Below are 53,176 nucleotides of genomic sequence, written 5' to 3'. Positions count from 1 at the left end.
GACAAGACTGAACGCATGATGGCGGCGACCTGCTGTCATTGCGGAACTGATGTTTCCAGCCAGGCCCAGCGTTGCCGCCACCGCTATGACCATATAGACCTGCCACCGATCCGGCCGATTGTAACCCGTGTCGAGCTATACGGCGGTCGCTGCCGAGGATGCGGCAAGCGGTATCGCGCCGATGCGCCGGCCGGGATGGCTCCGGGTACACCATTTGGGCCAGGCATCCGCTCGCTGCTGGCCTATCTGCACCACAGCCATCATGTCGGCTTCGAACGCCTGTCGCGGATTGCCCACGAACTGTTCGGCCTCGTCATTTCCGAGGGCGCCATTGCCAACGCCTTTCGTCGCATGGGCGCCGGTATGGCGGCGGCGACCAAGGCGATCACCGATAAACTGCTGACGGCGCAGGTGATCGCATCCGACGAGACGACCACGCGCACCAACGGCATCACGCATTGGCAATGGGTCTTCCTCTCGGACCAGGCCGTCCTGCACAAGATTTCCAAACGCCGGGCGCGCCAGGTTGCCGAGGGCGTGCTGGGCGGCCATCAGCCCGATGTCTGGGTTTCTGACCGCTACGCTGGCCAGCAGGAACTGGGCCGCGAGCATCAGGTCTGCCTCGCTCATGTGCTGCGCGACGTTCAATACGCCATCGACTGTGGCGACAGGGCTTTTGCCCCCAAGGTCCGCGATCATCTGCGCTGGGCTATCCGGATCGGCAAACGACGACAAAGCCTGAAGGACACGACGCTGGCGAGTTACGCGGCCAAGGCCGACAATGTGCTGACCAGCTTGATGCGCGTCCCCATTGCCCATCCGGCAGGAAAGGTGCTGCTCAAGCAGATCAAGGCCTGGCGGGGCAAATTCTTCGTCTTCCTCACCAACCGCAAGGTCCCGGCAACCAACAACATATCCGAGCGAGAGATCCGTCCCTCGGTCGTGTTCCGAAAGGTCACCAACGGCTTCCGATCAGACTGGGGCGCACAGATCCATGCCGGCTATCGTTCCGTCACCGGCACTGCGCGGCTGTCGGGTCAATCAGCCCTCAGCGCCATCCGCGATCTCGTCGACGGCAAATTCGCCGTCGCCTGACCACGCCGCCATAAGCCAACACGGTGAGCAGTTACCATTCATTAGGCCCTGCATTCGAGCGAAAAAAGGAAAAACCAGCGGGGCGCTTCTCTCTGCGTTGGATCGCGGCGCAGCCTTCCTTGGAGCACTCTGCATTATTGTCAGCGATGGGACCGCCTTCCGCCGGATATCGTTGAAAATGTGCATGAATACAGATTGTCGAGGTTTCGGCAGAAGCTGGATTTCAAAGCGCGACCTTCGGAAGACGCTTTATTATCGCAACCTGCCGCCCCCTCACCCCAAAATCGGCACCTGCGCCGCCTCATCCCCCAACAACCCCAACCCGCGCGGGTCGGGAAAGACTTCCACGAAGCGCGCGTAAGGCTCGAACCCCTGCGCCATGTAGAACGGCAGCGCGCTCGGCCCGTCCAGCGTGCAGGTGTGCACCCACACCCGCGCCACGCCGTCGTGGCTCCAGGCCTTTTGCAGGGCGCGGCGCATCAGCCATTTGCCGAAGCCTTTGCCGGTGGCGCCGGGGATCAGGCCGAAGAAGGCGATTTCCGCTTCGCCGGCCTGGCGGAAATCCAGTTCCAGCATGCCCACTTCCACGCCGGCGCGGTCGGCCACGGCATAGACTTCTACCTGGGGATCGTGGACGATTGCGGTCAGTGCCGCGTCGTCCATCGCCAGACGCGACCACCACAGCCATTTGGCGCCAACGCGGCGATAGAGCAGGCGGTACTTGGCGGGGTCTGGCGCTTTCCAGCGCACCAGTTGCAGCGGAACGTCGGCCTCAGGCACCAGGCGCTTAAGGCTGGGCGGCGGGCTGCGCATCTCGAGCGCGGTCACCACTGCGGCCAGATCGCCCGGCGCCAGGGCGTGGAACCCGCTGCTGAGCGGGGCGCCTGGCTCGGCAATGGCCATGGCGTCAGCTCCACACTGCGCGGGGCGGCAGGCTCATCAGGATGGCATCGATATTGCCGCCGGTCTTGAGGCCGAACAGCGTGCCGCGATCGTGCACCAGGTTGAATTCGGCATAGCGGCCGCGCCATTCCAGCATCTGCAATTCGTCCGCCGGGGTGAAATCCTGGTTCATCCGCCGCCGCACCAGGCGCGGATAGACGTCGAGGAATGCCTCGCCCACCGCCTGGGTAAAGGCCAGGTTGGCGTCGAACCCAGCGTCGTCGGCGCATTCGAGGTGATCATAGAAGATGCCGCCCACGCCGCGATGCACCTTGCGGTGGGGGATATAGAAATAGTCATCGGCCCAGGCCTTGAAGCGCGGGTAATAGGCCGGATCGTGCGCGTCGCAGGCCGCCTGGAAGCGGGCGTGGAAATCGGCGGTATCCTGATCATAGGGCAGCGGCGGATTGAGATCGCCGCCGCCGCCGAACCAGGCCTTGCGCGTGGTGAGGAAGCGGGTGTTCATGTGCACGGCGGGCACATGCGGATTGGCCATGTGCGCCACCAGGCTGATGCCGGTGGCGGTAAAGCCCGGATTATCGGGATCGGCGCCGTTGATGGTGCGGGCAAATTCCGGGCTGAACGCGCCCTGCACGGTCGAGACGTTGACGCCGACCTTTTCGAACACCTTGCCTTTCATCAGGCCCTGCACGCCGCCGCCGCCGTTTTCCACCGGCTCGCCCTCGTGCTCGCGGTTCCACGGGGTATAGGTAAAGCGGGCGTCGCTACCGGCCTCGCGCTCGATGCTTTCGAATGCGGCACAGATCTGGTCGCGCAGCGATTCGAACCAGGCGCGGGCGCGTGCGGTGTGGGGTGTCCAGTCGGTCATGCCATCTCCCATGGGCCAGCCAGCGCCCAAGCCAACCGCTTGCCAAATCGGCGGGGCTGCGGCAAGGGGAAGGCATGGTTCCCCTTTCGTTCGCTCCCTTCCAGTTTGCCGGCCAGGAATGGCTGCTCGGCCCGGCGCGGGCGCTAGCCTGGCCAGAGGAGCAGGCCCTGCTGGTGGCCGATCTTCACCTGGAAAAGGCCAGCTGGTTTGCCCGCACCGGGCAGATGCTACCCCCCTATGACAGCCGCGAAACGCTCGATCGGCTGGCCGCGCTGGTGCGGCATACCGGGGCGCGGCGGGTGTTTTGCCTGGGCGATAATTTCCACGATGCCCATGGCCCGGCGCGGCTTGACCCTGGCGCGGCAGAGCGGCTGGCCGCGCTGGTGCGCGCGGTGGACTGGGTGTGGATCACCGGGAACCACGATGAGAAAGACGGCGCCCCGGCCGATGACCTGATCGGCGGCACGATGCTGCGCGAGGTGATGGTGCGCGGCGTGATGCTGCGGCACGAGGCGCAGGGGCAGGAAGCCGGGCCGGAACTGTCGGGCCACTTTCACCCGCGCCTGCGCGTGGCGGCGCGTGGCCGCACGGTGAGCCGGCCCTGCGCGGTGATGAGCGAGCGCAAGCTGATCCTGCCCGCGTTCGGCGCGCTGACCGGGGGCCTGGATGCCGCGCATCCCGCGCTGCTCAAGGCGATGCAACCGGCGCGCAGCATTACCGCGCTGGTGCCCACGGCGGCGCGTGTGGCCCATTTCCCACTATGGCAGGCCGCTGCGGCTTGAAAGCAGGCGCCAGGCCGCCCAGATATGCCCGAAGGCTCTTTATCTGCGGCGCTGTTGTGATATGAGCGCGCCTTGAGTCCTTTCCATGACTCGCACCCGGATCAACATCAGGAGATAGCACTATAGCTCCCCCACCCCGGCGCATGTTGGCGCCCCCCGTCAAGAGCGGCCCTCGCTTCAACCAGATGATCAACGTGCCCAAGGTGCGCGTGATCGATGAAAACGGCGAGAATCTTGGCGTGATGTACACGCGTGAAGCGATTGACCAGGCAGCCGAAGTCGGCTTGGACCTGGTTGAAGTCTCGCCCAACGCCGATCCGCCGGTGTGCAAGTTCCTCGACGTGGGCAAGTTCCGCTACGAGGCGCAGAAAAAGGCCAACCTTGCCCGCAAGAGCCAGAAGACGCAGGAGATCAAGGAGATCAAGATGCGTCCGAATATCGATGATCACGACTATGACGTGAAGATGCGCAACGTGCATCGCTTCATCGAAGATGGCGACAAGGTGAAGGTGACGCTGCGTTTCCGTGGCCGCGAACTTTCGCACCAGCAGCTGGGCATGAACCTGCTCAAGCGCGTGCAGGAAGATGTGGCCGAAATCGCCAAGATCGAAGCCTTCCCCCGCATGGAAGGCCGCCAGATGCTGATGGTCCTCGCCCCCAAGGGCTGAACCGTTCCAGCTGTGGCTTGATGAAAAAGGGCGCGCCCGCCGGGTGCGCCCTTTTTCGTGGGCGCAATACGGGTTTTGTTGCGGATCATGACAGGCAGGCGTGCGTTAGGCGGCGATGAACGGGGCCGCCACCGCCGGTTCAGGCAGCGCCGCCCATGGTCATGCCGGGACGCGCAACGAAAGTGACACGCCATGCTGACATTTCGCAAGACGATAAGCATCGCCGCGGCCAGCGCGTTGGCCCTGGGCGTTGCTGCCTGCAACCATTCCGCCTCCACGCCCGACGCTGATCCATCTGCCCAGGCCAGCAATGGCCTGCCCGCCCTGCCCGCAGCAGTGCCGCTGCAGGCCGGCGCGGCCACGGCCATGGCGCCGGCCCCAGCGGTACAGGCGCTGCCGATCCAGAACCGGGTGCGCGTGGCGCGCGTCGCCAACCAGCGCGACGCCTATGCCTATCTCGACCGCGCCGCAGGGGTGACCCGCGCGATCGGCGATGCCCCGCCCGATTATTCCTATGACGATGGCGGGGTAAATCCCTGGGTGTGGCAGACCAGCCTGGGCGATCGCCGCTATGCCGAGCCGGTCGATGGTGGCTACCGCTATTATTACTATCAGGCGGATTCCGACACGCCCTATCTCGTGCGCGATCCGCAATACAGCTATGCTTATTCGGGGCCGCAGCTGGTTGCCGTCTATGACGATCGTGGCGATCTGCTGCCGCCCGACGACTATGAAACCCGCGTCGATTATGCCTCGCGCTATTATGATCGCGCTGCCTATCTGGCGCAGCTGTCGCAAGAGCGCGAGCATCGCGGCGTGATTGCCGCCAACTGGGCCGCGCGCCGCGCGGAAATCGCGGCGCAGCAGGCGCAGTGGTCGCAAGACATGGCCCAGCAGGCCGAATGGCAGGCGTATCACCAGGAACACGAAACGCAGGAACGCGCGCAGTGGCAACAGGAAGCCCAGCGCCGCGCGATGGAAGCACAGCAGTTTGCCGCGTGGCAGCAGGTTGGCTTCATGGCGCCCCCGCCGCGCCCGGTGGTCTATAGCCCGCCACCGCCCCCGCCGCAGCAGCGGCCGTATGGCTGGTTCTCCAACTGGTTCGGCAACGATCGCCAGCGGCAGGAGCAGCAGCGCCAGCAGGCGGCCTTTGCCCAGCAGCAACAGGCCATGGCCCAGCAGGCCGCGTTCCAGCGCGCGCGCCAGCAGGCAGCGATGCAGCAACAGCAACAGCAGTTCATGCAGCAGCGCCAGCAGCAGCAGTTCTTTGCACAGCAACGTGCGCAACAGCAGTCGCAGCAGGCCGCCATGCAGCGCGCCCAGATGCAGATGGCGCAACAGCGCGCGCAGCAAGCGGCCATGCAACATGCCTCGATGCAGCAGGCAGCGATGCAGCACGCACAGATGCAGCGCATGGCCCAGCAGCAGGCCCAGCAACAAGCAGCCGCCCGCGCGGCAAACCAGCGCGCGCAGATGATGCAACAGCAGCAGGCCCGCCGCGCGCAGGAACAGCAGATGGCCGCGCAGCATCAGGCTGCGGCGCAGGCCCAGCGTGCCCAAGCCCAGGCGCAACGGGCGCAAGAGCAAGCCCAGCGCGCGCAGGCCATGCAGGCCGAACGCGCCCAGGCGCAGCAACGCGCCATGCAGCAGCAGGCACAGCAGCGCCAGATGCAGCAGCAGCGCGCGCAGGAAATGGCCCAGCAACGCCAGGCCCAAGCCCAGGCGCGCGAACAGGCGCAGGCGCAAGCGGCGCAGCATCGCGAGGAAGCCATGGGCCGGGCCCAGCAGATGCAGGCACAGCGTGCCCAGGCACAGGCCCAGCACCAGGCGCAAATGGCAGCGCAGCATCAGGCCGAACAGGAACGCGCCATGGCCGCCCACGCCCACCACGAGGGCGGCCACCCGGGTTGACCGCCTTGAGTGCCCTGCCGCAGCCGCCCCACCGACGCTGCGCGCAGGGCTAGCAGGGCCTAGCCGGCGCGGTTGAGCACGGCGGTGATCGTGATGCGCACGTCGTCACTCACGAACGGGGCAAATTTGGTCATCCCGAATTCGGAGCGGTGCACCACGCCCGAGGCATTGACCGCGAGGCCCGCACCAGGCGCGGCACCTGCCGGATCGGCAAAGGTCGCATCGAGCAGCAAGGGGCGGGTGACGCCGTGCATCGTCACTTCTCCTTCGATCCGCGCGGCGTTCGGTCCGGTCGGCACCAGCCTGCGGCCCAGAAAGCGGATCGTGGGATAGTGCGCCACGTCGAACAGGCCGGGGCCCTTGAGCTCATCGTCGAACATGCCGTCTTGCGTGGCGATGGCCGTGGCCGGCATCACCACGTCGAGCGCCATGGTCGCGAGATTGGCCGGGTCGAGCATGATCGTGCCACTGGCGCCGGGCACGGTGCCCTCCACGTGGTTGACGCCCAGATAGCGCACTTTGAACCGCGCCACCGTCTGCGCCGGGTCGACGACATAGCGCCCGGCTGGCAGGCTTTGCAGCATGGCCGGCAAGGCCGGGGCAGCCACGGCGGCGGCAGGTGCTTGGGCCAGCGCAAAGGTGCCCGGCAGAACCACGGCGGAACTGAACAACGCCAGGGCAATGGCAACACGATCGGGGCTCTTCACGGCACAGGATCTCCGGGCGCAGGATAAATGGCGAGCGATCTGTGCCCAAATTATCCTGACTGCGCGATGTATGCCCGCTGCGGCTCAGGCGCTCTCCTCTTCGCCTGCCAGCGCGACCGCGGCCCCCTGCACGGCCCATTCGCCCAGCGTTACGTAAGCCACCTTGCCCGTTCCCAGCACCGGCAGGGCGTCGAGCACGCGGATTTCGCACGGAATGGCCAGCTCTGCCGCGCCTTGTTGCCGCCCCCACTGCTGCAAGGCGCGCAAGGTGGCATCGGCCTGGGTGGTGAACAGCACCAGTTGCTCTCCCTTGCGGGCATCGGGGCGAGTGACCACGGCATGGGCGCCCTGCGGCCACAGCCCGCCCGCCAGCGCCTCTACCGCCGGCAAGGACACCATCTCGCCGCCGATCTTGGCAAACCGCTTGGCCCGGCCGCGAATGGTGACGAATCCTTCGGCATCGATAGTGACGATATCGCCGGTATCGTGCCAACCATCCGCCGGCGGTTGCAACGCGGCAGGCTGCGCGGGCAGGAAATAGCCAGCCATGACATTGGGCCCGCGCACATAGAGGCGCGCCCCCTCGGCAATGCCGGGCACCGGTTCCAGCCGCGTCTCGATCCCGGGCAGCAGGCGGCCCACGGTACCAGCGCGGAAGTGCATCGGCGTGTTGACCGCGATCACCGGCGCGCATTCTGTCGCGCCATAGCCTTCGAGGATGCGCAGGCCGAACTTGTCGGCCCAGGTGCGCCGGGTTTCGTCCTTCACCTTTTCCGCCCCGGCAAAGACATAGCGCAGCGCATAGAAATCATAGGTATGGGCCATGCGGGCATAGCCGGCGAGGAAAGTATCGGTGCCGAACATGATCGTGGCATTGGCGTCATAGGCGAGCGCCGGCACGATGCGATAGTGCAGCGGGCTGGGATACATCACCACGCGAATGCCATTGAGCAGCGGCAGCAGGGTGCCGCCCGTCAGGCCAAACGAGTGGAACACCGGCAGCGCGTTGAGCACCACATCGGCACTGTTGAAATCGATCCGCGCCGAAAGCTGGGCGCAGTTGGCCAGCAGGTTGCGGTGCGACAGCACCACGCCCTTGGGCAGCCCTTCCGACCCGCTGGTAAACAGGATCACCGCCGCCGCATCGGCATCGATCCGCCGCCGCGCATGGGCGCGGGCCAGCCGGCCAACGCGCAGCAGCGCCCAGAGCTTTTCGCCCGCGCCGATGGTGGCGCCGATATCCTCGAGATAGCGCACCGCCACGCCATCCTGTTCCAGTGCGGCAATCACCTCTTCCAGCTTGGCCTGGGCAACAAACGCGCGCGCCGTCACCACTGTGCGCACTGCTGCGGTGGCACAGGCCGAGCGCATGGCCGCCGCGCCCACGGTGAAGTTGAGCATTGCCGGCACGCGGCCGATCGCCTGAAGCGCAAAGAATGCGGCCATCGCGCCGTTGACGTTGGGCATCAGCAGGCCCACCACCTCACCCACGGCCGAGCCCTGCTCCAAGCGTTTGCCCAGCAGGCCAGCGGCAACCAGCAGCTTGTCATAGCTCAACGCCACGCGCTTGATGTCTTCGAGCACGCGGGTCTTGCCACCATGCAGGCGGCGCGCCTCGGCCAGGGCGGCAAACAGCGTGGTCTGCGTGTCCGACGTGGCAAAGATCATGCCGCTCATCTCGTCATAGAGGCGACGGCCTGCCTCGGCCCGGCGGGCGCGCGCCGTCATCTCACCGTCGATGGCAAAGCGGCGCGGCGGCAGCACGGTGAGCGAAACCTTGGGAAACCAGCGCAGCTTCACCTTGCCCTTGAGATAGGAAAACGGCGAAAACTGCGGGCCATCCAGGCGCACCGGGATGATCGGCGCATTGGCCTTGTCGGCCACCATGCCGGGTCCGTCGAACACTTTCATCAAGGCGCCCGTCACCGTGATGCGGCCTTCGGGAAAGATCACCAGGCACGCGCCACCGCGCACCGTGCGAACCATCGCCTTGGCCGCCATGGGGTTGGTCGGATCGACCGGAAAGGCCTTGAACAGCTTGAGAAACGGCTGGATCCACCACGACTTGGCGATCGCGGTGTGGACGGCAAAGGTTGGCTTGCCCGGCAGGAACGCGCCCAGCAGCACGCCATCCAGGAACGACAGGTGGTTGACCACCACCACCGCCCCCTCGCCCGCGCGCGGCATGTGTTCAAGGCCCTGCACCTCTACGCGATAGAGCACCTTGAGCGTCAGGCGGATCACGTCCTTGAACAGCGTTTCGGGCAGCAGCCACACGCTGGCCAGCGCCACGGCGAGCGTGGCAAAGCCCAGCACGCCGATCAGATCGGGCACGTCCACGCCCAGCGCCAGCAGGCCAGCCACGACCAGCACCACCGCCACGGTGAGCGCGGCATTGACCACGTTGTTGGCCGCGATCAGGCGCGAGCACTGCTCCACCGGGCTTTTCACCTGGATGATGGCGTACAGCGGCACGATGAACATGCCGCCGGAAAAGGCGATCACGCCCAGGTCAATCAGAATGTGCCAGGCACCGTCGGTCGCCAGGAACTGCCCGATCGAGGCACCGGCCACTTCCACCGAAAAGCCGCTGGCGGCAATCCACAGGTCGATCAGTCCGGCCGCCAGGCCCAGCGCGGAAAGCGGCACCCACCGCGCCGATACTTCGCCCTTGAGCAGCAGGTTGACGCAGACCGAACCGGCCGCGATCGCCAGCGAGAACACAATCAGGAACAGCGTGGCAACGTCTTGCCGCGCCGCCAGCGTGCCGCTGACCAGCGGGGCAAATTCCGAAACCAGCACGGCGCCGGCGGCAAAGAACCAGCTGGTGCCCAGGATCGCGCCCCACACCGGGCGAATGGCGCGGGCATCGTCCAGAATGGCCATGGTGCCGCGCCACAGGTTCCAGTCCAGCCGCTCGACCGAGCGGCCTGCGGGCGCCGCCGGCACGGCCAGGCTCGCCAGGAAGCCCACCAGCGCCAGCCCCGTCAACGCCAGCCCGGCAAGGTGCGAAGGCATCACCCCAGCCAGCAACTGCCCGCCGAGAATGGCCAGGAACGTGCCGCCCTCGATCAGGCCGGTGCCGCCCATGATCTCGTCCCCGCGCAAATGCTGGGGCAGGATCGAATACTTGACCGGGCCAAACAGCGTGGAATGCAGCCCCATCAGGAACAGCGCGGCCAGCAGCAGCGGCACCGAGAGCAGCCAGAAACCGGCCATGGCCACCGCCATGATCGCAAGTTCGGCCCCCTTTATCCAGCGCACCAGGCGCGCCTTGTCCATGCCATCGGCCAGTTGTCCGGCCAGCGCGGAAAACAGAAAATAGGGCAGGATGAACAGGCCGGTGGCCACTGCCGCCAGCATCTTGGCCTTGTCGGGCGCGGCGGCGTAGAGGCCGAAGTTGGCCAGGAACAGCAGCGCGAATTTCAACAGGTTGTCGTTGAACGCGCCCAGGAACTGCACCACGAAAATCGGCCCGAACCGGCGTGTGCCCAGAAGCCCGATATCAGATTTCGCCATGCGCCTTTACCCCGTCTGCGCTGCCCCGGCCCGTGATTGGCGGAAAACAGCTTAAGGATTGCCGAATGTTACCCGTTCCCGCCGCGACTCACCGGCGGTGGCCCAGTACCTCCCACAGAATTATACATCGTTCAATTAAATAATTAGACGGTGTTCATTTTCTCGGTTAAAGCAGTCGGCATGGGCCGCCGATCCGATCACACCCGCGAAGAACTGCACGCCATGATCGTGCGCGAAGGGCATCGCCAGCTGTCGGAAGTGGGCTTTGCCCGCTTTTCCGCGCGCGAGGTGGCCAAGCGCATCGGCTATTCGATCGGCACGATCTACAACGTCATGGGCAGCCTGGATGCGCTGATGCTGGCCATCAATGGCCACACGCTGGACCTGTGGCGCGCCGCCCTGGAAGATCGGCTGGCGGGGCAAAGCGAAAACCGCCTGGCCCAGGCGATCGCCGCCTATTTCGATTTTGCCAGCCACCATCGCCACGCCTGGACCGCGCTCTACGATTTCCGCCTGCCGGAAAACGAGGTGCCGCCACCCGATTACACCGCCCGCGTCACCGCGATCACCGATGTCGTGGTGCGCGAAGTGGCCGCCGCCCTGCCCCCCGCCCGGCGGGCAGAGGCCCAGCCCTTGGCGCGCTCGCTCTTGGCAACGGTGCACGGTCACTGCTTCTTCGCGCTCAACGGCACGTTCCGCCTGCTGGGTGAAACCGATCCGCTTGCTGCCGCCCTCGCCCGCGTGGAAGACGCCATCAGTGCGCACTGAGTGGCGCCCGCGCGCTGGACAGCACCATGATCGCCCGCCACACTCCAGGCCGGACGGGGGCAATGGCAGACATCAGGCAGGGCAGCGAATCGGCATTCTCGCATGGCGCCAACAGCGTGCTGGGTTCACCTTTGCGGCTGCTGGCGGGCACGCTGCTTTATGTCGTGGCGCTGTTTGCGGTGTCGACGATGGGCTATGTCCGCGCCGGCTGGCCGCTGGGCGATGCCGCCTACATGGTGCTGCTGACGATCTTTTCGGTCGGCTATGGCGAAGTGCGGCCGATCGATGGCACGTTCCTGCGGCTGTGGACGACGATGACGATCGTGCTGGGCTGCACCGGGATGATCGTGCTGACCGGCGCGCTCGTCCAGGTCTTCACCCTGTTCCAGTTCCGCCGCCTTCTGGGGCTTGATCGCATGCACACCGAAATCGAACGTCTGAGCGGGCACACCATCATCTGCGGCTATGGCCGCATCGGCGTACAACTGGCCAAGGCGCTGGCAGAGGCGGGACACCCGTTCCTGGTGCTGGAACGCTCGCCTGCCAAGGCCGAAGAAGCGCGCAGCCATGGCTTCCTGACCCTGGTGGGAGAGGCAACGCTGGAAGAAACGCTCAAGGAGGCGGGCATCACCCGCGCCAAGGTCTTGGCCACGGTTTTGCCCGACGATGCTGCCAACGTGTTCATCACGCTCTCGGCCCGCAATCTCAACCCCGCCGTCCAGATCATCGCCCGGGGCGAGGCGCCGTCCACCGAAAGCAAGCTGTTCCACGCCGGCGCAGACAAGGTCGTGCTGCCCACCCACATCGGGGCCGAGCGCATCACCGAGTTGATCCTCTATCCCGCCACCGGTGCGGCGATGGGGGAAAACAGCCCGATGGGCGATGTAAAGCGCAAGCTGCACGATTTCGGGCTGGATCTGGAGGTGGTGACCTGCCCGGCCAAGGGCGCGCTGACCGGGGCCAGCGTGGGCGAGGCAGAGCGGCGCGGCAACGGCGCCTATTTCATCGTCCAGATCGATCGCGCCGGTGGCCAGCAGATCCAGCATCCCGGCGAAGACGTGCGGATCGAAGCGGGCGACCGCATCCTGCTGGTCGTGCGCGGCAGCCGCCTTTCGGCTGGCGCCGTGTTCCACGCTCCGGCCCGGCCGGTGAAGCACGGCCGCACCTTGGTGCGATGACCGCGGCGCAACTGCGAATGCAAGAATGGCAATTGCTGCGCTCCCTGCCGCTGGGCAGGAGCGCGGCTCTGCCATGCCCGATCCCGCCCCAGCCCCGCTTGCCACGCTGCCCCTCATGAGGCGCCGCCCCGACAGCATGTTGCGCTGGGTGGCGCGGCGGCTCGAACTGCGCTCGTTCGGGCTTGTCCCCGAGCATTTCGACCTGGCCGAGGGGCTGCGCGCCGCGCTGGCGGTGGGCGCGCCGCTGACGCTGGCCCTGGCCAGCGGGCTATCCGTGCTGGGCTGGTCGGTCTTCGCGGCATTCTGGACCTGCCTGTGCGATGCCCCGGCACCCGATGCGGTGCGGCGGCGCATGCTGGGCACGTTCCTGGGCGCGGGCACGGCCATGGCCTTTGCCGGCAGTGCGCTCGCCGCGCTCTGGCCCATGGCCGGGCTGCTGTTGGGGCCGATCCTGGTGTTTGCCGTGCTGCTGGCGTGCGGGCGCATTGCCTATGGTGGGTTGCTCGGCACGCTGCTCGGCGTGGTGGCAGTTGTGGCCGTGGGCTTTCCGCAGGGGCTGCACCTCGCTGGCGCGCAGGCCTTGGCCTTTCTCGCCGGGGCGACATGGGCCTTTCTGCTGATCACGCTGCTCTGGCCGATCGATGCGCTGCGCCCGCTGGTGCGCGCCAGCGATGCCGTGATCGTGCGCCTGCTCGACATGGCCGAAAGCCTGGTCAGCCTGGGTGAAGGCCCGCACCGCGATGGCGCGTGGCACAGCGAACATGCCGAGCATCGCCGCACCGTGCGCCTGGCGGTAGAGCGGTTGCGCAGCCTGCTCGATCGCTATGCCGTACAGACTACCGGCCTTGCCCCCCATCACCAGGCGCTGGCCACGGCCGAAACTCTGTTTGGCGCGCTGATCGCACTGGACCAGGGCTTTATCGAGCAGGTCGGCTCGGCGCGCGAGCGGCTGGCCGTGGCGCGGGCCTGCCGCACCGCGCTGCTCGCCTGGATGCACGACCGCGCCACGCCGCCCGGCATCGCGGAACCTGCCGCCCTGCCCTGGGCACTGCGCCGCCTGCACGCCCTGGCCCGCGGGCTGCGCGATGACCTGTGCGCTGGCTGCACCCTGGCCATGGCCCAGGCCTTTGCCGCCCCCGTCCCACCCACCGCACCGCTGCGGGCCGCGGGCGGTGTGCTGCGCGCCCGCCCCCTGTCGCGCGCGGCGGTGCAACAGGCCCTGCGGCAGACCGCCGGGCTGGTGGCGGTCTATGCCGCCGCGCTCACCTTTGGGCTGGGCTATCCCTATTGGGCGGCGATGGCAGTCGTTGTCGTCCTGCAAGGCGGGGTGCGCGTCACCTGGGCGCGCTGCCTCGAACGCATTTTGGGCAGCGTGCTGGGCGGGCTCTTCGCTTCGGCCCTGCTGCTGCTCGGCGGGGCGGAAACCGTGCCACTGGCGTGCCTCGCCACACTGCTGGCCGGCGTGGCGATTGCCCTGCGCGCGGTGAATTACACCGTGTTCGTGGTGTTCTTGACGATGCTGTTCGTGATCGTCACGGCCATGCTCCATCCCGGCGAAGGCATTGCCGCGGCGCGGATGATCGACAATGTCATCGGCAGCCTGGCGGCCCTGCTCGCGGTCTTCCTGCTGTGGCCCGATTTCGGCGCGTCCTTGCCCGGGCGCATCGCCGAAGGCATTGCCGCCAACCGCGCCTATTTCGACGCGGTCAGCGCCGCCCGCCCCTTTGCCGAGATCGAAACGGTGCGCCGCGCCGCCGGCCTCGCCAGCATCGAGGCCGAAACCGCGCTGCACGATCTGGGTGGCCTGATCAACCGCACCAGCGGCGCGATGGCCCATGCCCAGGGACTGGGCACCTTGCGCATGCTGGCGGGCACGGCGGCCATGGCCTGGCACCGCCGCCTGGGCGAAAACCGCAGCGTTTAAGCTCTGCGTGCCCTAGCCGTGCGCGCCGAAGTAGTTGGCCACGGCCACCGCCACGCGCAGGTTGAGCGCGTGCGCCCGCTCAATCGGGTCGATGAAGCGGGCGCGGATCGCGCCATAATCTTCGCCCTCGTGATCGGGAAAGTCGCTCGGCTCGTCCACGCTGAAATCAGCGACGTGCGGCATCGCCACCGGATAGGCCCGGCGCAGCTGCGCCAGCGCATCGTCCACGCGCAGCGACAGCACCATTTCCAGCACGTCGTCGCGGCTCACGTCGTTGGAACGGGAGAACGGCGGCACCTGCACCGCGCGCAGAAACATGTGCATCAGCAGCGACAGGCGCACGGCCTGCAGCAGGCCGATATTGCGCCGTTCGGCATCGACCACCGGATCGCGCCCCGACGGCATGCCCGGCACCAGCGCCAGCAGGCGGTGCAGCTTCATCCAGTCCACCCGCAGGCGCGAGGTCAGGCGGCGGAACACGCCCGAACGATCGTCCTTGGTCAGGTATTCGGCCAGGGCCATGCACGCTGCTTCCAGCGCGGTCTCGGTGCCGCGATAGGGCCGGCTGGCCCAATAGGCGGAATTGAACAGCTCGCCATAGGCGGCCACCGTCTTGATCGAGGCCAGGCCATTGGCCGCGCGCAGCAGGCGCACCAGTTGGTTGCCCCGGTCAGACTGGCCCAGGAGTTCGGCAATCGCCTCCATCTCGTCACCAGCCGCCGTGCCCGCGCCGGCGATCACGTTCACCGGATAGCCGATCTGTTGCAGGATGGCGTTGTGCGGGATCGCGCGGATCTGGCGCAAGCTCATCGAGCGATCCGCCGAAATATCGGACTGGCGGCGTGACACGCGGCTGCCCGTGGGCGTCAGCATGCCCAGGCCAAACGCCGTCACCGCGCGGGCATAGGTCGCGCTTTTCAGGTGATCGCGCTGCACGCGGCGGATTGCGCGATAGAAATCGAGGCTGAGATCGGTGCGATCATAGAACGGATCACGCGATGCTGGCGCGGTGAACGCCACTTCGGCTTCGGCGATGCGGGCCAGCGTCGCCAGCGCCAGATCGTCGTTGCGGAAGAACAGATAGCCATCGCCGCCCTGGAAACTGGCTTCGGCTTCCAGCGCGATGCCCGCCTTGGCAAAGCGGCGGCGCGCCCAGCGGCTGAGCGGCCAGGTCAGGCGATCGGCAAAGCCGGCGGGATGCGCGCCGCGCCCCATGGATTCGCCGTGGGTGTCAAACACCAGGGCGGCCACATCGGCCAGCCCGTTGTTGGTCATCGCCTCGGCCAGGCGGCCTTGCAGGCGCTCGATCGCAAGCGCGGCCGGCAGCTGGCCGATAAAGCGCCCAGCGTCGGAAAAGCCGGTCTGGATCGACACGCGGCCGCGGCGGCGCACGTAATCGCGATAGGCTTCTTCGGCCAGCAGCGCTTCCAGGAAGCGGCCGCCATGTTCCAGCGCGGTTTCGGTTTCGAACAAGGGCGAAACATCGACCTTGTCATCGATGCCGAACAGCTTGGCGAAATAGAGCGCGGCCAGCACGGTCTGCGGCTGTTCGCATTCGGCGATCAGCATGCGGATCGGCGCATCGGCATCGATATGGTGCAGGATCTGCGCCATCGCCAGGAACTGGCGGATCGCCGTGCTGGTCTCGATCGCGAGCGCGGCAAAGTTGACGCGCAGCGGCTTGACCTCGGCCAGCAGCTCACGCAGCCGCGAGATCGCGCTCTTGCTGGCGATGTCGAGCGTGCCTTCCGGGTCGATCCGGCGGCGCAAGGCGTTGTGAAGCTGCGAGGAATTGACGCGGAAGTGAATCCACCCCATGCCCAGGCCATCGGCGCGCATGGCGCCGGCCAGAGTGGCCAGGCCCACCGCCAGATCGCCATCCTCAGCCGCAGCCGCATCGGCTTCGAGCGCCTCGATCAGCGGCGCCAGGCTCAGCAGCTTGGCCGGATCGTCGGCCGTCATGCGGTTGGCGGCAGCGCCCAGCGCTTCGGGCGTATCGAGCGGGCGGGAAAACAGCTCCGCCATATCAGAGGCATGGATCTGCGCCGCATCAAGCGTGGCGATCAGCGCATGATCGGGCGCCAGGCCAGCCAGGCTGGCACGATAGGTGCCCAGGCGCCGCGCCTTTTCGCGCAGGCGGAACGCGATCGAAGTGTGCCAGCCGATGTCGGTGCGGCCATCCATGTCATAGCCGACCCAGGTGGCAAAGCGGAACGGCAGCGGGCGGAAATCGAGCCAGCGGCCAGGCCAGCGCTGGCGGGCGTGCGAAAGCAGCGTGGCGTTGATGCGGTCGCGCGCGCGGCCGGCGCGCTCGATCGCGTTGCACACCTCAAGGTGTTCGAATTCCAGCGTGATCTTGGGGCCGTGGGCCGGCAGCGCGCAGACCGTGGACGCCAGCGGATCGTCGGCCAGCGCGGCGGTGGCCACGGCATCGGCCTGCGCCGGGTTGAGCAGGAACGTGGGATGGGCGGTGAACACGCCGTGCAACAGCGGCTTTTCCCAGCGGGCGCGGAACTGGCTGAAGCCGTCTTCCTCGTCCAGCAGGGCCGCGATGCGGGACAGGTTTTCCTGCGGATCGGTCGGCGCGACCAGGCGGCGCAGGCGTCCAGCGCGGCTTTGCAAGGCCTCGCATTCCAGCTCGGCCACCAGGCCTTCCATGTCGTCGAGCGACAGGGCGCCGGTTTCCAGATCGCGCGACAGATCGTGGCTCAGCTGAAAAACCGGATTGAACAGCGGCGTTTCAGACGTCCGTTCATGCAGCTTGCGCAAACGGTCCCTAAGCTTTGCGACGGTCTTCATCTGCCGTTTCCCCCCTGCTGGCCTTGCTGCGCCATCCGGCTTTCCTGTCGAGCGAACTTTCCTGCCCGCCACCCGCGCCTGGGCCCCTCAGCCCTTGGCGAGGGCCGAGGCCTCGTGCGCCAGGCGCTCGATCTCGGCCTCGTCCGGCGCGCCCTTGGGCACGACCCAGCTGCCGCCCACGCACAGCACGCGATCAAACGCCAGCCATTCGGGCGCGGTTGCCGCGCTGATCCCGCCGGTGGGGCAGAAGCGCGCCTGATAGAACGGCGCGGCCAGCGCCTTGAGCGCAGGCAACCCGCCCGAGGTGGACGCCGGGAAGAACTTGAAATGCGTCAGCCCCAGGTCAAGGCCGCGCATGATATCGGCGGCGCAGGCCGTGCCGGGCAGGAACGGAATGCCCGCATCCACCGCCGCCTGGCCCAGGCGATCGGTAAGGCCGGGCGACACGATGAACTCGGCCCCGGCGTCGATCGCGGCCTTGAGTTCATCGGGATTGGTCACCGTGCCGGCGCCGACGATGGCGCCTTCAACGCTTTTCATCGCGGTGATCGCGTCGAGCGCGGCGGGCGTGCGCAGCGTGACCTCAAGAACGCGCAAGCCGCCGGCCACCAGGGCGCGGGCGACTGGCAGGGCATGGGCCACATCATCGATCACCAGCACCGGAATGACAGGCGCCGTGCGCATGATGGCTTCGATCGGCTTCATGAACTCTCCCCGCATTTGGCAGGAGAAAAGCCTAGCCCCTCAACGCGCAGTTGTGCACCCGCTAACAGACCGGGCGCATAGCTATTTCCTCAAAGTGTGGCAAAAATCGCGCCGGCGGCTTGGCCGCCGCGTTCTGGTCACACCGCTGAACTGAACTGGTGCCCGCCGCCACGATAGGCATCGAACAGCACGGCGATGGAGCGGTGATAGGGCGCACTGTGCGGTGCCAGGACCAGGCGCTGCCCCTCGATACGTGCCAGGCCGCGGGCCACGAACGGCGCCAGGCCGTCGCGCGCTTCGTCCAGCAGGTCGGCCGGCAGGTCTACCGCCTCCTGGCACAGCAGCGTCTCGATCACCGCCGCACGGCGTTGGTCCTGCACCGTCTGGACCACCCCGCGCGTGCCAGCAAGGCGCCCGCTTTCCAGCTGCTGGCGATAGCGCCCGGCATTCTTTTCGTTCTGCACCAGCAGGCCGGGAAAGACCCCGACCGACGAGGCGCCAAGGCCGATCAGCGCGCCGGCGCTATCGTCGGTAAAGCCCTGGAAGTTGCGGCGCAGCGTGCCATTGCGGCGCGCCTTGGCCAGGTCATCATCCGGCAGGGCAAAGTGATCGAACCCGATCGCGTCATAGCCCGCCGCGCGCAGCCGCGCCGATCCTTGCGCGGCCATGGCAAAGCGGGTGCGCTGGCCCGGCAGCGCGGCCACGTCGATCCGCCGCTGGCGCGGCACTACGTGCGGCACATGGGCATAGCCGAACAGCGCAACGCGATCGGGCGCCATGGCAATGGCGGTATCCAGCGTCTGGTCGAGCACGGCCTCGTCCTGATGGGGCAGACCATACATCAGGTCGAAATTGATCGAATCCACCCCGGCGCCGCGCAGGCCATCCATCGCGCGGGCAATGTCGTCCTGCGGCTGCACGCGGCCGATCGCCGCCTGCACGCGCGGATCGAAAGTCTGCACGCCCAGGCTCGCTTTGATCACGCCGATCCCGGCGATCGCGGTGAACCACTGCGGCATGAGGCTGCGCGGATCGAGTTCAAGCGAGATGACCGGGCGCGCCAGGCGGAAATTGAGCGTGAGCGTATCGATCAGCCTCACGAAATCGGTGGGTGAAATCGCGTTGGGGCTGCCCCCGCCAAAGGCGATCCGCGTGATCCGCGCCTGCGGCCCGATCAGCTGGGCCACCATTTCGATTTCGCGGTGAAGCGCGCCGAGATAGGCGGCAAGGCGCTGGCTGCGGTTGGCAGCACCGGTGTTGCAGCCGCAATACCAGCAGATTTCTTGGCAATAGGGGATATGCAGATAGAGCGAGACCGGCCCGCGCAGCAGGCCCAGTGCGCGCGCTTGCGCATCGGCCAGATCGGCATCGGCAAATTCGGCCGCCGTGGGATAGCTGGTATAGCGCGGCACCGGCCGCGCCAGCAGTTCGGGGTACCAGGTCCAATCATCGAATCGCTCGCCCGATTGCGGCGGCATCGCCCCGGCAATCGCGGCAACGGCGGTGTTCATCTGGGCAGCTGGGCCTGCTTCAAGCGACATCGTCATCGTCCTCCTCGCCACAGCAGCTATCGCCCGTGGCGCGCTTGCGCATTGCGCTATGGCAAATCGCGCAACACGGCGCGGTGCCATCGCCCTGCGGCTTGCGCTGCTGGCCCTGGCCGGGAATGCGGATCACCAGGACATGGCCCGCCTCGCCGCAGATCGGCACGGCAAAGGCACTGCCACCGCCCACCTGCGCCAGCGCGGGCGCCGGCAGCACCAGCCGCAGCACGGCCAGCACGCAGGCCGGCGTGACCAGCCACAGGCGGCCGCGGCGGGTCATGGCTGCCGGTCCACTTCGTCGGCCTCGTCGATCAGGATGCGTGCCGCCGCGCCATCGAGATCGACGAACTGCCCGCGCCGCAGCGCCCAGAAAAACGCGCAAAGCCCGATCAGGCCCATGCCCAGCGCGATCGGAATGAGAACGGCGATAGAGGTCATGCCACGTCTCCCCCCACCCACGACAACCGCAGGGAATTGGCCACGACGATCAGCGAGGAGGTCGACATCGCGACCGCCGCGATCAGTGGCGTAACCAGCCCCGCCATCGCCAGAGGCACGGCAAGGAGGTTGTAGGCAATCGCCAGGGCAAAGTTCTGGCGCACCACCCGCATCGTGGCGCGGGCCATGGCAACGCAGCGCGGCAGTGCCATGAGCGAGGTGCCGGTAAAGACCACGTCAGCGGCCTGGCGCCCCACATCGCTGGCCGTGCCCGGCGCGATCGAGGCATGGGCCGCCGCCAGCGCCGGGCCATCGTTGAGCCCATCGCCCACCATCAGCACCCGGCGCCCGCCGGCCGTCAGCCGCGCGATCGCGTCATGCTTGTCTTGCGGAGAGGCACTGGCCTGCGCGGTCAATCCGGTTTCCCGCGCCACCTGGGCCACCGCCTGGGCATTGTCGCCCGACAGGATCGAGGCTTCCAGCCCCTGACGCCGCAGGGCCGCCAGCGCGGCCTGGGCATCGGGCCGCAGGCTGTCGGCAAAGCCGATCAGGCGCACCGGATCAGCCCCCAGCGCCAGCGCCGCCGCCATGCCGCCGGCGGGCGAGGATGGCCGGCCCAGCGACACGGCAATGCCCTGCCACAGCGCGGTCACCCCGCGTCCGGGCACTTCCTCCACCTCGCTGAGCGGCGCCGCCTTTACCCCGCGCGCGGCCAGCGCCTCCGCCAGGCCCAGCGACAGCGGATGGCGGCTGTGGCTGGCCAGCGCCAGCGCGACGCCGGCTTCCTGTGGCGTCAGTGCATCAAGTGCGCTGGCGTCGGGCACCGGGCGCCCCAGGGTGAGCGTGCCGGTCTTGTCGATCAGCATGCGGTCCACTTCGGCCAGCCGTTCCAGCGCCGAGCCGTCCTTGATGAGCACGCCGCGCTTCATCAGCGCGCCCGCCGCGACCACCTGCGCCACCGGCACCGCCAGCCCCAGCGCGCAGGGGCAGGTGATGATCAGCACGGCGATGGCAATCACCAGCGCCTTGTACAGCCCGGCCCCGGCCAGCATCCAGCCGACAAAGGTCAGCGCCGCCAGGCTGTGCACCGCCGGGGCATAGAGGCGCGAGGCGCGATCGGCGATCCGCACATAGCGCGAGCGCGATTGGCCAGCCGTCTCCATCAGGCGGGCGATCTCGGCCAGGGCGGTATCCTCGCCGATCGCGCGCACTTCCACGTCGAGCGGCGCCTCTTCATTCAGCGTGCCGGCCAGCACCAGGTCACCCACCTTGGCGGCCACGGCAGCGCTCTCGCCGGTCAGTAGCGAGCGGTCGAGCCGGCTCGCCCCGCGCAGGATCACACCATCGGCAGCCAGCCGCTCTCCGGCGGCCACGCGCATGACCATGCCCGGCGCCAGGTCTGTTGCCGCCAGCCAAGCGGGCGTGCCATCGGCGGCCACCACCATGGCCCCCGGCGCGGCCTGGCGCAGCAGGGCATCCACCCCGGCCCGCGCGCGATCGCGCATCATCGCATCCAGCGCGCGCCCGGCCAGCAGGAACAGCAACAACATCAGCGTGCCATCGAACCACGCCTCTGCCCCGTGAGTCACGGTTTCATAGAACGACAGCGCGGTGGCCAGCGTCACGCCGATGGAGATCGGCACATCCATGTTGGTGCGCCCGTGCTTCAAGGCGCCCCATGCCGAGGCAAAGAACGGCCGTCCGGCATAGGCAATCGCCGGCACCCCGATCAGCGCCGAAAGCCAGTGGAACAGATCGCGCGTGGCGCCATCGGCCCCCGACCACACGCTGACCGACAGCAGCATCACGTTCATGCAGGCAAACGCCGCCACGGCCAGCGGTGCCAGCAACGGCCGCACGGCAGAAGGCGCCTGTTCCAGCACGGTGGCGCGCGGCTGCGCGGCAAAGCCGGTGGCCGCCAACGCTGCCACCAGATCGGGCACGGCCACCCCCGCCACGTGATCGACGCCGACGCTGCGCGCAGTGAGATTGGCGCGCGCGGCGACCACGCCGGGCACGGCGGCCAGCGCCCGCTCCACCTTGCCCATGCAGCCGCCGCAATGCATGCCCGGCACCGACAACGCGGTGTGCAGCGGTGCCGGTGCCGCCGTATCGGCCGGCGCCAGGGTCTGGGCGGCGCGGGTCATCCCACGTCGCCCATCATGCGCCATGTGGCGCCATGCTGCACGACCTTGAGCTTGATGCGCCAGCGCCCGCCAGGCAGTGCGGCGCGATAATGGCCCGGCGCCGTTTCATTCAGGCTGAGCGCCAGGTCATCACGCAGGCCCAGCGGATGTTCGGCCAGCGCGGTCACCGCCGCCCCGGCAATCGCATGGCCCTGCGCATCGTTCAGCACCACCGCGAGCGCGCCAGTCTCGTCGCGCGCGATGCTGCCGGCAAAGCCCAGTGCCTTTTCGCTGCGTGCCTCGCCCAGCCAGCGGTTGAAGTTCTGGCTGGCGACATAGGAATTTTCCACCACCACCCCGCCGAACGTTGACAGGGCAAGCCGCGCCATGACGACGTTGACGATGATCACCACGCCAAAGAATGTGATCAGGATCGCGGCCATGTGGCGACCAGTAAACGGGCGGGCAGTAAACGGGCGGGCCACGCGTGTAACGGGCATGGCATCTTGCGGAAGACGATGCTGGGTCATCGGCTGTGCTCCTTGCTAGTCGGTGTCGCCGGGGGCGGAAAATTCGGTCTTCACGGCATCTTGCGCCGGCTGTTCGCCGGGCCCGGCCTGGGCCGTCAGGCGGAAGGTGAAATGCCGCTCTTGCGCGGCACCGCCGGGCACCACGGCATAGATGCGCAGGCGCTGCGTGGTATCGGCCGGCACGGTGAAGCCCAGCGCGGGCCGCGCGGCGGCTGCGTCCATCTCGTCGCTATAGATCGCGCCTTGCGGCAAGCCATCGAGCGACAGCACGACCTGGCGCGGCCGGTCTTCCATGTTGCGCAGCTTGACGGTGAAGCCATTGCGCACAGAACCGTTGGAAAGCTGGACGAATTCAGGGTTGCGGTCGCGCGCGACCGACAGGTCGAGCCGGGTGCGCTGGCCCAGCATGAACAGCAGCGCCAGACCGATCCCACCCCACAGGCCCAGGTAGACCAGCGTGCGCGGGCGGAAGATCGCGCGGATCAACGGCTTGGCTGCCCCGCCTTGCCGTTCGTGTTCGGCATCATCGAGCGTGCAATAGTCAATCAGGCCGCGCGCGCGGCCGACCTGGCCCATCACCCGGTCGCAGGCATCGATGCACAGGCCGCAGGTGATGCAGCCAATTTGCGCGCCTTCGCGAATGTCGATCCCGGTGGGGCACACCGCCACGCACTGCTTGCAGTCGATGCAGTCGCCCACTGCGCCAGGCAGGCGCTTGGCCTGCTTGAGCGATCCGCGCGGCTCGCCCCGCCAATCCTTGTAGGTAACGATCAGCGACTTTTCGTCGAGCATGGCCGACTGGATGCGCGGCCAGGGGCACATGTAGACGCACACCTGCTCGCGCATGAATCCGCCCAACCAGAACGTGGTGAACGTGAGCACGGCGACGCAGCCATAGGCGACGCCCGGCGCCGTGCCGGTCCAGAATTCGCGCTGGAGCGTGGGGGCGTCGGCGAAATAGAAAATCCACGCCCCGCCGGTGGCAAAGCTGATGCCCAGGAATATGGCCCACTTGGCCACACGCTTGGTCACCTTGCGCGCCGTCCACGGGGCGCGGTCCAGCGCCAGCTGCGCGTTGCGGTCACCATCGATCAGGCGGTCGACATGCTGGAACAGATCGGTCCACACCGTCTGCGGGCAGGCATAGCCGCACCACGCCCGGCCCACCGCCGATGTGACCAGGAACAGGCCGATGCCCGCCATGATCAGCAGCCCGGCCACGAAATAGAACTCGTGCGGCCAGATTTCGATGCCGAACATGTAGAACCGGCGATGTGCCAGGTCGATCAGCACCGCCTGGTGGGGCGCCCAGGGCCCGCGATCCCAGCGCAGCCACGGCGTGCCCCAATAGACTGCCAGGCAAAACGCCATGACGGCCCATTTGAAGCGCCGGAACCGCCCATCGATCTTGCTCGGGCAAACAGGTTCGCGCCGGGCATAGAGCGATGGTTCGTGGGGTGCCCCACCCCCGCCTTGCGGCGCGGGGGTGGAGGCTACCAGCTTGAGCTTGGGATCAGCGGGCATGGTCTGGGTTACCTTGCTTGGGCAACGGCGGCCGTTGCCGGCGCCGCAGGCGCTGCAGGTGGAAGGGCTTCCCCGCCCCCGCGCGAGTGGACATAGGCGGCCAGCATCTTGATGGTGACCGGGTCCAGCCGCTGCCCCCAGGCCGGCATCACGCCCTGGCGGGCATAGGTGACGGTCTGCGTCAGCGTGGCGCGATCGCCACCATAGAGCCAGATCTTGTCATTGAGGCGCGGCGCGCCCACCGTGCGGTTGCCCTCGCCATTGGCGCCGTGGCACACGCTGCAGTTGTCGGCAAAGATCTGCGCTCCGCGCGTGGACGAAGCATTGGGCTTGTCTTGCCCGCTCATCACGCGCACGTGGCTGACCACGTCCTGCACCTGGGCGGCGGTCAGGATGCCATCCTTGCCAAATGCGGGCATCTGGCTCACGCGGGTCTGCTCGTCACCGGGATAGCGGATGCCGTGTTCCAGCGTCTGGTGGATCGTGGCGATATCGCCGCCCCACAGCCAGTCGTCATCGTTGAGGTTGGGATAGCCCTTGGAGCCGGCCGCGCCCGCGCCATGGCACTGCACGCAGTTCTGCTTGAACGCGGCGGCCCCGCCCTCGATCGCGGCACGCAGCAGTTGCGGATTGTCCGCCAGCTTTTCCACCGGCGTTGCCGCAATCGCCGCGCGGGTCTGGGCCCGGGCGGCATCGGCCGCCTTCAGGTCCTTGTCCAGCGCGCCACGGCTGGTCCAGCCCAGCGTGCCCGCGGTTGCCGCATGGCGGCCGGGGATGGCTGGATAGACCACCACATAGCCGATCGCGAAAACGATTGTGGCGTAAAACGTCCACAGCCACCAGCGCGGCAAGGGCGTGTTGAGTTCTTCGATGCCGTCCCATTCGTGTCCGACGGTTTCAACGCCGGTGGGTTCGTCGATGCGCTTGTCAGCCATCGTGATCCTCCGTGAAGATCGAGTTGGCCGCTTCCCTGCCGGAGGACTTGCCCCCGCGGCGGAACGGCCAGATGCACAGGGCCAGGAAAATCGCGCCCATCACCACCAGCGCCCAGCTGTCGGCAAAATGGCGCAGCGCGTCATACGTGCTCATCGCCCCTTCTCCTTGGCCAGGTCTTCCTGGGCAGCAGGCGCATTCACGTCCACCAGCGTCCCCAGCATCTGGAGATAGGCGACCAGCGCATCCATCTCGGTCAGCTTGGTTGGATCGCCATCGAAGTCGCGCACCTGGGCCTTGGGCCAGCGCTTCTTGAACTCGGTGGCGTTTTCCGGGTCGGCCTGGGCCTTGAGGTCGTCGTTGGCCTTGGCGATCTGGTCCTTCGTATAGGGAACGCCGGTGGTGTAGAGCGTTTGCAGCTCTGCCGTCATGTCGCCCTGGTTGAGCGGGCGCCCGGCCAGGAACTGATAGGTGGGCATGATCGATTCCGGCACGACCGAGCGCGGGTCTTTCAGATGCTGGACATGCCATTCATCCGAATACTTGCCGCCCACACGGGCCAGGTCCGGCCCGGTGCGCTTCGATCCCCACTGGAACGGGTGATCGTACATCGATTCCGCCGCCAGGCTGTAATGGCCATAGCGTTCGGTCTCATCGCGGAACGGGCGGATCATCTGGCTATGGCAGACATAGCAGCCCTCGCGCACGTAGATGTCGCGGCCGGCCTGCTCCAGCGGGGTGTAGGGGCGCATCCCCTCCACCTTCTCGATGGTGTTGTCGATCCAGAACAGCGGGGCGATTTCCACGATCCCGCCGATCGTCACCGCGGCAAAGGCAAGGACTGCCAGCAGGGTGACATTGCGCTCCAGCGTCTTGTGACGCTCAACAATGCTGGACATTGTTCGAGTTTCCTTATCTCGCGGGCGGTCAGGCCGGCTGGGCCACGATGGGGCGATCCTTGGCGGGATCGAATGCGGCATCGTGCATGGGGGCTTCGGTGCGATACTGGCCCAGGATCGTCTTGGTGATGTTGATCACCATGATCACCCCGCCGCTCAGGTAGAGCAGGCCACCAAAGGCACGCAGGGCATACATCGGGTGCAGCGCGGCCACGGTTTCGGCAAAGCTGTTCACCAGATAGCCGTCAGGCCCATATTCGCGCCACATCAGCCCTTGGGTGATCCCCGCCACCCACATCGAGGCGGCATAGAACACGATGCCCAGCGTGGCGCACCAGAAGTGCCAGTTGACCATGCGCAGCGAATAGAGCCGCTCGCGGTTCCACAGGCGCGGCACCAGGTAATAGAGCGCGCCGAACGTCACCATGCCGTTCCAGCCGAGCGCACCGGAATGCACGTGGCCGATGGTCCAGTCGGTATAGTGCGAGAGCGAGTTGACGCTCTTCACGCTCATCATCGGGCCTTCGAACGTGCTCATGCCATAGAACGCCAGGCTCATCACCAGCATGCGCATGATCGGGTCGGTGCGGATCTTGTCCCACGCGCCATTGAGCGTCATCAGCCCGTTGATCATGCCGCCCCAGCTCGGCATCCACAGCATGACCGAGAACACCATGCCCAGCGTCTGCGCCCAATCGGGCAGCGCGGTATAGTGCAGGTGGTGCGGCCCAGCCCAGATATAGAGGAAGATCAGCGCCCAGAAGTGGATGATCGACAGCCGATAGGAATAGACCGGGCGTTCGGCCTGCTTGGGCACGAAGTAATACATCATGCCCAGGAAACCGGCGGTCAGGAAGAAGCCCACCGCGTTGTGGCCATACCACCATTCCACCAGCGCGCCCTGCACCCCGGCAAAGATCGGGTAGGACCGCGATCCGAACAGACTGATCGGGATGTTGAGATTGTTGACGATGTGCAGCATCGCCACGGTCAGGATGAACGAGAGGTAGAACCAGTTGGCCACATAGATGTGCGGCTCGCTACGCTTCACGATCGTGCCGACGAACACCGCCAGATAGGCCACCCAAACGATGGTCAGCCACAGGTCGGTGTACCATTCCGGTTCAGCATATTCCTTGCCCTGCGTGATCCCCAGCAGGTAGCCGGTCGCCGCAATGACGATGAACAGCTGGTATCCCCAGAACACAAAACGGGCGAGGCCGGGGAAGGCCAGCCTCGCCCGGCAGGTGCGCTGCACGACGTAGAACGACGTGGCGATCAGCGCATTGCCTCCGAAAGCGAAAATGACCGCCGAGGTATGCAGCGGGCGCAGGCGGCCGAAGTTGATCCATTCCAGCCCGAAGTTGAGCTGGGGCCAGGTCAGCTCCAGCGCAATCCACAGGCCGGCGGTAAATCCGGCAATCCCCCAGAAAACCGTGGCGATAACGCCCCAGCGAATCACATCGTCGTCATAGCGGCCCTGATCGGGCATGCGCAGGATACCGCGCACTGCATTGTCGACGCTCTTGCCGCTGATGGTAACCCACAGCGCGATGGCGGCGGCGATCCCGAAGATCGCCATATGAATCGCAAAACCCTGGTCAACTGCCAGAGCACAGGCAACCACCGCCAGGACAAGCGCGCCAAACCATAGGCCGGCGCGCAACAGAACCTGTTCCATGGACCCTTCCCTTCCATGCCAAACTACAGATTGTGCCCCTGCGCCGATTGCCGGTCTTTCACATTGATACGAGTCAAATAACCTGTGCGGTGAACGAATTGTTGGGAACTTGCGCTTTTTTGCGTTGCGTCAATGTAGCGAATCGCGTCGCCCGCCATTGACGGTGCCACGCCAGAGGGAACGGAGCCTGCGAGGGGCAGGCCGCCTGCAGTGGCGCAGCCTGCAGCGGTGCATGCTGCATCTGACTAGGAAACGCGTGATGAAAAAGGTTCTTGGCAAAGCTCTTGGTGCCGCCGCCCTGGCGCTGGCGTTCGCTTCTCCCGCGCTGGCGGCCGATGAGGCACCGGCCGGCAAGTGGCAGGTCAAGGTGCTGGCCACCTCGGTTCTGGCCGATGGCAAGATCACCGCGGTGCGCAAGGATCTGATCGGCCTGCCCGCCGGCGCGCAGACCGACGCGAGCAACAACAGCTTCACCCCCACGCTGGCGATCGAATACTTCGCCCTGCCCAATGTCTCGGTCGAAACGATCTGCTGCTTTACCGCGCACCACGTCACCGGGGCGGGCTCGCTCGCCGGGGCCGCGCTGGTCGATCACGCGCTGATCCTGCCCGCCACTGTCACGGCCAAGTATCACCTCACCCTGCCCGGCGGCATCAAGCCCTACGTCGGCGCCGGTGGGGCCTGGTTCTTCTATATCGACGAACGCGCCGGGTCGACCGCCCAGGCACTGGGCGCCACGCGCGTAAAGCTCGATAACGATGCCGGTGTCGTGGTCCAGGGTGGCATCGACATTCCGATCACCAAGACCGGCCTTGGCCTCACGCTCGATGCCAAGAAGTACTGGATCAGCACCACCGCGCACTTCTACACCGCCAATGGCACCGAAGCGCTGGCCACGCGCCACCGCATGGACCCGTGGGTGCTCAGCGCGGGCGTCGCCTACCGCTTCTAAGCCGTTGCACCGATAGCCCTGCATATCCGTCGTATGCAGGGCCAGCGGGCGGGTCGGTCCAGGGTCTGGGATCCCCTGGTATCGGCCCGCCCGTTTTCATGTGCGCCAACCACGTCCGTGGGTGCGCCGCAGCCTTGACAGACGATCGTCTCCGTCACAAAAAATTTCAAATAAATAGAATATGCTAAATCAGGCGGGTGGTCCGGCTGCCGGCCCCTCTGGCCCAATGCGACGGCCCGCCCCCATCGCAAGCAGGAGACGACATACATGGCTGCCAAGGCTAAACGGAAAATCCTCATCGCCCTCGGGCTCATGCTGGCCGGTGAGAGCGATGGCGTGGAACAGGCTTTGGCGCAGCGCGCACAGGCGATTACCTATGCCGGCAAGCTCGATCGCCGCAATCCCCGCGATGGCGAAATCTATGCCAGCTATCCGATCCAGCTGACTGCGGGCAAACGCTACGAAATCGGCGTGGATTCCGAGGCGTTCGATCCGGCCATGACGCTGACCGATCCCGATGCCGAGGTGATCGCCGACGATGATGACGGCGGCGAAGGCAACAACGCGCTGCTCGATTTTTCCCCGACGCGCAGCGGCACCTATCGCGTCCGCGTCAAGGCCGTGGACGGCGCCAAGCCCGGCGCGGACTACAAGCTGACCTTGCGCGAGGTGCGCCCCCTGCCCGCCCCGATCAAGGCCAAGCCGCAAAGCACCACCGCGCTGCGCCTGGAAACCTATGGCGGCACGCTGGAAGCGTCTGATGGCGAAATCCGCGGCAAGTACGAGGACGAGTTCATCTTCCACGTCAACAGCGGCCAGACCATGCTGTTCTTCCTGAAGAGCGACGCGATCGACCCGGTGCTGCAGATCTTCGATGCGCAAGGCAAGACGACCGACCAGCCGATCACCCAGGATGATGACAGCGGCGGCGGCAAGAACGCGTTCATTGCATTCACGCCGGATACGGAAGGCGATTATATCGTCCGCGTGACCAGCGCGAACAATGGCGAGACCGGCGCCTATGCGCTGCGCGCTGCGGCCATGCCGGAAAGCTGATCGGCCACGCAAATCACTGGCATGTGGTGGCCGGATCGGCGCAAGGCGCTGTCCGGTTCACCACATCGCCTGCTGATCGTGTGATCGGCGCGGCGGCTGGATCAGCCGGCGAGCGCCACCAGCGAGGCGCGATTGAGAATTTCCACGTCGCGGCGCGCCGGCAGGTCGATCACGCCCTCGTTCTTGAGCTTGGTGAACTGGCGGCTGACGGTCTCGATCGTCAGGCCCAGCACGTCGGCCACCTGCTGGCGCGAGAACGGCAGGGTAAAGCGCTTGGCCGGGCCGCGCGTGATCGGGGTGCAGCCGGTTTCGGCCAGGCGATCCGACATTTCCAGCAGGAACGTCGCGATCTTTTCCGGCGCCGTCTTGCGGCCCAGCAGCATCATCCACGACCGCGTGCGATCAAGCTCGGCCAGGGTGCGTTCCAGCAGCTTGTGCTCCAACTCGGGATGGCTGCGGGCAAAGCGATCGAAATCATTGCGCGAGAACACGCAGACCCGCGCATCGGTCAGCGCCACGACACTGGCCTTGCTCGTCTGACCAAACGGGCGCCCGATGAAGTCGGACGGATAGGCCACACCCACGATCTGCTCGCGACCATCCTCGGTGCTCGTCGTGAGCTTGAGCACGCCATCGATCACATTGGCGACCAGCAGCGAATCGTCGTCTTCCCAGATCAACGGCTCCCCAGCAGACACGCTGCGGCGGCGCCCAATGGCATTGAGCGCGACAATCTCCTGATTGTCGAGTCCGGCACAGATGGCCCGGTTGCGGACGACGCAGGTTTCGCAAGAAGACATGGCCGTGCAATTACCATCTTGCGCGCGCCAAGACAATGACAAGACACGGCCTTATTAGACCAAAGTGTGATAAGGCCACCCCAACGAAAAGGGGGGCGGCAAGCAAGGCATGCCGCCCGAGTTGGGGAGAAATCACGCGAAACGAACAGGCTGTCCGGGTTGGAAAGACCTGTTCCCTTCGGCGATTTCCGGTCTAGGCCGATCGCGTGGGGTCCGCTTTGATCCGCGTCAACCACGCCACAATTAGCGCGGAAATGGCGCAAATTGGTGGCCGTGCGCGGGCAATCACACGCCCTGGGCGATCTCTACCGCATCGTGATACTGGCCACGGAAAAACAGCAGCGGCGTTCCCCCGGCCCGCGCATCCAGCGCCTCAACCGCGCCGACCACCAGCCAGTGATCGCCGATATCGTCCACCCGCTCGATGCGGCAGTCGATCCAGGCGAGCGCATTGTCGAGCAGCGGCTGCCCGGACGGCGTGTGGCCATGGGCCAGTTCGGCAAACTTGTCGTCGGCGCGGGCGGCAAAGCGGCGGCACAGGTCCAGCTGGTCGGCGCCCAGCACATTGACGCAAAACCGTCCGGTGGCGGCAATCCGCGGCCAGGAACTCGATCGCTTGTCAGGGAAAAAGCCCACCAGCGGCGGATCGAGCGAAATCGACGTGAACGAACCGACCACCAGGCCCGTGCGCACGCCCGCCTCGTCGACCGAGGTGATCACGCAAACGCCGGTGGGGTAAGCGCCCAGAACGGTGCGGAAATGCTTGGGATCGATCATGGGGTCCTCGCCTGGGTCAAAGTTATCGCTGCGCTGCGTCAATCGCCGATCCGGGCAACTTCCTCAAGCACCCTGTCGGCCCATTCAGGCCGACAGATCAAAACATCGGGCAGCCAGGTATCGGCGTTGTTGTAGACCAGCGGCGCGCCGTCGATGCGCGAGACATGCAGGCCAGCGCCGGCCGCCACGGCCACGGGCGCGCAGTTGTCCCATTCATACTGACCGCCCGAATGCAGATAGATTTCCGCCTGGCCGCGCACCACGGCCATGGCTTTGGCCCCGGCACTACCCATCGGCAGCAGTTCGCCGCCAATCGCGCGGGCCACTTCCACCGCTTCATGCGCGGGGCGCGACCGGCTGACCAGCAGCCGCGGCACGGCGGCCATGGCGGGCATCACGCCCACCCCGCCGCTGTCGAGCACGAGGTCCTCTCCCGGCAACGCCACCGCGCCCAGCACGGCCTTGCCATCGATCGCCAGGCCCACGTGCACCGCCCAGTCGGCGCGGCCTTCGCCATATTCGCGCGTGCCGTCCAGCGGATCGATGATCCACACGCGGCTTTTGCCCAGGCGCGCCGGCGTGTCGGCCGTTTCCTCGCTCAGCACGCCATCGTCGGGACGGTGCTGCGCGATCTGCGCCATGAGAAAGGCATTGGCCCGCGCATCGCCTTCACAGCCCAGCGCCTTGCCCTCGTGCGTGCCGGCGGCGCGCAAATCCATGAGGATGCGCCCCGCCTCAGCGGCCAGATGCCGCGCCAGCGCCAGATCGTCCATTCGCCTTCCCCCCTGCGATCCGGTCAGATCACCGGCATCCACGCGCCGATCACCCGCTCCACGATCCGCTCGGCGGCGTCTTCGGGGCTTTCGCGCGTGGTGTCCACCCGGATTTCGGGATTTTCGGGCCGTTCATAAGGGCTGTCGATCCCGGTGAAGTTCTTGAGCTGTCCGCTGCGCGCCTTTTTATACAGGCCCTTCACGTCACGCTTTTCCGCCTCTTCCAGGGGGGTGTCGATGAACACCTCGACGAACTCACCCGCCGGCAGCAGGCTGCGCACCAGTTCGCGCTCGGCGCGGAACGGGCTGATGAACGCGGTCAGCACGATCAGGCCGGCATCGGTCATCAGCTTGGCCACTTCGCCCACGCGGCGGATGTTCTCGATGCGGTCGGCGTCGGTAAAGCCCAGGTCCTTGTTCAGGCCATGGCGGACATTGTCGCCATCGAGCAGGAACGTGTGCTTGCCCAGGGCATGCAGCTTCTTTTCCACCAGGTTGGCAATGGTCGATTTGCCCGAGCCGGACAGCCCAGTAAACCACAGCACCGCCGGTTCCTGCATCTTGAGCGCGGCATGCGCCTTGCGCGTCACGTCCAGCGCCTGCCAGTGCACGTTCTGGGCCCGGCGCAGGCTGAAATTGAGCATGCCGGCGCCAACCGTGGCGTTGGTGATCTTGTCGATCAGGATAAACCCGCCCAGCGTGCGGCTTTGCGCATAGGGTTCGAACACCAGCGCCTTGTCAGTCACCACCTCGGCAACGCCGATCGCGTTGAGTTCCAGCGTCTTGGCCGCCAGGCGCTCCATGGTGTTGACATTGACGACATATTCGGGCGCCCGCACCGTGGCCGAAACGGTCTGTGTCCCCAGCTTGAGCCAATAGGCCCGGCCGGGCGTCAAGGCTTCATCAGCCATCCACACCAGCGTTGCTTCGAACTGGTCGGCCGCCTCGGGCGGATTGTCGGCAAGGGCGATCACGTCCCCGCGCGAGCAGTCGATTTCATCGGCCAGCGTCAGGGTCACGGCTTGGCCGGCCTGCGCCTGGTCCAGATCGCCTTCCAGCGTGACGATCCGCGTCACGGTGCTGGTCTTGCCCGAAGGCAGCACACGCACGGTATCGCCCGGCTTGACGCTGCCGCTGGAAATCAGGCCGGAAAAGCCCCGGAAATCCAGGTTCGGGCGATTGACCCACTGCACCGGCATGCGGAACGGCCGCGCCAGATCGTCGGCCCCGCGCACCGGCACGGTTTCCAGATGGGCGATCAGCGAAGGGCCGGTGTACCACGGCGTATTGGCCGAAGGCGCGGTCACGTTGTCGCCGGCAAAGCCCGAGATCGGCAGCGCGGTGAACGTCTCGATGCCGATGCTGCTGGCAAAGGCGCGATACTCGGCCACGATCTCGTCAAAGCGCGCCTGGCTGTAATCGACCAGGTCCATCTTGTTGACCGCGAGCACGATGTTGCGGATGCCCAGGAGGTGGCAAAGGTAGGAATGGCGCCGGGTCTGCACCAGCACGCCCTTGCGCGCATCGATCAGGATCACCGCGAGGTCGGCGGTAGAGGCGCCGGTCACCATGTTGCGGGTATATTGTTCGTGCCCGGGGCAATCGGCGACGATGAACTTGCGCTTTTCGGTGTTGAAGAAGCGATAGGCCACGTCGATCGTGATGCCCTGCTCCCGCTCGGCCGCCAGCCCATCGACCAGCAGCGCGAAATCGATCGCCTGGCCTTGCGTGCCCACCTTCTTGCTGTCGTTTTCCAGCGCCGCCAGCTGATCTTCAAAGATCATCTTGGAATCATACAGCAGCCGCCCGATCAGCGTGGACTTGCCATCGTCCACCGACCCGCAGGTGATGAAGCGCAGCATGGTCTTGTGCTGATGGGTATCGAGATAGGCGTCGATATCCTGCGCGATCAGGGCATCGGTGACGTAAACCGGATCGGTCATCAGAAATACCCCTGCTGCTTCTTCACTTCCATGCCGGCGCCGCCAGCATCCTTGTCGATCACGCGGCCCTGGCGCTCGCTGGTGGTGGTCAGCAGGGTTTCCTGGATCACTTCGGGCAACGTCGCCGCGCTGCTTTCCACCGCGCCGGTCAGCGGGAAACAGCCCAGCGTGCGGAAGCGGATGGAGCGCTCGACGATCTCGGGCCGATAGCCCAAGACCTTTTCCAGGCGCGGGATATCATCGGCCATGAACAGCTGCCCGTCCCATTCATAGGTCGGGCGCACCGCGGCAAAATAGAGCGGCACGATCGGCACGTCGTTGAGGTGGATGTATTGCCAGATGTCCAGCTCGGTCCAGTTGCTGATCGGAAAGACGCGGATGCTCTCGCCCTTGTTCTTGCGGGCGTTATAGAGGTTCCAAAGCTCGGGCCGCTGGTTCTTGGGGTCCCAGCCATGGCTGGCGGTGCGGAACGAAAAGATGCGCTCCTTGGCCCGGCTCTTTTCCTCGTCGCGCCGGGCGCCGCCAAACGCCGCGTCAAAGCCATAGAGGTCGAGCGCCTGCTTGAGGCCCTCGGTCTTCCACATATCGGTGTGGAGCGCGCCGTGATCGAACGGATTGATGCCGCGCGCCTGGGCTTCGGGGTTCTGATAGACCAGCAGGTCCATCCCGCTTTCGCGCGCCATGCGATCGCGCAGAGCATACATGTCCTGGAATTTCCAGGTGGTATCGACGTGCAACAGCGGAAACGGCGGCGGCGCGGGATAGAACGCCTTGCGCGCCAGATGCAGCATCACCGCGCTGTCCTTGCCCACCGAATAGAGCATGACCGGCGCCTGTGCCTCGGCCACGACTTCGCGCATGATGTGGATCGCCTCGGCTTCAAGGCGCTGGAGATGGGTGAGCGATGGGCTGGTCATGGCGCCGCCTTTGGCACAGGCCGCGCGTGGAATGACAGGGCGAATTGGTTAAGCGCCCCCAAGCCAAACTTTGGTCACAAACGCGTTGCACTGGATCACAAACCTTCCCTCCCGCCTGCGGGAGGGGCCGGGGGAGGGAATGTTGGCACACACCCCCAGCCAAACGTCAGTCGAAATAGGCGATGCAACGCACCTCGATACTGCTGCGAACGCGCGGATCGGGCAGGCTGGTATCGTGGAAGGCAGTGTGCGGGCAGCGCCAGGTCACGCTCTCGTCGCTGTCGTTGAACTTGAACAGCAGCACGTCATCGGCCGCCATATTGGCAAAATACCACCAGCGATGCGCGGGCGAATAGCGGAAGATGGTCGCCGCGATCATGTTTTCCTCTCCCGCCACCGGCGCGGTCAGCGCGTCGCCTTCGGGAAATTCATCTACCACGAACAGGGTATTAGATGCGGTTTCCGCCTCACCCACGCTGCGCCCGTCGCACACCGCCAGCGGCCAATCCTGCGGCCCTGGGGAAAACGTGCGCCACAGCGAAAAGCAGATCGCGCGGGAATAGCCGCCCTGATCGGCAAAGCGCTGGTCGTGCATGCGCCGGGCCGCGCGCCGCGCCGTGGGCCGATTGTAGTCCACGTGCGCTTCGCCCGCAGGCGGCTGGATGCCGCCATTGTGCTGATAATTGGCAACCTTTTCCCGCGCGCGGGCAGAAAGATCGGCCGAGGTGCGGATCATCCAGCCTTGCGCCGCCACGCGATTGGCCCCGCACAACTGCGCTACCAGGGCTTCCACCTCTGCCAGGTACAGCGCGTCAACCATCGCGGCATCGTGAAAGTCATTCACCGCCGAACGGTGCTGGCCCAGCATGAAACCATGGGTATCGAGCGCGAAGTGATCGCGCAGCGGCATGCCATCGCGCACCACCACGGCGTGATCGGTATAGGTGCCAGTGTTGATCTCGGCCCCCTGGCTGACATAGCGGCGGGTGACGAAATCACCCTCCCCCAGATAGCGGATTATCGCTGGCGCCTGGCGCGCGGTTTCCTCGACCGGGTCGAACACATCGGGGCGGGCATGCAACGCGGCATCCATGGCAGATCCTCTCGCACGGTGGGGCGATCTGGCGCGCGCCACTCGTTCGTTCACCTAACAATTGTTAGCGTACAAGTCCAGCCATGCCGCAGCCCAAGGTTGCGCGCGGCAATCGCCACCCTACCTTGGCTGGGATGACCCAGCCTTTCCCCGGCCGCGCAGCCGACAGTGCCCGCCTTGCCGATATCACCCGCATTCTTGCCCGCCACGGGCTTGGCTGGCTGGCGGCCCGCTTCATGCCCGGCAGCGGCGCGGCAGAGACGCCCGACGGCGATCCCGCCACCACGCCGCGCCGGGTGCGCCTGGCGCTGGAGGAACTGGGCCCGGCCTGGATCAAGCTGGGGCAAATCCTGGCGACGCGCGCCGATCTTCTGCCCGCGCCATGGATCGCAGAACTGGAGCAGTTGCAAAGTCAGGCCCCCACGCTGCCCTTCGCCGCGCTGCGCCCCGATCTTGAGCAGGCGCTGGGTGCACCACTGGAAACGTGCTTTGCCACGTTCGATGAAACCCCGCTGGCCGCCGCCTCGATGGCGCAGGTGCACCGGGCGACGCTGCCCGATGGCACCCCGGTTGCCGTCAAGATTCGCCGGCCCGGCATCACTGGCCCTATGCTGGCGGACCTGCGCCTGATCGCGGGTGCCGCTGCCCTCGCCGAGCGCACCAATGCCCAGGCGCGGCAGTTGCGCGCCGGGGCGATGGCGGCGGAACTCGCCGATGCCTTGCGCCAGGAACTCGATTTCACGGTGGAAGGGCGCAATGCCGACAGGCTGCGCGCCGATTTCGCGCGCAATCCGCGCGTGGTCGTGCCCACGATCCATTGGCCGCTCAGCAGCGAAAGCGTGCTGGTGATGGATTTCGTGGCCGGCGTTGCCCCCACCAGCAGCCAGGCTTTGCGCGACGCCGATATCGATCCGGCCAGCATTGCCGCGCTCGGTGCCGATGTCGTGCTGGACATGGTCCTGATCAACGGCCGCTTCCATGGCGACCCGCATCCCGGCAACCTGCGCTGCCTGCCCGGCAATGCCATTGCCCTGCTCGATCTTGGCCTGGTTGGCCAGGTTTCGCCCCGCCGGCGCGAGGAGTTCATCCGCTTTACCCAGGCGCTCGTCGCGCGCGACGATGCCGCGATGGCCGACGTTCTCACCACCTGGGATGAAAGCGGCAGCGCGCCGGCATCAGCCGTAGCCGCCGCGGCGCGCCGCCTGGTCGAAACCCACGGCGGCGAGAGCCTGCGCCTGGCGCCAATGGTCGCCGATTTCCTGCCCTTGCTGCGCGAAACCGGCATCGTCATGCCGTCAGACCTGCTACTGATCTTCAAGGCGCTGGTCACGATCGATGGCGTGCTCAGCCGGATCGAACCTGGGTTCGAACTGTCCGCCGCGCTGCGCCGATCTACCCTTCGCCTGGTTGCCGCGCGGCTGTCGCCCGATCACTGGCAACCGATCCTGCGCGCGCTGGGGCTGGAACTGGCCCATCTCGGCAATGAGGCACCGCGCCTGTTGCGCGCCGGGGTCCAGCGCTTGACCGAGCCGCCGGCGCCGATCGAACCGGCCCCGCAATGGGCCGCCCTGGTCCGTCCGCTTACGCGCGCGATCTGGGGTGCGGGGGTGCTGGTCGCCGTGGCTGTGGTGGCATCCCGCCTGATCGGGTGATCACGCCGCGCTCGGCGGCACTTCGGCAGCAGGCAACGGCATGCCGCCCTGGACCATGACCGAGCGCGTCGGCTGCGCCAGCACGATGCCGGCCGCCTCGAACCTTTCCATGATGGTCAGCAGCACGTCCTGCCGCACCGCCATCGCGGCGTTGTAATCCGGCCCCGCCAGGTAAGACCACACATCGATGGTCAGCGCCGTATCGGCAAAGTTCGTGAACGTGGCGCGCACGCCATCGTTGAGCACGCCATCGTGGTCGAGCAGCGTCTGGCGCACGATGTCCACCGCCTCGCGCACCTTGGCGACCGGCAGGCCATAGGCGATGCCGATCGTGGGATTGAACAGGAAGCGGTCGCGCGTGGCAAAGTTCTCGATCTGCCGCGCGGCAAAATCGCCGTTGGGAATGGTGACCAAGGTGCGGTCGTTGGTGCGGATGCGCGTGGAACGGATGCCCACGTCTTCCACCGTGCCCGAAACATCGCCAACCTTGCAGAAATCCCCGACCTGCACCGGCTGATCGGCAATGACCGTGACACTGCCGACCAGGTTCTCGACCGTCTTTTGCGCGCCCAGCGCCAAGGCGATGCCGCCAATGCCCAGCGCCGCAATACCTGTAGTAACATTGATACCAAACGTATCAAGAACACCCACCACCGTGAAGGCCAGCAACAACAGCTTGGCCCCGCGCCGCAGCAGGTTGACCACCGAGATCACTTGGCGCCGCTGGTGATGGCGCAGGCGCCGAGTTGCCAGTTCGGCAATGGCATCGATCAGGCGCAGCGCAAACCACACCAGCGCCACCAGGCCCACCGTGCCGCCATAGCGCAGCAGCGTTTGCCGGGCGACGATGGCCACGGGCAGGCGGTTGGCCCACATGAAGAAGATCATGATCGACAGGAACAGGCTGAGCGGTGGCAAGGCCGCTGCCAGGAAGCGATAGACCGCGCTATCCTGGAACTGCGGGATCAACCGCCGCACCACCAGCAGGATCAGCGCGGCCAGCAAACGAAACGCGGCAAAACTGGCCGCCGCCAGGCCCAGCAGCAGCGCCCAATCGCCGATCGGCGCACCGCCGACCATCCAGCTATCCGGGTTGGTGCTCGCCACCGGTGCGTCGCGCGGCACGTCGGCTTTGGCCAAAATCTGCAGGGTTTCAGGGGCAACACGCCAGACCACCACCTGGCCCTGCTGGCTGCTGGCCAGCAAGACCGGCACCTTTTGATCGCCCACGCGCATCGTGCCGACCTGCTCGCGGTTGAACGGCAGATCGTCGTTCAGATCGCCCACGGCATCGTTCGACAGGGCGCCAAACGCGCGCAGCGCACCACCCTTGTCGAGCAGCACCTGCAACCGCCGCGCCAGTTCTTCGGCGCCATTGGCCAGGCGCGGATTGTCCAGCCGCACCGACATGAAATGTGCCGCGCGCTCGTAATCGCGCCCGGCCAGGGCCTGGATCAGCCCGGCGACGGCCGATCGCGGGGTTTCGCGGCCATAAGGATCGCTGGGCGCGGCCGGACTCGATGCCGCCGCCGGCGTCAACTGCGCGTGGGCCAATGGAGCCACGCCCAGCAACAGCGCGATCAGGGCAAATCGGAACAGGCGAACGATGAGCAAAGGGCCTCCGGTATTGCTGCAGGAGCGAACGCTCCCACCCAACGTAACCGGATAGCGCGCGGTTCGGTTCCCCGGCCTGCGGCAGATACGCCCCTATTCCTCGCCCATGCGCAGCGCGGCGATGAAGGCTTCCTGCGGAATCTGCACGTTGCCGTATTCGCGCATGCGCTTCTTGCCTTCCTTCTGCTTTTCCAGAAGCTTCTTCTTGCGGCTGATATCACCGCCATAGCACTTGGCAGTCACGTCCTTGCGCATCGCGGCAATGGTTTCGCGCGCAATCACCTTGGCGCCGATCGCCGCCTGGATCGGAATCTTGAACAGATGGCGCGGGATCAGGTCCTTCAACCGCTCGCACAGCCCGCGCCCGCGCGCATCGGCCTGGCTGCGGTGCACGATCATGCTCAAGGCGTCGACCGGCTCGTTGTTGACCAGGATGTTCATCTTGACGAGGTCGCCCTCGCGCAGGCCGATCTGCTCATAGTCAAAGCTGGCATAGCCACGGCTGATCGACTTGAGGCGATCGTAGAAATCGAACACCACTTCGTTGAGCGGCAGTTCATAGTTCACCTGCGCGCGCCCGCCGACATAGGTCAGCCCGGTCTGGATACCACGGCGATCCTGGCACAGCTTGAGGATCGAACCGAGGTATTCGTCGGGCGTGTAGATCGTCGCCTTGATCCAAGGCTCTTCCATGGTGTCGATCTTCACAACATCGGGCATGTCGGCCGGGTTATGCAGTTCCATATGCGAGCCATCGGTCATGGTCAGGCGATAGACCACCGACGGCGCCGTGGTGATAAGGTCGAGATCGTATTCGCGGCTCAGGCGCTCCTGGATGATTTCCAGGTGCAACAGGCCCAGGAACCCGCAGCGGAAACCAAAGCCCAGCGCCGCGCTGGTTTCCATTTCAAAGCTGAACGAGGCATCGTTCAGCCGCAGCTTGCCGATCGAATCGCGCAGCTTTTCAAAATCGGCGGCATCAACCGGGAACAGCCCGCAGAACACCACCGGCTGCACTTCCTTGAAGCCCGGCAGCGCTTCGCTGGCGCCGCCCTTGACCGTGGTGATCGTGTCACCGACGCGGGCCTGCGCCACTTCCTTGATCTGCGCGGTGATAAAGCCGATTTCACCCGGTCCGAGTTCGGCCAGTTGCTCGATCTTGGGCCGCATGCAGCCCACGCGGTCGATCAGGTGTTCGGTGCCGCCGGCCATGAACTTGACCTGCAGGCCCTTCTTGATCACCCCGTCGATCACGCGCACCAGGATGACCACGCCCAGATACGGGTCATACCAGGAATCGACCAGCATGGCCTTCAACGGCGCATTGCGATCGCCGCCCGGCGGGGGAATGCGCGCCACCACGGCGTCGAGCACTTCCTCGATGCCGATGCCGGCCTTGGCGCTCGCCAGCACGGCCTGGCTGGCGTCGATCCCGATCACTTCCTCGATCTCGTTCTTCACCTTTTCCGGCTCGGCGGCGGGAAGATCGATCTTGTTGATCACCGGCACGATCTCGTGGTCATGCTCGATCGACTGATAGACGTTGGCCAGGGTCTGTGCTTCCACGCCCTGGGCTGCGTCCACCACCAGCAGTGCGCCTTCGCACGCCGCCAGGCTGCGGCTGACTTCATAGGCGAAATCGACGTGGCCGGGCGTGTCCATCAGGTTGAGCTGATAGGTCTGCCCATCCTTGCCCTTGTAATCCAGGCGCACGGTCTGCGCCTTGATAGTGATCCCGCGCTCGCGCTCGATATCCATGTTGTCCAGCACCTGCGCGGTCATCTCGCGCTCGGCCAGGCCGCCCGTATATTGGATCAGGCGGTCGGCCAGGGTGGACTTGCCATGGTCGATGTGGGCAATGATGGAAAAATTGCGGATCAGCGCGAGGTCGGTCATGCGCCGCCGTTAGCAGGCCCATTGCGCGCTGTCATCAGGCGCGATGGGCAGTTTCGGCGGGGGTTTTCAGGTTGGCCAACACGCCCTCCCCCAGCCCCTCCCGCAAGCGGGAGGGGAGCAAGGACGGAAGTCTCTCCCGCCTGCGAGAGGGTGCAACCCGCTAAAGCCCCTCCCGCCTGCGGGAGGGGTTTGGGGAGGGCATGTCAGGGCCCAAAGCCCCTCACCCCACCTTGCGCTGCAAGGGCCGCTCCAGCACCGGCGCCAACGCGGGCGTGCGCACCTGGACCACGGCAATGCGGCCATCGTCATCGGCCTTGAGCGGGGCGGCAAATTCCACGCCCATGCGATCGTCGTTGCTCCACCGGCACGTACCCGTCACCACGTGGCCATCAGCGAGCTGGATGCGGAACACGGTGCCTTCCGGCACATTCCACAGCCCCTCGATCAGGGCGCCGGTCATCGAGATGTTGCGCACCATGCCGTTGTATTTGTGCCCTGCGTTTTCCAGCACGACCTTGCGCAGCATCGACTGGCGGCTGGCACGGGCCGAACGCGGCCCCTGGGCCACGGCCACCAGCCCAGTCGAAAGCCGCGCCGCAGCGTTGACCGCCGAAAGCGGCCGTTCATAGATATAGCCCTGCACATGGCTGCACCCAAGCATGCGCACCAGGTCCAGCTCGTCCAGCGTTTCCACGCCCTCTGCCGTGGTTTCCATGCCCAGCGCCTCGGCCAGGCTGACGATCGAGGCGATGATCGCGCCATTGCGGCTGCCCGGCTGGGTCGCCCCGCGCACGAACGACTGGTCGATCTTGATCTTGTCGAACGGCGCCGAGCGCAGATAGCCGAGCGAGGAATAACCGGTGCCGAAATCGTCGAGTGCCAGACGCACGCCGATCGATTTCAGCTGCTTGAACATCTGGTCGGTGCCCTCGTCGTTGTTGAGGAACACGCTTTCGGTGATTTCCAGCTCCAGCCGCTCGGGCTCCACTCCGGCGTGGGCCAGAGCGGAAGTAACGATCGTGGGCAGCGCCGGATTGGCAAACTGCAGGGGCGAGACGTTGACCGCCACGCGCACATCCTGCGGCCACTGTGCCAGATCCTGGCAGGCAGTGCGCAGCGCCCATTCCCCGATCGCGGCGATCAGGCCGGTATCTTCGGCAATGGGAATGAACTTAGCCGGCGAAATGAAGCCGTGCTGGGGATGGTGCCAGCGCAGCAGGGCTTCAAAACCGGTGATCCGCTCGGTCGCGGTCTGCACCACCGGCTGGTAATACAGCTCCAGCCCGCCGTGGGCCACGGCATCGCGCAGTTCCTCTTCCAGTTGGCGCCGTTCCTCGGCATCGCTGTGCAAGTCTGCGGCATAGAAGTGATAGCGCCCGCGCCCGCCGTCCTTGGCGGCATAGAGCGCCAGATCGGCGTTGCGAATCAGCGCCTCGCTGGTCACGCCATCATCGGGGGCAATGGCAATGCCCACCGATGCGCCGATCATCACGCGGTTGCCGTCGATGGCATAGGGCGCGGAAAGCTGTTCGATTACCTGGTTGGCAAGGTAGGCCAGATGGTCGCGCTCGATCTTGCCGGGCATGATCACCTGGAACTCGTCGCCGCCCAGGCGCCCGACGCGGCCGACATTGCCGATCACGCCTTCCAGCCGCTGCGCTACCTGCTTGAGCAGCGCATCGCCGGCCGGATGGCCCAGCGTATCGTTCACCTGCTTGAACCGGTCGAGATCGAGCAGAAACACCGCGCAGGCACGGTGCTGCACCTGCGGCGCTACCAGGATCTTTTCCAGCGTCTGCGACATGCGCAGGCGATTCGACAGGCCGGTGAGCGAATCGAATTGCGCCAGGCGCGAGGCATGCTCGGCCGAGCGGCGCTTTTCGGTCAGATCGGTGCCCGAGCCGCGAAAGCCCTGGAAATTGTTGAACGTGTCATAGGTCGGGCGGCCATTGATCTGCCACCAGCGCTCTTCCATGTCGGTTGCCGCGCGCACGGCCAGTTCGGAAAAGCTCGATCGCGCCGAAAGATGAAAGGCCAGCGTGCGCTCACCCTCGCCGGCCTGGTCGGCCAGGTTGAACAGTTCGGGAAATGGCCGGCCGATCAGTTCTTCCACGCCGCGCCCCAGGATCTGGGCGACCGGGCGCGAAAGATAGGTGATCTGGCCACGCCGATCGGTTTCCCAGAACCAGCCTTGGCCGGTTTCCTCGTAATCGGCCAGAATCTCCTGCGCGCGGGTCTGGATGCGCGTTTCGATTTCCATCTGCTCGCGCGCGCGCGCTTCGATTTCGCGCTGGCGGAAATAGGCTGCCACCGCCACGGCCAGGCCAATACCCAGCGTGACCAGCCCGCCCAGGCGGTTTGCCGCACAGGCCACCCCGGCCCAGATCGCCACTTGCGCCACCAGCACGCTGGCCAGTTGCCCGCTTTCGAACACGGTGGCGAGCAGCGACACGGTGACCAGCAGGGCCAGCCCCTGCAACCACGGCACGGCGCCGATCTCGGCCCAATGGCCCACCGCCGCGCCAAACAGGAACATCGGCATGCCCACGGCCAGCGCCATCAGCAGCATGCGCGGCGCGGTGCCGACGATTCCGGCGTTTTCCACCCGCACCGCCAGCGCGCCGAGCAACGCCAGCATGACCGCGGTGATTCCCACCGACACCACGATGCCATCGGGAATCACCCCGTTAAGCAGCGCCAGGCCGGCAAGGCCCACCGCCATCGGCGCTGCGATCTGCGGCCATTCGCGCGCGATCAAACGGTTGGCCATCCGCGGGTTTGGCGCGTGGCTGGCCGGCACGCGTTCGCGCCGCCGCTGCGTGCGTGCAAAGTCACGGCGCTCCTCGCCCCGCGCTTCGATTTCGATCTGCTCTGCCCCGGATACGTCTGCCATGGTTACCCGCATGCCCGAACGGCTTTGAAAAACCGTTAAGCAGGCCTGACGAAGCGACACGAAATCTGCCCACTTTTACCTCCGTAATGAACCTGCTAGGCGGCGTGCCGGACGTGGGTGGGACTTTATCAGGGCGAACGTTGGCGGGATTGCCGGCGCACAGGCGCCATGCACCCGGCAGGAGATGACGGGATCGTGGCGAGTTTTACCGCTGATTTTTCGATGGTTGGCGTTGCTGGCCGGCGCCTGCGCCTTGGCCAGTGGCATGTCGGCGCCCAAGGTGCGCGTCCGCTGGTGCTGCTGGGCGGCATCGGCATGAACATGGAGCTGCTCGAACCGGTGGTTCGCGCCCTGCCCTGCCGCCGGATCATCAGTTTCGATATGCCGGGCATCGGCAAGTCACCCGATCCGATCATTCCCTATACCATGCCGTGCATCGCGCTCACGCTGGCCGCGCTGCTCGATCGCCTGCATCTCGATGCGGTAGACGTGCTGGGCATCAGCTGGGGCGGCGCCGTGGCGCAGCAGTTCGCGTTCCAGCATCGCGCCCGCATCGGCCGGCTGGCGCTGGCCGCCACCGCCGCCGGGGCGGCGATGGTGCCCGGCAATCCCGCGATCATGAGCCACATGGCCGATCCGCGCGAATATACTGTGGCGCGCACCCTGCAGCGCAACCTTGCCTCGCTGTACAATGGTGGTGGCCACCAGGCGGTGTCGCTCAATGCGGCCATGCCGCCCTCGCCGGTCGGCTGGGCTTGCCAGTTGGCCGCTTTTTCCACCTGGAGCAGCGCACCGTTCCTGCCGCTGCTGGCCCTGCCCACGCTGGTCATGCATGACGAGGAAGACCAGCTGATCCCGCCGGCCAATGCCCAGTTCATGCACGGCGCCATCCCCGGCAGCCGGCTGGAAATGTTCAAGGGCGGCGGGCACTTGTTCATGCTCGCCAATCCCGAAGGCTTTGCCGCCACGCTGCGCGGATTTCTCGACGCGGCGTAACGGGCCTCTGCGCCGCGTCAGGCCGCGCGCCGCGTCGCCTTGGCCTGGTGCGGCACCAGGCCTTCCACGCGGAAATGGCCCACGAGATCGGCCATGCGATCGGCCTCTCCAGCCAGGCTGCGTGATGCCGCCGTCGCTTCTTCCACCATCGCGGCGTTCTGCTGGGTCATCAGGTCCAGTTCGTTGACCGTGGCCTGAATCTGCCGGATATTCGCGGCCTGTGCCCTGGCGCCCTCGGCAATGTTGCTGGCCACGTCGGCAATCGCGCCCACCCGGCTGACGATCCGCTCGAACGTTTCGCCAGTCTGGTCCACCAGCGTCACGCCGCGTTCCACCTGGACAGAGCTTTCGCCGATCAGCTTCTTGATATCGAGCGCCGCCTCGGCCGATCGCTGCGCCAGCGCGCGCACTTCGTTGGCGACCACGGCAAAGCCGCGCCCGGCATCACCCGCCCGCGCCGCTTCCACCCCGGCGTTGAGCGCCAGGAGGTTGGTTTGAAAGGCGATGCCATCGATCACCGCGATGATCTTGCCGATCTCGGCGGCAGAGCGGTGAATGTCGTTCATCGCCTGCACCGCTTCTTCCAGCACGCCGCCGCCCTGACGCGCGTCACCATGGGCGTCCTGCACCGCCGAATGCAGCTGGGTCGCTTCTTCGGCCGTCTTGCCCACCGTGCCCGCCAGCGTGGTGATCGAGGCCGAGGCTTCTTCGAGCGAGGCTGCCTGCTGCTCCGTCCGCCGGGCAAGATCGTCCGAAGCCTCGCGAATTTCCTTGGCGCCGGTGTCGACTGCGCGCGAAGTCTGCGAGACCGCGCCCAGCGCGCCGCTCACCTTCTTGCGCATGGTTTCCAGGTCCGCTTCCAGCGCGGCATAGGCTTCGGGCAGGCCGGTCAACGCCACGGTAAAATCGCCCTCGGTCATCTTGCGCACGGTATGGCCCACCTGGGTAACCACCGCCTGGCGCTTGGCATCTTCCGCCTGGAAATAGGCAGACAGCGCCACTTCCATATCGAGCAGCGCCATCTTCACCAGCGTGGCCACGGCCTTGGCGCGGCGGCTGCCCAGCTTGCCCAGGCCGCGCCCCAGAAACCGCACGATCACCTCGTCCAGCACCGAGGCATAGGCACCGATATACCAGCCCGGCTCCAGCCCGATTCGCGCGTGAACATCCCCGATGCGCTGGGCGCGTTCGGCATAGGCCATGCCGGGCGTGCCGCTGAACATGCTGCCCCAATGCTCGATCTGCTTGTCCCGGGCATGGGACATGGCGGCGCGCGAAGGGAAGAAGCGCGCCGTTTCAGGCGTCAGGGCAATGCGATCATACAGCCGTTCCAGCGCCGGCGGAGCCAGGCCGTCCATGGCGCCGGCAATCTGGCCAAACCGGGCCACGTCATCACTGCTGATGTTGAAGAACGTCAGCTTGCGGTCAACGTCCTGCTGGGTAAGCGCCATGGGATCTACCTGTCTAACTCCGATGCGACAGGCATAGGCGCAGGGCGATCAAGACCGCTGAAAAGGCATATAGGGATTTGCCCGAGGTGCCGACAGCCGCCCGCGTTGCCGAAACGTGAAAGGGGCGCGATCAGCCTGGCCGATCGCGCCCCTTTGGTATGTTGCCGGGCAGGTCTGCCCCGCGTCAGACGCGCATCGGCATCAGCACATAGAGCGCGGGCGACTTGTCATCCTTGCGGATCAGCGTCGGCGCGCCGGCATCGGCCAGGTGCAATTCAACCGTGTCGCCGTCGATCTGGCTGAGGATGTCCTTGAGATAGTTGGCGTTGAAGCCAATCTCGAAGCCCTGCGCGGTGTAGTCTGCCGGCAGTTCTTCAGCCGCGGTGCCGTTGTCCGGGCTGGTGACCGACAGCGTCACGCGGTCGGTTTCCAGCGCCATCTTCACCGCGCGGGTCTTTTCGGTGGCGATCGTCGCCACGCGATCCACGCCTTCATAGAAGCTGCGCGGATCAAGCTTGAGCAGCTTGTCGTTGGCAGTCGGGATCACGCGGCTGTAATCGGGGAACGTGCCGTCGATCAGCTTGCTGGTCAGCACCACGCCGTGTTCGCCGCCCAGGGTAAAGCGCACTTTGCTGGCCGAAAGATCGAGCAGCACGTTGGTATCGAGCACTTCTTCCAGCAGCTTGCGCAGCTCTCCCACGCATTTGCGCGGCACGATCACGTCGGGCATGCCCTCGGCGCCTTCGGGGCGCGTCAGGGTATAGCGGGCCAGGCGGTGGCCATCGGTGGCTGCGGCCTTGAGCACTTCATCGGCCACATGGAAGAAAATCCCGTTGAGATAGTAACGGGTTTCCTCGGTGGAGATGGCAAAGCGGGTGCGGTCGATCAGTTCGGCCAGCACGCGCGCGGGAATTTCAAAGCTGGTCGGCAGATCGCCTTCCACGATCACCGGGAAATCGTCGCGCGGCAGCGTGGGCAGCTGGAACCGGCTGCGCCCGGCCTTGACCACCATGCGGTTGTCGGTGGTTTCCAGGCTCACTTGCGAGCCATCGGGCAGCTTGCGCGCGATGTCGAACAGCAGGTGCGCCGAAACCGTGATCGCGCCCGGCCCCTCCACCGAAACCGCCGGCATCGATTCCACGATCTGCAGATCAAGGTCCGTGGCCATCAGGCGCACCGAATTGTCGGCCGAAGCCTCGATCAGCACGTTCGACAGGATGGGAATGGTGTTGCGGCGTTCGACAACCGACTGGACGTGGGACAGGCAGCGCAGAAGAGTCGCGCGTTCAATGGTCGCCTTCATTCTCGTCTCGATCCCCAGTCTCGTAACCCGGCTGCTTCAGAACCGATCTGAAACAGGCCGGACTGGACGGACAGGCGCCGTCCGGGTTGGCTGCACACCAGAAGGCCATGGAATCACAGCCAGCAGCGTTGCGTTTCGGACCACCTTTCTTAGCGTGGAGTGCCCCTTGGGCAAGGCTCCCCTTGCATGGCCCAAGTGAAACTGTGCATAAATGACCCGAAAACTCGAAAAAAATGTCGTTTCAGTCCAGATCGCGCTGTCCATCGAACATCAAGGCGGTGGCAACGATCCAGCCGGTGATCAATTGCCAGCCCTGGGATGTCACGCTGGCCGGGGGCTTGCCGGCCTTGTCCAGCGCCTCGCTCACGATGCGCAGATCGCCTGGCGTCACCTTGTCGGCAGGGTTGTTGGTATTGCCAGGCCCGATATCCAGCGCCCGGTCGATCAGCGCCGAGGCGATGCCCAGTGCCGCCAGGCGGCCATCGAGCGCATCGCGTCCCATGCGGCCCCAGGTATAGCTGAAATAGGCATCGCGCTGCTTGTCGTTCAGCAACTGGTCGGCCGCGCAGGCATCGGTGATCGCGCGCAGATCGGCCTGCGTGGCATTGGCCGCAGGGGTGCCGGGCGTCAGGATGGCATCGGCCACCTTCTGGTCCAGCCCCTCGGGCGCGGCCTTGATCGCGCAGGCCAGCGTTTCGGGCGGGCGCGCCAGGGCTGCAGCCGGCACCGCCAGCCCAGCCGCCGCCATGGCCAGCGCCCACCCGCCGCGCATCAGGCGAACATCGCCATGCCGCCGTTCACATGCAGCGTCTGCCCGGTGACATAGCCGGCTTCCTTGCTGGCGAGATAGGCCACCGCCGCGCCGATATCCTGGCCTTCGCCCATGCGGCCCATCGGAATGCGGCCATTGAGCGCATCCTTCTGCGCATCCGGCAAAACATCGGTCATCGCGGTGCGGATGAACCCAGGCGCCACGCAGTTGACCGTGACGTTGCGGCTGGCCAGTTCCTGCGCCAGGCTCTTGGACATGCCAACAAGGCCAGCCTTGGCCGCGGCATAGTTCACCTGGCCGGGATTGCCGGTGGCACCCACCACGCTGGTGACCGAGATAATCCGGCCAAAGCGGGCTTTCATCATCGGCTTGGTGGCGCTGCGCATCAGGCGGAACGCGGCTTCCAGGTTCACGCGGATCACCGCGTCCCATTCCTCGTCCTTCATCCGCATCGTCAGATTGTCGCGCGTGATGCCGGCGTTGTTGACCAGGATGTCGATCTTGCCCAGCGTGTCGAGCGCGGCAGGCACCAGCTTTTCCACCTGTTCGGCGTTCGACAGGTCGCAGGTCACTTCGACGTGATCGTGACCATAGGTCTCGTTCAGCTCTTCCCGAAACGCGCGCAGCTTGGCCGGGTTGGTCCCCGAAAGCGCCAGCCGCGCCCCCTGGCGGGCCAGCGCATGACTGATCGCCGAACCGATGCCACCAGCAGCGCCGGTAACCAGGGCAGTCATGCCGGTCAGGTCAAAAAGACGGTTTTCCATAATCTTGGCTCCACGAAATATTGGCCGCCGGCTCTGCTTCACCGTCACCCCGGACTTGATCCGGGGTCCTACACTGCATCGGCAGCACGGTGGACCCAAGCGGGACCCCGGATCAAGTCCGGGGTGACGATGGGAAGAGGGTTGGCGAGAAGACGGTCGGCGCTCTCAGAGATCCTTGGCCAGGGCTTCGATGTCGGCCATGGTGATCACGCTGGTGACGGAGAGATCGGCCCCGGCCGAGCGGGTGATCATCGGTGCCAGCACCTTGCCACCCAGTTCGACGAACGCCTCGACGCCGGCGTCCTTCATCGCGATCGCGCTTTCGCGCCAGCGCACGCGGCCGGTGACTTGCTCTACCAGCAGTTGCTGAACCTGCGCCGGATCAGTGACGATGGCGGCGGTCACGTTGGCGAACAGCGGCACGCGAAAGGCTTGGGGCGGCGTGGCGGCCAGCGCCTGGGCCATGGCATCGGCGGCCGGCTGCATCAGCGGGCAGTGGAACGGCGCAGACACCGGCAACAGCACGCCGCGCTTGATGCCGTGCTCCTTGACCAACGCCACTGCGCGCTCGATCGCGCCCTTGTGCCCGGACAGCACGACCTGCGTGGGATCATTGTCGTTGGCCACAGTGCAGACTTCACCCTGCGCGGCTGCTTCGGCCAGCGCGGTAGCCTTGTCGATATCGGCGCCAAGCAGTGCGCACATCGCGCCTTCGCCCACCGGCACGGCGGCCTGCATCGATTGCCCGCGCAGCTTGAGCAGGCGGGCGGTATCGGCCAGCGAAAACGCACCGGCAGCGCACAGCGCGGTGTATTCGCCCAGGCTGTGCCCGGCCACGAAATCGGCCTTGTCGGCCAGCTGGATGCCGCCTTCCTTTTCCAGCACGCGCAGCACGGCGATGGCATGGGCCATGATCGCGGGCTGGGCATTTTCCGTCAGGGTCAGCGCGTCGTCGGGGCCCTGGGTCATGATCTGGAACAGCTTCTGGCCCAGCGCGTCGTCCACTTCCTCGAACACTTCGCGCGCGGCGGTGCTGGCGGCGGCAAGCTCGGCGCCCATGCCCACCTTCTGGCTGCCCTGCCCCGGAAAAACGAATGCCCGCATTGATCGATGCCTCCTGAAAACTGGCGCGCGCCCTATTGGCCCGGCGGGGTTCCTGCAAGCCCGAACGGCACGATGCGATTATCGCCATCATGCCCGATATCCGCGCGGCCGAGGTAAGGCAGGCCAGTACGCGCGCACCAATGCCGCGCCATATCCTCTACCCCGATGCCAAAAGGTCTATCGTTTTCAGGCACCTGCGTCACACGACCGAGCCGCAGGCCGGCCACCTTCATGGCCGCCAGCCCGGCGCTGACATGAAACAGCAGGCGATCGACGGCATAGTCGTATTCGCTCACTTCTTCCACCATCACCACATGCCCGGCCAGATCAGGCATCACCGGCGTGCCCATGATCATCGACAGGGTCATGAGGTTGAACGCCACCACAGGCTCTGCCGCCGGGATCGTCGGCTCCAGCCCGGCACTATCGCCCTGCAGCCAAGCCAGCACGCGGCGCACCGCCGCCTCGCCGCCATCGCGCCGCACATCGGCCGGCATCGGCGCATGGACCGAGCGGCCCACTTTGGCGCGATAGAGCGCGGCGAGCATCACCCCGCCATCCGAATAGCCGAGATAGGCCTTGTTCTGCGCCGCCGGTGCCAGGAGGCCGATGGCATCCTGCGCAATCCGTCCCGCGCCATAGCCGCCGCGCGCAAACCACACCGCGTCAAACCCGGGATCATTGGCGCATTCGACAAATGCGTTCAGACGCTGCTGGTCGGTTCCGGCAAAATGGCCACTTTGCGCAAAGCATTGTTCGTGAAAGTGGATTTCTAGCCCGGCCCGCTCAGCCACCAGGGCGGCAACCCGCCCGGCATCGGCGCGATCGAACGGGGCGGACGGGGCACAGACGGCAATGCGCAACATGGGCGCGGTGTTATCGCCTGCGCGGGGGTTCGTCCATCACACATAGTTACCCAAACCTTGCCTGAATACTTAGCACGCAAATTGCGGGAAAGGTTTTCGCGCCAGCCGCGTTAGAGGGCATGACGGGGCCGAACGGGCACCTTGGCAAGCGATCATGGCTTGCCGGGCGTGGGCCGCTCCGGTGCTGTCACACCTTGCGCCTTTGACCGCATCGCGGACCAGGCGTCGGGCGAAACGGGCTTGGCCGAACCGATGCCGACGCTTGCCGTGGCATTGGCTCCGACCTTGCCCTCGCGCCCGCAAGCCTGGCCCGAAAAAGAGCCTGGCCGAACCCTGCGCCCCGTGCGCCCGGCTCCGGCCAGCCTTTTTATCCCTGCGCTGCTGCGGCCAGACGCGGCAGCGGGGCAAACCTGTCGCAGCGATCTTGCCACGCCCCCTGATTGCTGTAGTGCCCTGTGCCCATGGCCCACACTGCACCTGCGCCAGATGGCGCGCTAACTGCCCATCCCTGGTTCTTTTGCGGCATCGGCGGATCGGGCATGCTGCCCCTGGCGCTGATCCTCAAGGGTGCGGGCGCGCAGGTCGCAGGGTCTGATCGCAGCCGCGACCAGGGCCGCACGCCCGAAAAGTTCGCCTGGCTGGAAAGTCTGGGCTTTGCCCTGTTCCCGCAAGACGGCAGCGGCATCACCTCGGCCGACCAGGCGCTCGTTGCCTCGGCCGCAGTGGAAGATACCGTGCCCGAAGTGGTGCGCGCCCGCGACCTCGGCTGCCCGCGCTTCACCCGCGCGCAATTGCTCGCCCGCCTGTTCAACGCCGCGCCGATCGGCATTGCCGTGGGCGGCACCAGCGGCAAGTCCACCGTCACTGGCATGATCGGCTGGATGCTCACGGCCTTGGGCCGCGATCCCACGATCATGAATGGGGCGGTGATGAAGAACTTTGCCACGCCTGACGCGCCCTTTGCCTCGGCCCGGGTGGGCCAGGGCGGGCTGTTCGTTTCGGAAGTCGATGAAAGCGACGGCTCGATCGCGCTCTATCGGCCGCAGATCGCCTTGCTCAACAACGTCAGTCTCGATCACAAGAGTCTGGAGGAACTGCGCGATTTGTTTGGCAATTTCCTCGCCATGGCAAGCACGGCGGTGATCAATGCCGATGACGCGGAAAGCATGGCCCTGGCCCATCGCGCGCGCGCCACGGTCACCTTCGGCTTTGCCGATACCGCGATGATCGGGGTCGTGCCCGCCAGCGTGGTGGAAAGCCCGACCCGCATTGCCGCCACGGTGATCGACCGGCGCAGTGGCGCGCAGCACGATATCACGCTGGCCGTTCCGGGCCGGCACAACCTGGCCAATGCCTTGGCCGCTCTGGCCGCAGCCGATGCGGCGGGCCTGCCGCTGGGCGAGGCCGTGGCGGCCCTGAGCGGTTACGCCGGGCTCGCCCGCCGGTTCGACATCGTCGGCACCAGCGCCAGCGGCGTGACGGTGATTGATGATTTTGGCCACAACCCGGAAAAGGTTGCCGCCACCCTCGCAACGCTCAAGGCCCATCCCGGCCGCGTGCTCGCGCTGTTCCAGCCGCACGGCTATGGCCCGCTGCGCCAGATGGGCGCGGAACTGGCCGAAGTGCTGGCCACGCGATTGAGCGCCGAGGATCGCGTGATCCTGACCGACCCGGTCTATTTTGGCGGCACGGTGGATCGCACACAAGGGTCTGAACGCATCGTCGGCCTGGTCAACGCGCACGGCGGCCAGGCCGAACACGTGGCGGAGCGCGCCGAGGCCGGCCAGCGGCTGGCGGCCCTCGCCCGTCCGGGAGACCGGATCGTGATCATGGGCGCGCGCGACGATACGCTGTCAGCCTTTGCCCGCGACGTGCTTGGCAGCCTTACCTGATCGCATGGACCGGTGCGTGCCCCTCCCCAGCCAGGCCGGGGGGGGGGGGGGGGGGGGGGGGGGGGGGGGCCCCCCAAAAGTTACACCCCCCCGTTTTGAATGATAGGACGGTTGGGGGAGCCCCCAACACCAAGGGGGAGGGCCCCCATAGCGGGTTCGG

43 protein-coding genes are annotated in these 53,176 nt (G+C 66.2%); 12 read left to right on the top strand and 31 right to left on the bottom strand.

The features are described 5' to 3' along the window. On the top strand, window positions 1–1,095 hold a 1,095-nt coding region (locus tag FHW97_RS04665), incomplete at its 5' end, for an IS66 family transposase (protein WP_171798144.1). Between the two features lie 273 nt (window positions 1,096–1,368). Here the strand turns inward: FHW97_RS04665 and FHW97_RS04660 are convergent. Both FHW97_RS04660 and hemF read right to left on the bottom strand, forming a co-directional pair. Beyond that, window positions 1,369–1,998 carry a GNAT family N-acetyltransferase gene (locus FHW97_RS04660; RefSeq protein ID WP_171798143.1) on the bottom strand — a complete coding sequence of 210 codons (630 nt, stop codon included), beginning with the start codon at window positions 1,996–1,998 and terminating at the stop codon, window positions 1,369–1,371. A gap of 4 nt (window positions 1,999–2,002) precedes the next feature. Then, window positions 2,003–2,866 carry an oxygen-dependent coproporphyrinogen oxidase gene (gene hemF / locus FHW97_RS04655; protein WP_171798142.1) on the bottom strand — a complete coding sequence of 288 codons (864 nt, stop codon included), beginning with the start codon at window positions 2,864–2,866 and terminating at the stop codon, window positions 2,003–2,005. Window positions 2,867–2,940: 74 nt separating this feature from the next. Between hemF and pdeM the strand changes: the two genes are divergently transcribed. From pdeM to FHW97_RS04640, 3 genes are all read left to right on the top strand, one after another. Then, a complete protein-coding gene (gene pdeM / locus FHW97_RS04650; protein WP_062785536.1) occupies window positions 2,941–3,648 on the top strand; it encodes a ligase-associated DNA damage response endonuclease PdeM in 708 nt (235 codons plus the stop codon). Between the two features lie 143 nt (window positions 3,649–3,791). After that, window positions 3,792–4,316 (top strand): translation initiation factor IF-3, encoded by a 525-nt coding sequence (infC, locus tag FHW97_RS04645; protein ID WP_022677304.1) that lies wholly within the window; start codon window positions 3,792–3,794, stop codon window positions 4,314–4,316. Window positions 4,317–4,508: 192 nt separating this feature from the next. After that, entirely contained in the window at window positions 4,509–6,227 is a 1,719-nt protein-coding gene (locus FHW97_RS04640; RefSeq protein WP_171798141.1) for a hypothetical protein, read from the top strand. Window positions 6,228–6,286: 59 nt separating this feature from the next. On the opposite strand, the gene FHW97_RS04635 is transcribed toward FHW97_RS04640, so the two are convergent. After that, on the bottom strand, window positions 6,287–6,934 hold the full coding sequence (locus FHW97_RS04635) for a YceI family protein (RefSeq protein ID WP_062785532.1): 648 nt from the start codon (window positions 6,932–6,934) through the stop codon (window positions 6,287–6,289). 84 nt (window positions 6,935–7,018) lie between these two features. After that, window positions 7,019–10,453 (bottom strand): acyl-[ACP]--phospholipid O-acyltransferase, encoded by a 3,435-nt coding sequence (locus FHW97_RS04630; protein WP_171798140.1) that lies wholly within the window; start codon window positions 10,451–10,453, stop codon window positions 7,019–7,021. 180 nt (window positions 10,454–10,633) lie between these two features. On the opposite strand from FHW97_RS04630, the gene FHW97_RS04625 reads away from it, so the two are divergent. From FHW97_RS04625 to FHW97_RS04615, 3 genes are all read left to right on the top strand, one after another. Then, on the top strand, window positions 10,634–11,221 hold the full coding sequence (locus FHW97_RS04625; RefSeq protein WP_022677308.1) for a TetR/AcrR family transcriptional regulator: 588 nt from the start codon (window positions 10,634–10,636) through the stop codon (window positions 11,219–11,221). Window positions 11,222–11,283: 62 nt separating this feature from the next. Continuing rightward, window positions 11,284–12,399, top strand: a complete 1,116-nt coding sequence (locus FHW97_RS04620; RefSeq protein ID WP_062785530.1) for a TrkA family potassium uptake protein — start codon at window positions 11,284–11,286, stop codon at window positions 12,397–12,399. Window positions 12,400–12,514: 115 nt separating this feature from the next. Further along, complete coding sequence (locus tag FHW97_RS04615) at window positions 12,515–14,323, top strand: FUSC family protein (protein WP_171798139.1); 1,809 nt, start codon at window positions 12,515–12,517, stop codon at window positions 14,321–14,323. A 12-nt stretch (window positions 14,324–14,335) separates the two neighbouring features. On the opposite strand, the gene FHW97_RS04610 is transcribed toward FHW97_RS04615, so the two are convergent. From FHW97_RS04610 to ccoN, 12 genes are all read right to left on the bottom strand, one after another. Beyond that, window positions 14,336–17,122, bottom strand: coding sequence for a phosphoenolpyruvate carboxylase (locus FHW97_RS04610; RefSeq protein WP_171798138.1), 2,787 nt, complete (start codon window positions 17,120–17,122; stop codon window positions 14,336–14,338). An 87-nt stretch (window positions 17,123–17,209) separates the two neighbouring features. After that, on the bottom strand, window positions 17,210–17,827 hold the full coding sequence (gene eda, locus FHW97_RS04605; RefSeq protein ID WP_171794156.1) for a bifunctional 4-hydroxy-2-oxoglutarate aldolase/2-dehydro-3-deoxy-phosphogluconate aldolase: 618 nt from the start codon (window positions 17,825–17,827) through the stop codon (window positions 17,210–17,212). A gap of 137 nt (window positions 17,828–17,964) precedes the next feature. Then, window positions 17,965–19,305: an oxygen-independent coproporphyrinogen III oxidase gene (gene hemN / locus FHW97_RS04600; protein WP_171798230.1), complete on the bottom strand. Its 1,341-nt coding sequence runs from the start codon at window positions 19,303–19,305 to the stop codon at window positions 17,965–17,967. 52 nt (window positions 19,306–19,357) lie between these two features. Next, window positions 19,358–19,651 carry a hypothetical protein gene (locus FHW97_RS04595; RefSeq protein ID WP_171798137.1) on the bottom strand — a complete coding sequence of 98 codons (294 nt, stop codon included), beginning with the start codon at window positions 19,649–19,651 and terminating at the stop codon, window positions 19,358–19,360. Beyond that, entirely contained in the window at window positions 19,648–19,809 is a 162-nt protein-coding gene (gene ccoS / locus FHW97_RS04590) for a cbb3-type cytochrome oxidase assembly protein CcoS (RefSeq protein WP_171798136.1), read from the bottom strand. The genes FHW97_RS04595 and ccoS overlap by 4 nt, the downstream gene beginning before the upstream one ends. After that, the gene (locus FHW97_RS04585; protein WP_171798135.1) at window positions 19,806–21,956 is read right to left on the bottom strand and encodes a heavy metal translocating P-type ATPase; all 2,151 of its coding nucleotides are present in this window, start codon (window positions 21,954–21,956) and stop codon (window positions 19,806–19,808) included. The genes ccoS and FHW97_RS04585 overlap by 4 nt, the downstream gene beginning before the upstream one ends. Further along, window positions 21,953–22,465, bottom strand: a complete 513-nt coding sequence (locus FHW97_RS04580) for a FixH family protein (protein ID WP_253941546.1) — start codon at window positions 22,463–22,465, stop codon at window positions 21,953–21,955. The genes FHW97_RS04585 and FHW97_RS04580 overlap by 4 nt, the downstream gene beginning before the upstream one ends. A gap of 15 nt (window positions 22,466–22,480) precedes the next feature. Then, window positions 22,481–23,989, bottom strand: coding sequence for a cytochrome c oxidase accessory protein CcoG (gene ccoG / locus FHW97_RS04575; RefSeq protein ID WP_171798134.1), 1,509 nt, complete (start codon window positions 23,987–23,989; stop codon window positions 22,481–22,483). Window positions 23,990–23,997: 8 nt separating this feature from the next. Next, window positions 23,998–24,924: a cytochrome-c oxidase, cbb3-type subunit III gene (ccoP, locus tag FHW97_RS04570; RefSeq protein ID WP_171798133.1), complete on the bottom strand. Its 927-nt coding sequence runs from the start codon at window positions 24,922–24,924 to the stop codon at window positions 23,998–24,000. Further along, the gene (locus FHW97_RS04565; protein WP_022676398.1) at window positions 24,917–25,078 is read right to left on the bottom strand and encodes a CcoQ/FixQ family Cbb3-type cytochrome c oxidase assembly chaperone; all 162 of its coding nucleotides are present in this window, start codon (window positions 25,076–25,078) and stop codon (window positions 24,917–24,919) included. The genes ccoP and FHW97_RS04565 overlap by 8 nt, the downstream gene beginning before the upstream one ends. Continuing rightward, on the bottom strand, window positions 25,075–25,821 hold the full coding sequence (ccoO, locus tag FHW97_RS04560) for a cytochrome-c oxidase, cbb3-type subunit II (protein WP_022676399.1): 747 nt from the start codon (window positions 25,819–25,821) through the stop codon (window positions 25,075–25,077). Before ccoO ends, FHW97_RS04565 begins: the two co-directional genes overlap by 4 nt. 28 nt (window positions 25,822–25,849) lie before the next feature. Further along, window positions 25,850–27,502, bottom strand: coding sequence for a cytochrome-c oxidase, cbb3-type subunit I (ccoN, locus tag FHW97_RS04555; protein ID WP_022676400.1), 1,653 nt, complete (start codon window positions 27,500–27,502; stop codon window positions 25,850–25,852). Window positions 27,503–27,761: 259 nt separating this feature from the next. Here ccoN and FHW97_RS04550 point away from each other — a divergent pair, with 259 nt between their 5' ends. Together FHW97_RS04550 and FHW97_RS04545 are read left to right on the top strand one after the other, a co-directional pair. Continuing rightward, window positions 27,762–28,454, top strand: coding sequence for an OmpW family protein (locus FHW97_RS04550; protein ID WP_171798132.1), 693 nt, complete (start codon window positions 27,762–27,764; stop codon window positions 28,452–28,454). 267 nt (window positions 28,455–28,721) lie between these two features. Beyond that, complete coding sequence (locus FHW97_RS04545) at window positions 28,722–29,510, top strand: PPC domain-containing protein (RefSeq protein WP_171798131.1); 789 nt, start codon at window positions 28,722–28,724, stop codon at window positions 29,508–29,510. A 101-nt stretch (window positions 29,511–29,611) separates the two neighbouring features. On the opposite strand, the gene FHW97_RS04540 is transcribed toward FHW97_RS04545, so the two are convergent. From FHW97_RS04540 to FHW97_RS04515, 6 genes are all read right to left on the bottom strand, one after another. Continuing rightward, a complete protein-coding gene (locus tag FHW97_RS04540) occupies window positions 29,612–30,310 on the bottom strand; it encodes a Crp/Fnr family transcriptional regulator (RefSeq protein WP_022676403.1) in 699 nt (232 codons plus the stop codon). Window positions 30,311–30,595: 285 nt separating this feature from the next. Beyond that, window positions 30,596–31,087, bottom strand: coding sequence for a flavin reductase family protein (locus tag FHW97_RS04535; RefSeq protein ID WP_022676404.1), 492 nt, complete (start codon window positions 31,085–31,087; stop codon window positions 30,596–30,598). Between the two features lie 38 nt (window positions 31,088–31,125). Further along, a complete protein-coding gene (locus tag FHW97_RS04530) occupies window positions 31,126–31,860 on the bottom strand; it encodes a 3'(2'),5'-bisphosphate nucleotidase CysQ (RefSeq protein WP_107716667.1) in 735 nt (244 codons plus the stop codon). Window positions 31,861–31,883: 23 nt separating this feature from the next. Further along, the gene (gene cysN / locus FHW97_RS04525; protein ID WP_171798130.1) at window positions 31,884–33,803 is read right to left on the bottom strand and encodes a sulfate adenylyltransferase subunit CysN; all 1,920 of its coding nucleotides are present in this window, start codon (window positions 33,801–33,803) and stop codon (window positions 31,884–31,886) included. Then, complete coding sequence (gene cysD, locus FHW97_RS04520) at window positions 33,803–34,720, bottom strand: sulfate adenylyltransferase subunit CysD (protein ID WP_022676407.1); 918 nt, start codon at window positions 34,718–34,720, stop codon at window positions 33,803–33,805. Before cysD ends, cysN begins: the two co-directional genes overlap by 1 nt. 166 nt (window positions 34,721–34,886) lie before the next feature. Then, window positions 34,887–35,813, bottom strand: coding sequence for a CmcJ/NvfI family oxidoreductase (locus tag FHW97_RS04515; protein WP_171794150.1), 927 nt, complete (start codon window positions 35,811–35,813; stop codon window positions 34,887–34,889). A 134-nt stretch (window positions 35,814–35,947) separates the two neighbouring features. On the opposite strand from FHW97_RS04515, the gene FHW97_RS04510 reads away from it, so the two are divergent. Next, the gene (locus FHW97_RS04510) at window positions 35,948–37,465 is read left to right on the top strand and encodes an AarF/ABC1/UbiB kinase family protein (RefSeq protein ID WP_171798129.1); all 1,518 of its coding nucleotides are present in this window, start codon (window positions 35,948–35,950) and stop codon (window positions 37,463–37,465) included. Here the strand turns inward: FHW97_RS04510 and FHW97_RS04505 are convergent, their stop codons facing one another. The 3 genes from FHW97_RS04505 to FHW97_RS04495 all read right to left on the bottom strand — a co-directional run bounded on the left by FHW97_RS04505 (window position 37,466) and on the right by FHW97_RS04495 (window position 43,868). Beyond that, window positions 37,466–39,079, bottom strand: a complete 1,614-nt coding sequence (locus FHW97_RS04505; protein WP_171798128.1) for a mechanosensitive ion channel family protein — start codon at window positions 39,077–39,079, stop codon at window positions 37,466–37,468. It lies immediately after the preceding gene. A gap of 93 nt (window positions 39,080–39,172) precedes the next feature. After that, on the bottom strand, window positions 39,173–40,975 hold the full coding sequence (gene lepA, locus FHW97_RS04500; RefSeq protein WP_054130481.1) for a translation elongation factor 4: 1,803 nt from the start codon (window positions 40,973–40,975) through the stop codon (window positions 39,173–39,175). 220 nt (window positions 40,976–41,195) lie between these two features. After that, on the bottom strand, window positions 41,196–43,868 hold the full coding sequence (locus FHW97_RS04495; protein ID WP_022676412.1) for an EAL domain-containing protein: 2,673 nt from the start codon (window positions 43,866–43,868) through the stop codon (window positions 41,196–41,198). A gap of 195 nt (window positions 43,869–44,063) precedes the next feature. On the opposite strand from FHW97_RS04495, the gene FHW97_RS04490 reads away from it, so the two are divergent. After that, window positions 44,064–44,864 carry an alpha/beta fold hydrolase gene (locus FHW97_RS04490; protein WP_370525269.1) on the top strand — a complete coding sequence of 267 codons (801 nt, stop codon included), beginning with the start codon at window positions 44,064–44,066 and terminating at the stop codon, window positions 44,862–44,864. A 17-nt stretch (window positions 44,865–44,881) separates the two neighbouring features. On the opposite strand, the gene FHW97_RS04485 is transcribed toward FHW97_RS04490, so the two are convergent. The 6 genes from FHW97_RS04485 to FHW97_RS04460 all read right to left on the bottom strand — a co-directional run bounded on the left by FHW97_RS04485 (window position 44,882) and on the right by FHW97_RS04460 (window position 51,124). Beyond that, window positions 44,882–46,315, bottom strand: coding sequence for a globin-coupled sensor protein (locus FHW97_RS04485; RefSeq protein WP_022676414.1), 1,434 nt, complete (start codon window positions 46,313–46,315; stop codon window positions 44,882–44,884). Between the two features lie 184 nt (window positions 46,316–46,499). Then, window positions 46,500–47,618 (bottom strand): DNA polymerase III subunit beta, encoded by a 1,119-nt coding sequence (dnaN, locus tag FHW97_RS04480; RefSeq protein ID WP_054130484.1) that lies wholly within the window; start codon window positions 47,616–47,618, stop codon window positions 46,500–46,502. Window positions 47,619–47,859: 241 nt separating this feature from the next. After that, window positions 47,860–48,390 carry a hypothetical protein gene (locus FHW97_RS04475; RefSeq protein WP_171798127.1) on the bottom strand — a complete coding sequence of 177 codons (531 nt, stop codon included), beginning with the start codon at window positions 48,388–48,390 and terminating at the stop codon, window positions 47,860–47,862. Next, window positions 48,390–49,154, bottom strand: coding sequence for a 3-oxoacyl-[acyl-carrier-protein] reductase (gene fabG / locus FHW97_RS04470; protein ID WP_107716673.1), 765 nt, complete (start codon window positions 49,152–49,154; stop codon window positions 48,390–48,392). The genes FHW97_RS04475 and fabG overlap by 1 nt, the downstream gene beginning before the upstream one ends. 165 nt (window positions 49,155–49,319) lie before the next feature. Next, window positions 49,320–50,258, bottom strand: a complete 939-nt coding sequence (gene fabD, locus FHW97_RS04465; RefSeq protein WP_171798126.1) for an ACP S-malonyltransferase — start codon at window positions 50,256–50,258, stop codon at window positions 49,320–49,322. A 32-nt stretch (window positions 50,259–50,290) separates the two neighbouring features. Continuing rightward, entirely contained in the window at window positions 50,291–51,124 is an 834-nt protein-coding gene (locus FHW97_RS04460) for an LD-carboxypeptidase (RefSeq protein WP_062785492.1), read from the bottom strand. A 461-nt stretch (window positions 51,125–51,585) separates the two neighbouring features. On the opposite strand from FHW97_RS04460, the gene FHW97_RS04455 reads away from it, so the two are divergent. Further along, window positions 51,586–53,016: a glutamate ligase domain-containing protein gene (locus tag FHW97_RS04455; protein ID WP_171798125.1), complete on the top strand. Its 1,431-nt coding sequence runs from the start codon at window positions 51,586–51,588 to the stop codon at window positions 53,014–53,016. The last annotated feature ends 160 nt before the right edge of the window (window positions 53,017–53,176 follow it).

Origin of the sequence: Novosphingobium sp. SG754, assembly GCF_013149315.1 — a bacterium.
GTDB classification, from domain to species: domain Bacteria; phylum Pseudomonadota; class Alphaproteobacteria; order Sphingomonadales; family Sphingomonadaceae; genus Novosphingobium; species Novosphingobium capsulatum.
Note: the sequence above shows the minus strand (reverse complement) of the source record. Positions and strands in the feature narration are given on the sequence as shown.

Coding starts and splice junctions, on each gene's coding strand:
- FHW97_RS04620 (WP_062785530.1), top strand. CDS start 11,284: ATGGCAGACATCAGGCAGGGCAGCGAATCGGCATTCTCGCATGGCGCC.
- eda (WP_171794156.1), bottom strand. CDS start 17,827: ATGAAGCCGATCGAAGCCATCATGCGCACGGCGCCTGTCATTCCGGTG.
- hemF (WP_171798142.1), bottom strand. CDS start 2,866: ATGACCGACTGGACACCCCACACCGCACGCGCCCGCGCCTGGTTCGAA.
- FHW97_RS04565 (WP_022676398.1), bottom strand. CDS start 25,078: ATGAGCACGTATGACGCGCTGCGCCATTTTGCCGACAGCTGGGCGCTG.
- ccoO (WP_022676399.1), bottom strand. CDS start 25,821: ATGTCCAGCATTGTTGAGCGTCACAAGACGCTGGAGCGCAATGTCACC.
- ccoP (WP_171798133.1), bottom strand. CDS start 24,924: ATGGCTGACAAGCGCATCGACGAACCCACCGGCGTTGAAACCGTCGGA.
- FHW97_RS04485 (WP_022676414.1), bottom strand. CDS start 46,315: ATGGCGCTTACCCAGCAGGACGTTGACCGCAAGCTGACGTTCTTCAAC.
- FHW97_RS04630 (WP_171798140.1), bottom strand. CDS start 10,453: ATGGCGAAATCTGATATCGGGCTTCTGGGCACACGCCGGTTCGGGCCG.
- hemN (WP_171798230.1), bottom strand. CDS start 19,305: ATGCCGCCGCAATCGGGCGAGCGATTCGATGATTGGACCTGGTACCCC.
- fabD (WP_171798126.1), bottom strand. CDS start 50,258: ATGCGGGCATTCGTTTTTCCGGGGCAGGGCAGCCAGAAGGTGGGCATG.
- FHW97_RS04580 (WP_253941546.1), bottom strand. CDS start 22,465: ATGACCCAGCATCGTCTTCCGCAAGATGCCATGCCCGTTACACGCGTG.
- FHW97_RS04475 (WP_171798127.1), bottom strand. CDS start 48,390: ATGCGCGGCGGGTGGGCGCTGGCCATGGCGGCGGCTGGGCTGGCGGTG.
- FHW97_RS04530 (WP_107716667.1), bottom strand. CDS start 31,860: ATGGACGATCTGGCGCTGGCGCGGCATCTGGCCGCTGAGGCGGGGCGC.
- FHW97_RS04585 (WP_171798135.1), bottom strand. CDS start 21,956: ATGACCCGCGCCGCCCAGACCCTGGCGCCGGCCGATACGGCGGCACCG.
- FHW97_RS04660 (WP_171798143.1), bottom strand. CDS start 1,998: ATGGCCATTGCCGAGCCAGGCGCCCCGCTCAGCAGCGGGTTCCACGCC.
- FHW97_RS04515 (WP_171794150.1), bottom strand. CDS start 35,813: ATGGATGCCGCGTTGCATGCCCGCCCCGATGTGTTCGACCCGGTCGAG.
- FHW97_RS04550 (WP_171798132.1), top strand. CDS start 27,762: ATGAAAAAGGTTCTTGGCAAAGCTCTTGGTGCCGCCGCCCTGGCGCTG.
- FHW97_RS04595 (WP_171798137.1), bottom strand. CDS start 19,651: ATGACCCGCCGCGGCCGCCTGTGGCTGGTCACGCCGGCCTGCGTGCTG.
- infC (WP_022677304.1), top strand. CDS start 3,792: ATGTTGGCGCCCCCCGTCAAGAGCGGCCCTCGCTTCAACCAGATGATC.
- FHW97_RS04535 (WP_022676404.1), bottom strand. CDS start 31,087: ATGATCGATCCCAAGCATTTCCGCACCGTTCTGGGCGCTTACCCCACC.
- dnaN (WP_054130484.1), bottom strand. CDS start 47,618: ATGAAGGCGACCATTGAACGCGCGACTCTTCTGCGCTGCCTGTCCCAC.
- FHW97_RS04615 (WP_171798139.1), top strand. CDS start 12,515: ATGAGGCGCCGCCCCGACAGCATGTTGCGCTGGGTGGCGCGGCGGCTC.
- FHW97_RS04545 (WP_171798131.1), top strand. CDS start 28,722: ATGGCTGCCAAGGCTAAACGGAAAATCCTCATCGCCCTCGGGCTCATG.
- FHW97_RS04610 (WP_171798138.1), bottom strand. CDS start 17,122: ATGAAGACCGTCGCAAAGCTTAGGGACCGTTTGCGCAAGCTGCATGAA.
- cysD (WP_022676407.1), bottom strand. CDS start 34,720: ATGACCAGCCCATCGCTCACCCATCTCCAGCGCCTTGAAGCCGAGGCG.
- fabG (WP_107716673.1), bottom strand. CDS start 49,154: ATGGAAAACCGTCTTTTTGACCTGACCGGCATGACTGCCCTGGTTACC.
- FHW97_RS04540 (WP_022676403.1), bottom strand. CDS start 30,310: ATGTCTTCTTGCGAAACCTGCGTCGTCCGCAACCGGGCCATCTGTGCC.
- ccoN (WP_022676400.1), bottom strand. CDS start 27,502: ATGGAACAGGTTCTGTTGCGCGCCGGCCTATGGTTTGGCGCGCTTGTC.
- ccoG (WP_171798134.1), bottom strand. CDS start 23,989: ATGCCCGCTGATCCCAAGCTCAAGCTGGTAGCCTCCACCCCCGCGCCG.
- FHW97_RS04510 (WP_171798129.1), top strand. CDS start 35,948: ATGACCCAGCCTTTCCCCGGCCGCGCAGCCGACAGTGCCCGCCTTGCC.
- ccoS (WP_171798136.1), bottom strand. CDS start 19,809: ATGACCTCTATCGCCGTTCTCATTCCGATCGCGCTGGGCATGGGCCTG.
- FHW97_RS04495 (WP_022676412.1), bottom strand. CDS start 43,868: ATGGCAGACGTATCCGGGGCAGAGCAGATCGAAATCGAAGCGCGGGGC.
- FHW97_RS04455 (WP_171798125.1), top strand. CDS start 51,586: ATGGCCCACACTGCACCTGCGCCAGATGGCGCGCTAACTGCCCATCCC.
- lepA (WP_054130481.1), bottom strand. CDS start 40,975: ATGACCGACCTCGCGCTGATCCGCAATTTTTCCATCATTGCCCACATC.
- pdeM (WP_062785536.1), top strand. CDS start 2,941: ATGGTTCCCCTTTCGTTCGCTCCCTTCCAGTTTGCCGGCCAGGAATGG.
- FHW97_RS04460 (WP_062785492.1), bottom strand. CDS start 51,124: ATGTTGCGCATTGCCGTCTGTGCCCCGTCCGCCCCGTTCGATCGCGCC.
- FHW97_RS04625 (WP_022677308.1), top strand. CDS start 10,634: ATGGGCCGCCGATCCGATCACACCCGCGAAGAACTGCACGCCATGATC.
- FHW97_RS04640 (WP_171798141.1), top strand. CDS start 4,509: ATGCTGACATTTCGCAAGACGATAAGCATCGCCGCGGCCAGCGCGTTG.
- cysN (WP_171798130.1), bottom strand. CDS start 33,803: ATGACCGATCCGGTTTACGTCACCGATGCCCTGATCGCGCAGGATATC.